Genomic DNA, 55,517 nt, shown 5'->3' with positions numbered 1-55,517 from the left:
ACCGCCGCCGATAACGAAAATATCGTGGATCACGTCGCCCTGCAAAACACCCTCCCATTTCGCATTGCACAAATTTGCGCATCTGCGAAAGCAAGAAGAGTAAAAACGAAAATATTTCGAATGTCAAACGAATGCAGGCTGAAATAGCTGGCCAGCTCACTCCACGGCGGAAGTCTCGATGAGGCGCACGTCGTTTTCCTGGCAGATCGCCCGGATATCGTCGACGGGACAGCTGTCGGTGATGAAGGTGTTGACCTGCGAGAGGTGGCCGATCCTGACGGGCGCGGTTCGCTCGAACTTCGTTGCATCCGAAACGAGGATGACATGGCGGGCGTTCGCGATGATCGCCTGTGCGACCTTCACTTCACGGTAGTCGAAGTCCAGCAAAGCTCCGTCCTGATCGATTGCAGAGGCGCCAATGACGGCATAATCCACCTTGAACTGCCGGATGAAGTCGACCGCCGCCTCTCCGACGATGCCGCCGTCCGCGCCGCGCACAACGCCGCCGGCAATCACCACCTCGATTGAGGGATAGACGCGCAAGCGGTTGGCAACGTTGATATTGTTGGTGATGACCATCAGTTCCTTGTGGTCGAGCAAGGCTTCGCCCACGGCTTCCGTCGTGGTGCCGATATTGATGAAGAGCGAGGAATTGTTCGGGATCATCGCCGCGGCCGCGCGACCGATCGCCTGCTTTTCCGGCGCGGCAATGGAACGGCGCGCCTCGTATTTCACGTTTTCATTGCCGCTGGGAAACAGTGCGCCGCCGTGAATGCGCGTCAGCACCTTGTCGTCGCACAGATCGTTGAGGTCCTTGCGGATGGTCTGCGGGGTCACGGAAAAGCGCGCGGCGAGGTCTTCCACGAGCACACGCCCCTCGGCCTTGGCGAGATCCAGAATCTCCGCCTGCCGCCCTGTCAGAAACATGATACGCCTCCCACTGCTTTCGTTTTCTTTCATCATATGCAAAAACGAACCCACATCAATTGACCCGCCAAACCTTCTTGGTCCGCGCGTCGCTTTTGTGATACTGCCGGCAAGCGTGATATCGGGAGGAAAGCGCATGTTTCATCCAGCCTTGTTCAAGGGTGCCAACGTCGTCGTTACTGGCGCAGGCCGTGGCATCGGGCTGGAGATCGCCCGACAGTTTCTCGACTGCGGCGCGCATGTGCTTCTGCATGGCGGACGCGCCGCCTCCGGCCCCTTGCCCGATTTCCTGGAGAACGCCGTCGCGGAAGCGCGCGCCCATGTCGTCTATGCGGACTTCCTTGAGGAGGGCGGCATCGGCGCACTCTTGCAGCGGGCCGACAGCCTGTTCCCCCACGTCGATGTACTGATCAACAATGCCGGCACGATGGTCGGCCGTTTCCCGGCCGCCGACCTCACCGACGAGCAATACGAAACCGTCGTGCGCCTCAACCAGACCTCTGTCGTGGAAGTGACGCGCGCATTGCTGCGCTCGCTGCGCCGCGCGCAGCATGCCGCCATCGTCAACACGGTCTCCATTTCCGCGTTGACCGGTGGCAGCCCGGGTTCGGCGATCTACTCGGCCACCAAGGCGTTCGTGTCGACCTATTCCAAGGCCCTGGCCCGTGAGCTTGCGCCCGACGGCATCCGCGTCAACTGCGTCTCGCCTGGCACGATCACCACCGACTTCCATTCCCGCTACTCGTCCACGGAGAAGCTGGAGGCGACGCGCAAGACAATTCCCCTACAGCGGCTCGGCACGCCGGAGGATTGCGCGCCCGCCTATCTCTTCCTGGCATCCAATGCCCTGTCCGGCTACGTTACCGGCCAGGTGCTGGAGGTGAATGGCGGCCAGCTCATCTGCTGACCGCTCCGGTCCTCATGCGTTGACGTCGACGACGACACGCCCCTTCACCTTGCCTTCAAGGATTTGGTCGGCCAGTTCCGGCAGGTCGGAAAGCCGGCGCTCGACCACCATGGCTTCCAATACATCCATCGGCAGGTCGGCCGCGATGCGGCTCCAGGCATCGACACGCTGGTCGTAGGGCCGCATGACGGAATCGATGCCAAGCAGGCTGACCCCGCGCAGCAAGAACGGGATGACGGTGAAGGAGGGCACCCCCGCACCGGCCGCCAGACCGACCGCGGCGACAGCGCCGTCATATTTCATCTGCTTGAGGACGCGCGCCAGCATGTCCCCGCCTACGGCGTCGATCGCGCCGGCCCAGCGCTCCGATTCGAGCGGCCTACTGTTTGCCTCGGCAAGCTCCGCCCGCTCCACGATGGTTTCCGCGCCGAGCGATTTCAGATAGCCGGCCGTTTCCGGCCGGCCGGTGACGGCGGCGACCGAGTAACCAAGCTTCGCCAGCAGCGCGACGCCGACCGAGCCGACCCCGCCGGCGGCTCCCGTCACCAGCACCTCGCCCTTCAGCGGCGAGACGCCTGCCTTTTCCAGCGCGATGACGGACAGCATGGAGGTCAGCCCGGCCGTACCGATCGCCATGGCCTGCCGTGTCGAAAGCGTTTCCGGCAACGGCACCAGCCAATCCGCCTTCACCCGGGCCCGCGTCGCATAGCCGCCCCACCACACCTCACCAACCCGCCAGCCGGTCAGCACCACCCGGTCGCCCGGCCGGTAGCGCGGATCGTCGGAAGTCTCGACCGTTCCGGCGAAGTCCACACCCGGCACATGCGGAAAGGTGCGTACCAATCCGCCCTTGCCGTTGATGCACAGGCCGTCCTTGTAATTGAGCGTCGAATATTCAACCGCGACGGTAACATCCCCGTCGGGAAGCCGCGAATCGTCGAGCTCCTGGATCGAGGCGGTGACTGCGCCGTCGCCGGCCTTCTCTACCAACAGTGCCTGAAACGTCATCGCGTGCTCCTCCTGTTCTGTACGTCATCGACATATAGGGCGCAGGGCATTGGTGCCGCCACTGTTCTTTTGTATCAAGGGGGCGGGAGGGCCGTTCGGACATGATAGACAAGCTAGAATATTTCATCGCGCTGGCACGCGAACGACACTTCGCCCGGGCTGCGGAAGAAATCGGCATCTCCCAGCCGACCCTTTCGGCCGCGATCCGCCAACTGGAGGATCAGCTTGGTGTGATGCTCGTCGTGCGTGGCTCGCGTTTCCAGGGCCTGACGCCCGAGGGACAGCGCGTGCTGGAATGGGCGCGCCGCATCGTCGGCGATACCCGCACAATGCGCGAGGAAATGCGCGCGGCGCGAAAGGGCCTTTCCGGCCACATCCGACTTGCCGCCATTCCCACGACGCTGTCCATGGTGCCGCGCATCACCGCGCCTTTTCAGGAAAAACACCCCGACGTCACTTTCTCCATCGTCTCGACCACCTCGATCAAGATTCTCGGGCTCTTGGAAAATCTCGAGATCGATGCCGGCCTGACCTATCTTGAGAACGAGCCGCTCGGCCGCGTGACCAGCGTGCCGTTGCTGCATGAGCACTATTGCCTCATCACGGCCAAGGGTAATCCGTTCTCGGATCGCGAAACTGTGACCTGGCGGGAGGCCGGGACTGTTAGGCTTTGCCTATTGACCGCGGACATGCAGAACCGCCGTATTATCAACCGTCACTTCGCCGAAGCGGGCGTTACGGTCGAACCGTCGCTTGAGGCGAATTCGATGATCGTGCTGTTCTCCCATGTGCGCACAGGCCGCTGGTCCAGCATCATGCCGCGAAATGTCGCAAAATCGTTTGGATTTCCTGACGAAATCAGTATAGTTTCTCTCACCGATCCCGATCCGCACCACACGATCGGCCTCGTTGCCACGCACCGCGAGCCCTTTACACCGCTCGTTTCCGCTTTGCTCCATGAAGCGCGCACGCTGGCCGAGAAGGGCATGAGTTAATAGTAATTTTCTATCGATCAACGGGTTTGCTTTATTGACCGTTCGCGTCGTGGCTGAGAAGCTGTCCAGATAGTCCGCGGGGATCGACAGGGTTCCGGTTCTCGTCGAGCAGTTTCAAAAGCATCGGCGCGCAGGAACCCCATGTCTCCCGTGGTTCATTCGTGTCGGTTGGGAGGCCTGACCATGAATGTGCATGTCCTCGGCAGCGATGTCGAAACAAGAACGCTGGCTATTGTCGGCGACCTGAAGGGGCTTGAGGGGCCGCTTCTCCCCATCCTGCATGAGATCCAGGCGGAGTTCGGCTACGTCCCGCAGGAAAGCCTGCCGGTCATCGCGCGGGAGCTGAACCTTTCGCGCGCCGAGGTGCATGGCGTCGTCACCTTCTATCACGATTATCGCGACCACCCCACGGGCAGGCATGTGCTGAAGCTCTGTCGCGCCGAGGCCTGTCAGGCGATGGGCGGCGACGATCTTGCCGAGCGCGTGAAGTCGCTGCTCGGTATCGATTTCCATCAGACGACTCTGGACGGCGCGGTGACGCTCGAACCGGTCTACTGTCTCGGGCTCTGTTCCTGCGCACCCGCCGCCATGCTCGACGGCGAGGTGCACGGAAGGGTCGACGCCGATCTTGCCAAGGAACTTGTCACGGAGGCACGCCGATGACCATTACCATCTTCGTACCGCGTGATGCCGCCGCCTTGGCGCTGGGCGCAGACCGTGTCGCCACCGCGATTGCCCGCGAAATCGAAACCCGCGGCATCGATGCCCGCATCGTGCGCAACGGCTCGCGCGGCATGCACTGGCTGGAACCGCTGGTCGAGGTACGCACGGAGAGGGGCCGGATCGCCTACGGACCGGTCAAGCCTTCCGACGTGCCATCGCTTTTCGAGGCGGGCTTCCTGCAAGGAGCGGATCATCCGCTCTGTCGCGGGCGGACGAAGGAGATACCGTTCCTCGCCCGCCAGACAAGGTTGACCTTCGCTCGCTGCGGCGTCACCGATCCGCTTTCGCTTGAGGACTATCGGCATTATCAGGGCATGAAAGGCCTGGAGAAGGCCGTGACCATGCAGCCGGCCGACATCATCCAGCAGGTGACGGATTCGGGCCTGCGCGGACGCGGCGGCGCGGGCTTCCCGACCGGCATCAAATGGAAGACGGTTCTGGAGGCGCCGGGCGCGCAGAAATATATCGTCTGCAATGCCGACGAGGGCGATAGCGGCACATTCGCCGACCGCATGATCATGGAAGGCGATCCCTTCGTGCTGATCGAGGGCATGGCGATCGCCGGCCTTGCGACCGGCGCGACGAAAGGCTTCATCTATACCCGTTCGGAATATCCGCACGCCATAGAGACCATGATCGCCGCCGTGGAGATCGCCCGCAAGGCCGGCATCCTCGGCCCTTCCGTACTGGGTTCCGGCAAGGCCTTCGACATGGAAGTGCGCGTCGGTGCGGGCGCTTATGTCTGCGGCGAGGAAACCGCACTGCTCAACAGCCTCGAAGGCAAACGCGGCATCGTGCGCGCCAAGCCGCCGCTACCCGCCTTGCAGGGCTTCCTCGGTCGTCCCACCGTCGTCAACAACGTGATCTCTCTGGCGTCCGTGCCCGTCATCATGGATCGCGGCGCAGAATTCTATCGTGATTTCGGCATGGGGCGTTCGCGCGGCACGATCCCGATCCAGATCGCCGGCAATACCAGGCATGGCGGCCTCTTTGAAACCGCCTTCGGCCTTACTCTCGGCGAGATCGTCGACGATATCGGCGGCGGCACGGCCTCGGGCCGTCCGGTCCGCGCCGTGCAGGTCGGCGGCCCGCTCGGTGCCTATTTCCCACGCGCGCTGTTCGACACGCCCTTCGACTACGAATCCTTCGCGGCCAAGGACGGTCTCATTGGTCATGCCGGCATCACCGTCTTCGACGATACCGTCGACATGCTGAAGCAGGCACGCTTCGCCATGGAGTTCTGCGCGGTGGAAAGCTGCGGCAAGTGCACGCCCTGTCGCATCGGCTCGACGCGCGGCGTCGAGACGGCCGACAAGATCGCGCAGGGCATCGAGCCCCAGAAGAACCGCGAATTGCTGGCCGATCTCTGCAACACGATGAAATTCGGTTCGCTCTGTGCGCTCGGCGGGTTCACGCCCTACCCGGTGCTCAGCGCCATGACTCATTTCCCGGAAGACTTTTCGCCGGCGCCGATCGCCGAAGCAGCGGAGTAAGCCCATGCCTCTCGTTCCCGAAATCGATTACGGCACCCCCGCCTCCCGCTCGGAAAAGATGGTGACGCTCACCATCGACGGCAACGAAATCACCGTCCCCGAGGGCACGTCCATCATGCGTGCCTCGATGGAGGCGGGCATCCAGGTGCCCAAGCTCTGCGCCACCGACATGGTGGATGCCTTCGGCTCCTGCCGGCTCTGTCTTGTCGAGATCGAGGGCCGCAACGGCACGCCGGCCTCGTGCACGACGCCGGTCGCACCCGGCCTCGTCGTTCATACCCAGACCGGCCGCCTGAAGGACATCCGCAAGGGCGTGATGGAGCTTTACATCTCCGATCACCCGCTCGACTGTCTTACCTGCGCGGCAAACGGCGACTGCGAATTGCAGGACATGGCCGGCGCCGTGGGCCTGCGCGACGTTCGCTACGGCTATGAAGGCGACAACCACGTCAAGGCGCGCAGCAACGGCGAAGCCAATGCACGCTGGATGCCGAAGGACGAATCCAACCCCTATTTCACCTACGACCCATCCAAGTGCATCGTCTGTTCGCGCTGCGTGCGCGCCTGCGAAGAGGTCCAGGGTACGTTTGCGCTGACCATCGAGGGCCGCGGTTTCGACAGCCGCGTTTCGCCCGGTATGCACGAGCATTTCCTGGAATCCGAATGCGTTTCCTGCGGAGCCTGCGTGCAGGCCTGCCCGACGGCGACGCTGACCGAAAAGTCGGTGATCGAGATCGGCCAGCCGGAGCATTCCGTTGTCACGACCTGCGCCTATTGCGGCGTCGGCTGCTCGTTCAAGGCGGAAATGCGCGGCGAAGAGCTGGTGCGTATGGTGCCGTGGAAGGATGGACAGGCCAATCGTGGCCATTCCTGCGTCAAGGGCCGCTTCGCCTATGGCTACTCGTCCCACCGCGAGCGCATCCTCAACCCGATGATCCGCGAGAAGATCTCCGATCCGTGGCGGGAAGTGACCTGGGAAGAGGCCTACGCCCATGTCGCCTCCGAGTTCCGCCGCATCCAATACCAGTACGGCCGTGATTCCATCGGCGGCATCACCTCGTCGCGCTGCACGAACGAGGAGACCTTCCTCGTCCAGAAACTCATCCGCGCCGGCTTCGGCAACAACAACGTCGACACCTGCGCCCGCGTCTGCCATTCGCCCACCGGCTATGGTCTTGGCCAGGCCTTCGGCACGTCCGCCGGCACGCAGAACTTCGACAGCGTCGAGTTCACCGATGTCGTCATCGTCATCGGCGCCAATCCCACCGATGCCCACCCTGTTTTCGGCTCGCGCCTGAAAAAGCGCTTGCGCCAGGGTGCCAAGCTCATCGTCATCGATCCGCGCCGCACGGAACTCGTGTCGTCGCCGCATATCAAGGCATCCTACCACCTGCCGCTGAAGCCGGGCACGAACGTTGCCGTCGTCACCGCGCTTGCCCATGTCATCGTGACGGAAGGTCTCTTCGACGAGGCGTTCATCCGCGAGCGGTGCGACTGGTCGGAATTCGAGGACTGGGCGTCCTTCGTCGCCGAACCGCGCCACAGCCCCGAGGAAACGGAAGCCTTCACCGGCGTTCCGGCCGAAGCGCTGCGCGGCGCCGCCCGCCTCTTCGCGACCGGCGGCAACGGCTCGATCTATTACGGTCTCGGCGTCACCGAGCACAGCCAGGGCTCGACCACCGTCATGGCCATCGCCAACCTCGCCATGGCGACCGGCAATATCGGCCGTCCGGGCGTCGGCGTGAACCCGCTGCGCGGTCAGAACAACGTGCAGGGCTCGTGCGACATGGGCTCGTTCCCGCACGAACTGCCGGGTTACCGCCACATCTCCGACGACGCGACGCGCGATATCTTCGAGAAGCTGTGGGGCGTGAAGCTCAACAACGAGCCGGGCCTGCGCATTCCCAACATGCTGGATGCCGCCGTCGAAGGCACCTTCAAGGGCATCTACATCCAGGGCGAGGACATCCTCCAGTCCGACCCGGACACCAAACACGTCTCTGCGGGGCTGGCTGCGATGGAATGCGTCGTCGTGCAGGACCTGTTCCTCAACGAGACCGCGAACTACGCCCATGTCTTCCTGCCGGGCTCCACCTTCCTGGAAAAGGACGGCACATTCACCAATGCCGAACGCCGCATCAACCGCGTGCGCCGAGTCATGACGCCGAAGAACGGCTATGCCGACTGGGAGGTCACGCAGAACCTCGCCAAGGCCATGGGTCTCGACTGGAACTACACCCATCCTTCCGAGATCATGGACGAGATCGCCGCAACGACACCGAGCTTCGCGATGGTGTCCTACGACTATCTCGACAAGGTCGGCTCGGTTCAGTGGCCCTGCAACGAGAAGAACCCGCTCGGCTCGCCGATCATGCACATCAACGGCTTCGTGCGCGGCAAGGGTAAGTTCATTCGCACGGAATATGTCGCAACCGACGAAAAGACCGGGGCGCGCTTCCCGCTGCTACTCACCACCGGCCGCATTCTCAGCCAGTACAATGTCGGCGCCCAGACAAGGCGCACCGACAACGTCATCTGGCATGAAGAGGACCGGCTGGAGATACACCCGCACGATGCCGAGAACCGCGGCATCCGCGAGGGCGACTGGGTGCGGCTTTCCAGCCGCGCCGGCGAGACGACGTTGCGCGCGCTCATCACCGATCGCGTCGCACCGGGTGTCGTCTACACGACCTTCCACCATCCGACGACGCAGGCAAACGTCATCACCACCGATTTCTCGGACTGGGCGACGAACTGCCCTGAATACAAGGTGACCGCCGTGCAGATCTCGCCGTCGAACGGACCGTCCGACTGGCAGGTCGAATATGACGAGCTCGCCCGCCGGTCACGCCGCATCAAGGGCAAGCTGGAGGCGGCGGAATAGGATCGAGCGTGCCCGAATTTTCCACCAACACGAAGGTCCGCGAGACCGCCCGGCGCAACGGGCGGCTCTCTGACGGCGAGCGTTTCGTTCCCGAGGAAACTCCGATCGCCTTCTCCTACGCCGGCTCCACCCATGCCGTCATGATGGCGACTCCGGCGGACCTGGAAGATTTTGCCATTGGCTTCAGCCTGACCGAGGGGATCATCATGGACCCCGCGGAGATCGAAACGATCGACGTGGAGGCGGAAGACAAGGGCATCGACCTGCAGATCCGTCTTTCGGACGAACAGAACGACGCGCTGGTCGCCCGGCGCCGCCATATGGCCGGGCCTGTCGGTTGCGGCCTTTGCGGCATCGAATCGATCGAACAGGCCGTTCGCGTCACCCCGTCCGTGCGTACGTCGACACTTACGCTATCGGAAGACGAGGTGGTGCAGGCCGTGCGGTTGCTCAACGGCCAGCAGCCGCTGCACATGGTGACGCGCGCCGTTCACGGCGCGGGCTTCTATGTTCCGGGCCAAGGCCTCATTGCCGTTCGGGAAGATGTCGGCAGGCACAATGCGCTCGACAAGCTCGTCGGCGCGGCGCGACGGGCGGGCCATGCCGGCCATGCGGGCGCTGTCGTCGTGACGAGCCGCGTGTCCGTCGAAATGGTGCAGAAGACGGCGATCATCGGCAGCCCCTTGATCATAGCCATCTCCGCCCCCACCGCGCTCGCCATCCGTACGGCGGAGGACGCGGGCATGACGCTGATCGCATTGGTGCGCGGCGACGAATTCGAGATTTTCACCGGTGCGGACCGCATCGGAGCCGGCGCCGAGCGGCGTCTGGGCAACGGCTAGGAGACAGATATGTCGGAAGGCAACAAGATCGTACGCATGGCGAACCAGATCGCCACCTTCTTTCACTCCCAGCCGGCGAGCGAGGGCCCGAACGGCGTGGCGACCCACATCAACAAGTTCTGGGAGCCACGCATGCGCCGGCAGCTCTTCGACCTCGTCGACAATCATGGTGGTGAAGGCCTCGACAGCCTTGTCCTGGAAGCCGTGCCACTCATCCGCCGCCCCCCGCCCGCCGAAGTGCCGCCCGCACAGGCCGCGGCACCGGCAGCACCCTGATATCGAGGGATTGAGCGGGATCGCCCGGCATTTCAGCCGGACGATCCCACTGCAAACCAATCAGAATTCTTCCCAATCGGCGGCCGCTTGTGCCGTTGCGCTGTGCGATGCCCGCATCGTGCGCGCCACCGCATGAAGCTGGGCGATAGGCGCCGCGCGTTGCGTCTGGTTTTCGGTTTCCGCCAGGCGGAAGCGGCGAATGAGGCCATGAAGCGCATCCGCCTCACGCGCCATAGAATGGCTGGCGGCCGTGCTTTCCTCCACCATCGCCGCGTTCTGCTGTGTCGCCTGGTCCATCGCGTTGACGGCCTGGTTGATCTCGCGAAGCCCTGTCGACTGCTCGCGCGATGCTTCGACGATGGCGGCGACATTCGTATGGACCTCGAGCACCTGCGTCAGGATCTCGCGCAGTGTTCGCCCCGTCTCATCGACAAGCGACACACCATTCTTTACCTGCTCGCCCGATGTCGTGATGAGGGCCTTGATATCCTTCGCCGCGCTGGCGGACCGTTGCGCAAGCTCACGGACTTCCTGTGCGACGACGGCAAAGCCCTTGCCGGCCTCGCCCGCCCGCGCCGCCTCAACCCCGGCATTGAGCGCCAGCAGGTTCGTCTGAAAGGCGATATCGTCGATGACGCCGATGATGCTGGAGATCTCGCGCGAGGATTGCTCGATCTGCCCCATGGCGTCGATCGCCCGCTTGACGACTTCGCCGGATTTCTCGGCACCCGCGCGGGTCTGTCCCACCAGGCTGCCCGCCTCGTCGGCGCGCCGGCTCGAATCGCTCACCGTCGTCGTGATCTGGTCGAGCGCGGCCGCGGTCTCCTCGACGGAGGCCGCCTGCCTTTCGGTGCGCCTGGCCAGGTCGTCCGTCGCCGAACGGATTTGCTGCGCGCCCGAGGCAATCGCGTTCGCATTGGTTTCGACCGTCCGCATTGCCGCATGGAGACCCGAAACGGCCGCATTGAAATCGCTGCGTACCTTTTCCATCGAGGGGACGAAGGGCATGGCGAGATGTTGCGTAAGGTCTCCCTCCGCAAGCGCCTTGAGCGCACCGCCCAACGCATTGATCGCCGACATGCGCTCCGTGACATCGGTGGCGAATTTGACGACCTTGTAGACCCGGCCGTTCAGGTCGCGGATCGGATTGTACGCCGCCTGGATCCAGATCTCCTTGCCGCCCTTGCCGTAACGCACAAACTCGCTGGAGATAAAATTTCCCGCCGCAAGGCTCGTCCAGAAGTCGGCATAGGCAGGCGTCTGCGCATAGGCAGGATCGCAGAACATGCGGTGGTGCTTCCCGACGATTTCCGTCAGGTCATAGCCGAGCCCGGCACAGAAATTCTCGTTGGCGTGCAGAATTTCGCCGGTGGGCGTGAATTCGATGACCGCCTGTGAGCGCGAGATCGCATCGAGCTTGCTCGCGTCCTCGGCAGCACGGATTTTCGCAAGCGTGATATCCGTCGCGAACTTGACCACCTTGTAGGGTTTGCCACCCCGTAAGACCGGGTTGTACGACGCCTGGATCCAGATTTCGCTGCCGTCCTTGCGCAGACGCTTGTAGCTGCCTGAATCATATTCCCCGCGCCCGAGCCGTGCCCAGAACTGCCGGTAGTTATCGCTGGCCGTATGCGCGGCGTCACAGAACATCCGATGATGCTGACCGACGATCTCTGTCAGGTCATAGCCAAGCGCCGTGCAGAAGTTTTCGTTGGCAGTGAGAACGTTACCGGCGAGGTCGAACTGTATAACGGCCTGCGAACGCGACAGGGCGTCGATGATGTTGCCCGAATCCGTAAAGCCTGCGAAAGAAATCATGACCTGTCCCCATATGTGACGGCCACGGCCTGGTGGTGATTGCCGCGTGGCGATCGTCGGTTGCGGGAGTGGTCGGCATGACCCGAACCATGCGCCAGCCTCCCTTAACGCAATCCTCGAAGAGAACCCCTATCTCAAGCAAAGGCTGCACAATCAAAGATAGAGTTGCTTCATTAAAAATTTATAAAAACAGAAATAGCTGATTTTGGGGCCCTTGCATTACAATAGCTTACTTCCGACGCCGTAAATGCAGACTGACGTAACGTAAGCACGCGGCGCAAAACGTCGCGCAAAAATATACTATAGGTTGCATTCCTTGGAAATAAAAAGACCGTCACACCAGCGCATGACGGTCGTTGACATTGCGCGTGGTACGGTCGCTCAGGCGGCCATGTCCTCCATATCGCGTTCCTTGAACATGCGTGCAAGGTTGAGGAAGCAGATCATACCGTTCTCATGGGCGATGATGCCTTCCGCATACACCTTGTCGAAGGAGGTCGTCACTTCCGGCACGGGCTGGATCTGCTCACCGCGAATGGTGAGAATGTCGGAAACCCGATCGACGACGAGGCCGACCACCATGTTGTGCACTTCGGCGACGACGATCGCGCTGCGCTCATTGGCTTCGGTGCTCTTCATGCCGAGCTTGTGCGCGAGATCGATGATCGGGATGACCGTGCCGCGCAGGTTCATCACGCCGATGACATCCGGCGGCGAATGCGGGATCGGCGTGGACGGCGCCCAGCCGCGGATTTCGCGGATCGTGGTCGTCTTCACGCAGAATTCCTGATCGTGCAGACGGAATGCGATGATTTCGAGCGTATCACCGGTAAAGCCGGTCGTCTTTATGGAGGTCATCGGGGTCTTCCCAGTTGGAGCGACGAATTGACCGATCCTATGCACGCCCTGGTTAAAATCTTTCCAACATCCGTCCCGACCAACAAAAAGGGCCCCGCGTCGCAGGGCCTTTCTTCGTCTATGGATCAAGATGCTCAGGTGCGCAGCACGGCCTCGAACTGCTCCAATGCCCAATCGACCTGATCGCCGGTGATGACGAGCGGCGGGGCAATACGGATCGTGTCCCCATGTGTATCCTTGGCGAGAATGCCGCGCTCCTTCAGCGCCTCGCAATATTTGCGCGCGCCGCCGGCCGCAGGGTCGAGCTCAACCGCCAGCATCAGGCCACGGCCGCGCACTTCCTTGATGATATTGGAGCGGATGCCCTTCAATCCCGCCCCGAAGCGTTCGCCCATCCGCTCGGAATTGCCGATCATGTCTTCTTCCACCAGTACCTTCAAAGCCGCGCGCGCAATGGCGCAGGCGAGCGGGTTGCCGCCGAAGGTCGAGCCGTGCTGCCCGGGTTTCAGCACGCCCAGCACCTCGCTGTTCGAAAGCACCGCCGAGACCGGGTAAAAGCCACCGGACAGCGCCTTACCGACCAGCGTCACATCCGCCTCGATGCCCTCGTGCTCTTCCGCGAGCAGCTTTCCGGTGCGGCCGAGCCCCGTCTGGATCTCGTCGAGGATGAGCGTGATGCCGTGCTGCGTGCAAAGTTCGCGGACGGCGGTGAAATAGCCGGCCGGCGGGATCAGCACGCCCGCCTCGCCCTGGATGGGCTCGATGAGGAAGGCTACCGTATTTTCGTTAATCGCAGTGCGGAAGGCGTCGATATCGCCGAAGGGCACATGGCGGAAGCCCGGTGCGAACGGGCCGAAGCCGATGCGCGCATCCGGATCCGTGGAAAAGCCGACAATGCCCATGGTGCGGCCATGGAAGTTGTTGGCGCAGACGATGATCTCGGCCTGGCCCTCCGGCACGCCCTTCACCTCATAGCCCCATTTGCGCACCGCCTTGACGGCAGTTTCGACTGCTTCCGCACCGGAATTCATCGGTAGCACCTTGTGCGACCCGGTGAGCGCGGCGATCTCTTCGTAGAAATGCGCCAGCTGATCGTTACGGAAGGCCCGTGAGGTCAAGGTGAGCTTCTGGGCCTGCTCGACCATCGCCGCCAGGATTTTCGGGTGGCAATGCCCCTGGTTGACCGCCGAATAGGCCGAAAGGCAATCCAGATACCGGTTGCCGTCGACATCCCAGACATACACACCCTCGCCCCGCGAAAGCACCACGTCGAGAGGCTTGTAGTTATGGGCGCCCAGGCGATGCTCGATTTCGATCAGGCTTGCGGTCGACGGTGTCATGGTATCCTCCGGTTTCAGGCGCTGCGGGTCGGCCGGTCGAGAATGCGGCGGCCGAAAAGACTTGCGGTGAGCTCGACGAGAATGCGGGCGCTCTTGCCGCGGTCATCGAGAAAGGGGTTCAGCTCGACGAGATCGAGTGACGAGACGAGCCCGCTGTCGCAGAGCATCTCCATGATCAGATGGGCTTCGCGGAAGGTCGCGCCACCGGGCACCGTCGTGCCGACTCCCGGCGCGAGATCGGGATCGAGAAAATCGACGTCGAGGCTCACATGCAGCAGGCCATCCGCGGCCCGGATGCGGGCAATGACGTCGTGCATGATATGCGCCATGCCAATCTCATCGACAGCACGCATGTCGAAGACGTTGACGCCGTGCTCGGAGATCTCCTCCCGCTCGCGCGCATCGACGGAGCGAATGCCGACCTGGAACACGTTCTTCGGATCGACGAACGGGCGCCCAGCGTCGAGGATCGGCGCGAACTCCGCCTGGCCGCAAAAGAAGGCGACCGGCATGCCATGCATGTTGCCGGAGGGTGAACTCGACGGCGAATTGAAGTCGGCATGGGCATCCAGCCAGAGCACGAAAAGCGGGCGGCCGAGATCGGCGGCGTGGCGCGCCATGCCCGAGACGGACCCCATGGACAACGCGTGATCCCCGCCGAGGATAAGCGGAAACTTGCCGCTATGTGCGGCATCGTAAACAGCGGTATCGAGCGCACGCGCGAAGGCGGCGACGACCTGCAGGTTGTTGGCCTTGGGATGGTTTGCGAGGTCGCGCGCCGGCACCGGTTTCAGGTCGCCCTCATCCGTGACCGTATGGCCGAGGTCGCGCAGGGTCGAGTCGACGCCAGCGATGCGGAGGGCCATCGGCCCCATAGAAGCGCCGCGACGGCCCGAGCCCTCTTCGAGAGGCGCGCCGATCAGCGCGATATGCGTGTTGTTGTCAGCCATGATTTCCCCGCGAATGCGTGAAGCCGGTTTGCCCCGGTTTTGGGTAATTATCGCCGGTCAGGCTGTTGGCAAAAAGGGGAAAAACTGACAAATAGATTGCCTGTATCAGCATTTTGCCAAGTACGGATCGACACAATGATAAGCCTTGACGATCTCGATCATTCCCTGATCAGCGCCTTGCGCCACAATGCGCGGACTCCCGTATCATCGCTCGCCGCGATGACCGGCGCCTCGCGTGCAACGGTTGCCGCGCGGATCGAACGGCTCGTTTCCTCCGGCACCATCGCCGCCTTCACCATCAAGACCGGTGCGGAACTGACGGGCAGCGGCGTGCGCGCGATCGTAATGATCGAGGTTCACGGCAAGATGGCCGACCGCGTGGCAACGCAGCTGCGCGGCCTGCCGCAGGTCCGCGCGCTTCATTCGACCAATGGCCGCTGGGATTTCATCGCCGAACTCGAGGATCGAGACCTCGGCACCTTCGACGAAACGCTGCACCGTATCCGCCTGATCGACGGCATCAACGGCACCGAGACCAACATTCTTCTCAAGACGACGAAAAATGCCTTCGCCTGAGCGAATGGGCCTCAGTATTCCTTTTCATAGAAGATGCCAGCACCCGCGCTGCCCGCGCTGCCGGCTTCGCCGCGCAGCTTGAGGCCGCGTCCGACATCCAGATTGATTACGGCCTTGGCGCCGTTCGTCTCCGGATCCTGCTTCAGTTCGATATAGGTGCGATCGTTGAGATACTTGCCGGCGGAAACGGCCGCGCGGCCCTCCGCATCCGTCGTGATGTCGAGATCGTCGACGCCGAGCTTGCTGCGCAGGCTGTCGAGCAGGCCCGTGGAACTACCGCCGGCCAATTGGCTTGCAGCGGCGGCAAGCTGCGCGATCTGCACCGCAGACAGGTTTGACATGGAGCGGTTGAAGATGAGCTGTGCCAGAATCTCGTCCTGCGGCAGGGCAGGCGAGGAGGCGAAGGTCACGGTCGGATTGCTGGCAACGCCTGCCACGGTCACGGTGATTTCCGTCGTGCCGGCCGTGCTTCCTGCAACGAGGTTGACGGTCGGCACGAGGCCGCCGGCAAAACCGATATGCGCGCTGGAGAATTCCAGCCGACGCGCGAGGATTTCCATACGGCCGCGCTCAAGCTCGAAACCACCCGACACCACAGGCGACGAGGATGTCCCCGTCACTGTGAGACTGCCGCCCAACTCCGCATTGATGCCGCGGCCGCGCACGAAGAGCTGCCCCGGTGCCTCGATTGTGAGGTTCAGGCCAATACCGCGCGAAGCCCCACTCGACCCCTGGTCACGCTGTACGTCGGCAGTCATGCGCTTAACATCCGCCGGGGCATTGCGATGCTTGATGTCGATCTCCGACAGCGAAGCCGGGAGTTTTTGCGGAATGGTGATGTTGGCCTTGTTGATGCGCACCCGACCGGCCAGCACGATATCGGCCACCGGGCCCTTGAGGGTGAGATCGCCGGTCACATTCGCGGTGACCAGCGTGCCGTCGACATAGGTGACATCGCCCAGCTTGATCGCCACGTCGACCGGGAAGCCGCTCGCCGGATCGATGCCGACGCGCCCGCTGGCAGAAAGCTGCCCGCCGCTCGCCAGCTTGCCGGACAGCGTTTCGATAACCGCCTGCCGGCCGTCCATGGTGACGCGGATCGTCAGGTCGTCCACGGCGAGATTGCGCCTGACATCGACCAGCCGCGCGCCGCCGGCCGTAATGCTGCCGGTCACCGAAGGCGCGGCCGCCGTGCCGCCGATCGAAAGATCGACATTGGCATTGCCGGTCAGCACGAAGCCCTGCGCAGAAAGCTGGCCCTGCAACAGTCCGAACGGCACCGTGCCATTGAACTTCAGGCCAAGCGGCGTTGCGCCGCCGATGCCGACCGTTCCGCCACCACGGAAGGATAGCCCGCCCGCGCCCGAAAGCACCGTGTCGAGCCGGACCTGGTTGTTGGCGAATTCGCCCTTGGCGTTGATATCGACCGCCCCGATGCCCGCGCCCCGGGTCTGGCTGATGACGGCGCCCTTCCAGTCGAGTGCATAATTGACGACAGGCGAAGCCGCCCTGCCCTTGACCGTCACGGTGCCGCCAATCGCGCCCTCCGCACCAAGGCCCGGAGCGAAATTGTTGACGAGCGCCGCCGGCAAGGCATTGAGACCAAGCGACAAGTCGAGCGTCTCACCCGCCCGGCCCGATACCGCGACCGACCCGGTACCTGCCTGGATGGTAAGCTTGTCCAGAACCGCGACGCCGTTGTCGACGCCGATCGTCGTCGGCCTCGCCAGCTTCAAGGCGATGCCGCGCGGCGCCGCCTCGAACGTCTGCAGGGCGGCATCAAGGCCGCCATTGCGTTGCAGGACCTGGCCCTTCGCGACCAGCGGCGCATTATCCAGGCGACCGCCGAGATCGAAGCGGGTAGCCTGCCCCTCACGCGAGAAATCAAGATTGAGCGCGTCGACACGGTTCTCGCCCGAAACGATGCGGTCGGCCCGAACCGTGCCGGTAATAGCAAGCGTTGCGAGATCGGTGATCGTGAGGTCCACCGCCGGCTTTGAGATGCTGATCGCATCACGCCTTATTCCCGAACCGCTCGCCTGGACGACTGCCGAGGTCCTGCCGTTCGTCGTCGCGATTTCCACCTGACCGGAGAGATCACCGGCAGCCTGCTGGCCGGCCATGGCAGCAAGCAGCCCAAGATCGGGAAAATTGAAGCGGATCGTGCCGTCAGGCATAAAATCCGGCGTCAGCGCCAGTGAGCCCTTCAGCGTGTTCGCCCCGATCTCTGCCTCCAGCACCGGCACGGAAATGCGCCCGCCTTCCGACGTGATGCTGGAGCGTACATTGATCGCCTGCCCATCGAGTGCACCGGTCGCCGTCAACTCCCCGGATGGCCTGTCCGCAACGGCCTTCCCGTTGAGCGTGACGACGAGATCGCTCAGCGTGCGTCCCGAAAGCGTGGCGCCGCTCGACGTGATCTTCGCCGCAACGTCGAGTCCGTCTACCGGTCCCTTGGCGGAGACATCGAAGGCTGCCTCGCCCGAGGCATCGCCCAGCAGCTTGCCAAGGCTCAAGACCTTGCCGGCAAGCGTCGCATCGAGATTACCCTCCGCGAGTGCAACATCGCCGGCTGCCTCGACCGTCCCGGACTTGACCTGGAGACCGGATAGCTGAAGCGCGCCGTTGCCGGCCAGCTGAAGGCGGCCTTCCATCGCAATCGTCGTGTCGAACTTGCCGGACAGGGCCGGCGGCAGGACCGCGGGCAGCGCGAAAAGACGGAAATTGACGTCGGCCTCGCGGCTTTCAAGCCCATAGCGGCCCGAAAGCGTTCCACCGATGCTGGCACTCTCCAAGGTCGCGGGGTCGAAGGCAATCTCGGCGGGAGACACGTTCAGCGTTGCGACGAGCTTGGCCGGCCCCTTCACCATGCGGTCGATATCGGCATTGGCGAAAGCCATGTCGCCCGTCTCGACCGTCACGTCGACACGACCGGACTGGCTTGAGACGTTGAACGCATCGCTGCGGGCGGAAAGGCGGATATTCTCGATACGGCCCGCCGGCAGTGCCGCCGACACCACGGCTGCATCAGCGCGCAAGGCCGCGGCGCTCGCCTCGCCGGTCAGCGAAATGTCGGCGCCGTCGATCAGGATGCGGGCATCGCCATCGGCGAGGGGCCAGCGGAAGTCGATCGGGCCATCGCGGCCGTCAAGCTTCACATTGAGGTCATTCGCACCCGTCGCACTCACGGCACCGGACGCAGCAAGTGTCATCGCACCCGTCGTGATGGCGCCCTTCTCGATGCGCACCATGTCCGAACCGTCGAAAGCCGCGACGAGGTCGATACTCGTCTCACCGGCAAAAAGCGGCCTGAACTGTGGCGGCATCAGCGCATCGAACGTGCCGCCCCCCTTGAGTGACAGGGTATGCAGCCCATTGGCGGAAAGGTCGTGACGGCCATCCACACGCAGCATCTCCGTGCCGTCGAGCGCGGCGGAAAGACGACCTTTCCACTGCGACAATGGCCCATCCCCCGTCAGGCGGATGGAAACGGCAGGCTCGTTCGGCAATTTGAGCAGGTTGGCGAGCAGGCCGCCCTTCGGTTCAGCGACATCCGCCTCGAGACGCAGCACGTTCTCGGCCGGATTGAAGACGATATCCGCAGCCAGTCGCGCCTCCGGGCGCTCCAGTTCGTTGGCCGAAAGGTTGATGGCCACGCTCTCGGCCGTCGCATCGCCACGGCCGGAGACGACGATCCGCTGATCGCGACCGGCGACGGCGCCCGACACGAAGAGCTCGGGGATTGCCAGCGAATCGATATGAACCTCGACAGGCAGTTTGAACGGCGTGTCGGAGGGCTGCGCATCCGCCTTCGATTCCGGCAGGCGCAGCAGCGAGATCGAGGACGCCGAAACGCGCGACGCATCAAAGCTGAAAAAGAGAAGCTCCAGCGGCGACCAATCGACGGCGAGGTCGCGGATTTCCGCGTAGGTGCCCTTCTCGTCTCCGAGGGTGACGGCACCGGCGCGCAGCCGCCCCGTCAGAAGGCCGGACGGCTCGCTGATGGAAATGACCTGCCCGCTAGCGGCGGCAAGCTTTTCCACATAGGAACCGGCCATGCGGGCACCTGCATCCGTGAAGCCGACAAAGCCCAGAACCGCGACCAGAAAGACAAGCAGCACCGCAAGGCCGTAGCCGGCATAGCGGAGAATGGCGCGGAGAATTCGAGACAGCCTCGTCATGCTTCATCCATTTCACGTGCGCGGGCGCGCAGAATCGCTCCCCACCGTCTAGAATCCCAATCGAACTGAGGATCAAGAGCCTAGCGGAAAATTGCGGCGCCAGTCAGAACGACTGACCGATGCCGGCGTAGACCCCGAAGGACGTTCCGCCCTCATATTTCTTCAGCGGCACCGCCACATCGAGCCGAAGCGGTCCGAACGGCGTCGCATAGCGAAGACCGACACCGGCGCCGGCGCGGATATCCTTGAAGTCGGGCACCTCGTCCGTCGAGACGGTGCCGACATCGATGAACGGCACGATACCGATGGTTTCGGTGACACCGATGCGGACCTCCGCGGAGCCAGCCACATAGGATCGCCCGCCGAGCAGCTTGTTGTCCGCATTGCGCGGCGAAATCTCCTGATAGCCATAGCCGCGCACCGTGCCGCCTCCGCCAAGGAAGAAGCGACGCGTCGCCGGAATATCGGCAAGCTCGCTGCCGCCGATGATCGTTCCGGCGGAAAGCTTGCCGGCCAGCACGAAACGCTCCTCCGCGCCCAGCGCCTGATAGCCGGTGATGGCCCCTTCAAAACTGGAGAAGAAGGTGCCGCGATAGGTCTCGTAGCTCGGCTTGGCGTTGATGAGGAAGCGATAGCCTTCCGTCGGGTTGAGCTTGTCGGTGCGGGTATCGCGCACATACTCGATCGGCAGGCTCACCGTCAGATACTTGTTCTTGCCGAAGACGTCCTCGATGTTGCTCCACGCCACCTCGCCGCCGGCGCTGACGGTATCCCGGTCGGACAGCTCGACGCTCACCCCTGCCGCCGCCGTGGTGGTGAAGGCCTTGTAGGCGTCGGGATCGACGATCGAGGCCTTGAGGCTGGCATTGAACGTCGTTGCCGGGCCGAAGGCGCCGGGTTTGGAAAACAGGATAGCCGTCGAATAATCCAGGTCGCCGATGTCGGACTCACCGATGCGGTTGACCGAACCCTCGATACGCAGCGATTCCGCCTGCCCAAACAGGTTGCGATGCCCCCAGTACCCCTGCAGGCCGAAACCGTCGGTGTTGGAATATTGCGCGCCGACACCGAAATAGCGGTGCTTGCCTTCGGAAACCTCGATGGTCATCGGCAGCGATCCATCCGGCGCAAGCTGGCTCGCCTCGCGGATGGTCACGCTGGAGAAAACACCGAGCGTGCGCAGTCGTTCCGCAGCCTTGTTGAGGGCCTCGGGCGAATAAGGCTGACCGGCATTGATGCGTGAATAGCGCTGCACGAAGCCCGCATCGACCGTCTTCGTGCCCGTGACGCCCACCTCGCCGACCGGTGCGACCGGACCGCCCTCTGCAGCGATGACAACATCCACCGTGCGCGTCTTGTGGTCGGCCGTCGCGTTCCGCTCGATAAGCTTGGCCAGCGGTCGGCCCTCGGCCTTGAGATCGACGACGACCTTCTCGCCGGCCTTAAGGATGACGGTGGAATCCGCACGCGCGCCGGCCACCAGGCCGTAATCCGCCGGATTGAACCTGTCGGCGTCGCCGGAGAAGGCGACATCGCCGAATGTGAAGACGGGACCCGGATCGACCCGGATCGTCACCGGAATGGCGGCGCGGTCGTTAAATTCAGGGTTGGGCGGCAGCGAATCGAGATCCTGCCCGTTGACGGTGACATTCACCACACCGCCATAGCGGGCGTTCTCGTAGAGGGCGGCGAGGATGCGATCGCGGTCGTCGCGCGCCTTGATAACGAGGCCAAGATCGCCGGACACCGGCTGACCCTCGTCCTGCTTGAGCCGCGTCGTGTTCTCGATGGCGTCCTTGAGAGCGCTGTCATCCGTGCCAGGATCGAGCGTCAGCGTATAATTGACCGGATCGATGACGGTCACGGCCTCTTCATCGCTTTCGAAGAACTTCATCCCGAAAAGCTTGAAAGCCATGGCCGGGCGGACGGACAGGGGCGCGCACGCCAAGGCGGTAGCAACCGCGAGTGCGGTGCCAGCCTTCAGAAACGCAAAACTCTTTTCCGGCCGGTTCACTTTATCCCGCATCCGCAGCTATCCGTCGCCTTTTCCTCGAAGTGCGGTATGCGCATCAGCTTCCGACACAAACCAGGTTCGCTCCGATTCATTCGAAGCATTTGGCAAGAAAAGACCCTAACGCGTTAGGTTTTCCGTAATGTTAACGCCGGTTCTACACGCACACGCCCCGGATTTGAAGCGCCGGACGCTATTTTGTGCCATCGCCGGACAAGCAAAAGCCCCGGGGGATGCCCGGGGCTTCGCATAAGTTGCATCAGTCGGCTATCAGTAACCGGACGGGCAACGGTCGATGTAACGGCGTCCGTAACGGTCACGGTAGTAGCACTGACCGGGCTGTTCGGACACGCTGCCGATGACAGCGCCGGAAACGCCACCGATGGCCGCGCCAACGGCAGCACCGCGAACGTTACCCGTGACGGCGCCACCGATGATCGCGCCGGAGACGGCGCCGATACCCGCACCCTTTTCCGTCTGCGTGCAGCTGGCGACAGCAAGGCCGACCAGAACGAGCGCAATGACTTTCTTCATGAAGATGTTCTCCAAAGTTGAGTTGCGTCCCGGTCTTCCAGGTCCGCACTATCCCCTTCTGTTGAGCTAACATACGCGCCCGCCTCACGACGGTCATGTCTGTTCAGAGATGAAAATATACCGCGAAACGGGGAAGTCTATGGCGGCGAACTATTTTTTTACACTCCGAATAAATATGGCTGCCATTCCGTTTATTCTCCCCCGTTCGAGCGCCTCCGCATTGCGACGGACAAGCTGAAACTGGTTCGATGAAACGAGCGGTTCAGCCCGTCCCTTTTTTCGTGCAGACTTGACATGCATCAATAGGAAATGGCCTTTGGGGACCTAACATACATTGGAATGGTTCAAAGGTGGCGCCGATTTGCCGCAGCGCGACGCGTTGCGAAGGATGGGCGCCTGATATAGCCGGATGAACGACCGTCAATGACGATAATGCCCGGGACGATGCCGGGCTGGAGACTCTGGATGGACTTCGAGACTTTCTTCAAGAACGAGCTGGACAGCCTGCATCAGGAAGGCCGCTATCGCGTTTTCGCCGACCTTGAGCGCCAGAAGGGCAGCTTCCCCAAGGCGACGCGCTATACGGCCGAAGGCCCGACGGATGTCACGGTCTGGTGTTCCAACGATTATCTCGGCATGGGCCAGCACCCGAAAGTGACCGAGGCGATGAAACTCGCCATCGACCAGTGTGGCGCCGGTGCCGGCGGCACCCGCAACATCTCCGGCACCAACCACTACCACGTCCTGCTCGAACAGGAGCTTGCCGACCTCCATGGCAAGGAAGCGGCGCTGCTCTTCACCTCGGGCTATGTTTCGAACTGGGCGGCTCTTGGCACGCTCTGTTCCAAGATACCCGGCCTCATCTGTTTCTCCGATGCCGGCAACCACGCATCGATGATCGAGGGCATTCGCCACTCCAAGTGCGAGCGCGTGATCTGGAAGCACAATGACGTGAAGGACCTCGAAGCCAAGCTTGCGGCAGCCGACCCGAAGGCGCCGAAGCTTATTGCCTTTGAATCGGTCTATTCGATGGATGGTGACATCGCGCCCATCAAGGAAATCTGCGATCTCGCCGACAAATACGGCGCGATGACCTATCTCGACGAAGTGCATGCCGTCGGCATGTACGGCCCGCGCGGCGGCGGCATTGCCGAGCGCGACGGCCTGATGGATCGCCTCACCGTTATCGAGGGTACGCTCGCCAAGGCCTTCGGCGTGATGGGCGGCTATATCGCCGCCTCCACCGCGCTGTGCGATTTCGTGCGCTCCTTCGCATCGGGCTTCATCTTCACGACGTCGCTGCCGCCGTCGCTTGCCGCCGGTGCGCTCGCCTCGATCCGCCACCTCAAGGAAAGCCAGATCGAGCGCTTCGGCCATCAGGACCGCGTGCGCAAGCTGCGCGCGGCACTCGACCGCGCCGGCATCCCGCACATGCCCAACCCGAGCCATATCGTGCCGGTCATGGTGGGCGATGCATCAAAGTGCAAATGGATCTCGGACCTGCTGCTCGATAATTTCGGCATCTATGTCCAGCCGATCAATTACCCGACCGTGCCGCGCAAGACCGAGCGTCTGCGCATCACGCCGACGCCGCTGCACACCGATGCCGATATCGAGCATCTCGTGGGCGCACTGCATTCGCTGTGGTCGCGTTGCGCACTGGCCCGCGCCGTCGCCTGATATAGAAGACGCAGCCTTACCTGATAAGCCCGGCAGCCACCTGTCGGGCTTCTTCGTCTGCGGCGAAGACATCGTCCATGGATGCTGCCGGCGACAGATGCGCCAGCTTGTCCATCACCTGCTCGGCAATATCCGCCATCGACAGGAACCCGATCCGTCCACCGACGAAGGCGTGGAAAGCAACCTCCTCCGCCGCGTTCATGATCGCACCCTGAAGCCCGCCGCGCGTGAGCGCCGTGCGCGCCAGGCGGAGCGCCGGGAACCGCGTCTCATCAGGCGCTTCGAAATCGAGGCGGGACAGTTTGGCAAAATCCAGCCGCTCGACATCGAGCGGCGAGCGCTGCGGATAGGTCAGCGCATAGCCGATCGCCGTGCGCATGTCGGGCGCACCGAGCTGCGCCAGCACCGAGCCGTCGACATAACCCACCATCGAATGAATGATCGACTGCGGATGCACCACCACCTCGATCTGGTCTGGCCGCACATCGAAGAGATGTTTCGCCTCGATCATCTCCAAGGCCTTGTTGAACATGGAGGCGCTGCCGATGGAAATCTTCAGGCCCATGGACCAATTGGGGTGGGCGCGCGCGATTTCAGCCGTGACACCCGCCATCTGCTCGCGGCTCCAGGTGCGGAACGGACCGCCGGAGGCCGTCAGCACGATACGCTCCACGGCATGACGCTGATCGTCCTCCAGCGCCTGGAAGATCGCGCTGTGTTCGCTGTCGACGGGGATGAGCCGCCCCCCGCCTTCCGCCACGGCCTGAACGAAGAGGTCGCCCGCCGACACGAGGCACTCCTTGTTGGCAAGCGCGATATCGGCACCGCGCTTTGCCGCGGCAAGCGTCGGCGCAAGGCCCGCCGTGCCGACAATCGCCGCCATAACCCAATCCGCCTCGCCGGATGCCGCTTCCAGCAGCGCCGCGCGCCCGGCCGCTACCGCAATCCCGGTGCCGGCCAGCGCATCCTTGAGCGCGCCGTAGCGGTTTTCGTCAGCCGTCACGGCCAATCGTGCGCCGCAATCCCTGGCCTGTGCGGCAAGCAGGTCCACATTGCCGTTGCCGGTGACGGCGAGAACGTCGAAACGGTCACGGCCGCCGAGCTGCCGCAGCACGTCCAGCGTGCTGGTGCCAATCGAGCCGGTAGAACCGAGGATGGTGATGCGTCGCTTTTGCTGCGCGTCGAGAGCCATGATGGGGTCCGCAGTTTTCTTCTTGTCAGAAGAGGCTCTACAGGCGAAAGACGCCTGCAACAAGTCATGGAAATGCTGTAAAGCAAAGGCTTGGGTGGAGTTCTGGAACCGGCCGCTTGACCTTTTCACCCGGACGGCCATAACGTCCCCGCAAACGGTCTGCAGACCTGGACGTGATTGGAGAAACCTGTGCACCGACGCCTGAGAGTATGGACCCTCGCTTGCCTTGCCATTCTGGCGGCAGCTCCGGCCTGTGCCGACGAGCCGGTCCCCGGTGGTCTCGGCGGAACGTGGCTCGCCGAGGACATCGCCGGTAACGGCGTCATCGACAATCTCCAGACGACGCTGGAGATCAAGCCGGACGGCTCCTATGGCGGCAATGGCGGCTGTAATACCTATCGCGGCAAGCTCAAGGTGCAGAACGGCAACATCGCGTTCGCGCCGGCGGCCGCAACCCGCAAGATGTGCGCGCCCGCCATCATGGATCAGGAGCAGAAGTTCTTCGACGCGCTCGGCACCGTCACATCGTGGAAGCTGGAAAACGGCATCCTCCACCTCACCGCCAAGGAAGGTGCCCCAGCGATTCGCCTTGCGGCGATGAAGAACAACACCGATGTCGTCATCCGTCTGCCTGGCCCGGAACAGAGCGTCGCGCGCGAGACTATCAACTACCAGTGCGACGACGAACTGCGCATCGTCGTTGAATATATCAATGTCGGCGACAATTCGCTGGCCGTGATCCGGCGCGGCGAGGAAACGTTCATAGCCTCCAACGTCATCGCGGCATCAGGCGCGAAATATGCCGGCGGCCATTTCGAGTGGTGGACGAAGGGCGACGAAGCCACCCTCTACGACCTGACGAAGGGCGAAAATGCCCCCGGCGTCATCTGCCGCAAGACCGGTTGACGGCACGGAAAGGAAGAGCGCCATGCCCACGTTCCAGGTCGGACAGAAGGTCGTCTGCATCAATGACCGTTTCAAGAACGTCTCGATCGATCAGGGCATCCGCAAGGGGCAGGTCTATACGGTACGCTGGGCCGGCCACTACCGGCATTATGTGGATGGCGACTTCTACGGCATCAAGCTGATGGAACTCTATCGCGGCAAGGATGACGGCCCGGAGGGCTACGGCGCCGTCGACATGCCCTTCCGAGCCAGCCGTTTCCGCCCGCTGGTCTCCGACCGCATCCGCAATATGCTTGGCATCAAGGCTCCGCAGCCGAAGACGGTCGTCTCCAAACCTTCCATCGTGCCCGCCATACGCCCCAAGCCACGCGTCGTCACGCCGGAGCGTGAAAAGGAAGACGTCTGATCTTTCGGGGAAATGGTGATCCCGCCGCGATTCGAACGCGGGACCCCCAGATTAGGAATCTGGTGCTCTATCCTGCTGAGCTACGGGACCACTGACTGCACCCATACAAAAGCCTTAGCGTGAAGCCAAGCGATTTCCGTGGTGCGACCACGCGTTCCCTCCGCAACATCGCAGCATGGCACAGTCAGCCATCGGGTAGAATCACTCCATCCCCTACATATTCACTTTCCGAACGGCCGCGGCTGGGCTTTTCGGCGGCCGGGCACTTTCGTCAGGCGGCGAGACGGCTTTCGGCGAGCTTGACCCAGTAGGTCACGCCATGCGGGATGGCGTCGTCGTTGAAATCGTAGGCGGGATGATGCAGCCCGGCCGTATCGCCGTTGCCGACGAAGATGAAGGCACCGGGGCGGGAAAGCAACATGTAGGAGAAATCCTCGCCGCCCATCATCGGGGCGATGGCGGGTTCGACCGATGCATCGCCGGCAATCTCGCGCGCCACGGCGACGGCATGGCCGGTCTCCTGCGCGTGGTTGACGGTAACCGGATAGTTGCGGTGGTACGTCACGACGATCTCGGCGCCATGGGCAGCGGCAAGGCCGGCGCAGATCTGCCGGATACGGGCTTCGGCCCCTTCGCGCATATCAGGGCTCAGCGTGCGCACGGTGCCGGCGAGCTGCGCCGTTTCAGGGATCACATTGTGGGCGAAGCCCGCATTGAACTTGGTGACGGACACGACGAGCGAATCAATGGGGTCGGCGACGCGCGACACGATGGTCTGCAGCGCTGTCACGACCTGCGCACCGATGACGATGGGATCGACAGTCTTGTGCGGCAAGGCCGCATGGCCACCGCGTCCCTTCACCATGATGGTGAACTCATCGGTAGCCGCCATGATGGGACCCGGGCGCGTTCCGAAGGCGCCGACTGGCATGCCGGGCAGGTTGTGCATGCCGTAGACCTCGGCGATGCCGAAGCGCTCCATCATGCCATCCTTGACCATTTCGTTGCCGCCGCCGCCGCCCTCTTCCGCCGGCTGGAAGATCACCGCGACGCTGCCGGTGAAGTTTCGCGTTTCAGCGAGATACTTGGCAGCCCCCAGCAGCATGGCGGTGTGGCCGTCATGACCGCAGGCATGCATCTTGCCCCTAACGGTCGAGGCCCAGGGCTTGCCGGTCGCCTCCTCGATGGGCAGCGCGTCCATATCGGCGCGAAGACCGATGGTGTTCCCCGCGCCTTTACCACGGATGATGCCGACGACGCCCGTGCGTCCGAGGCCGGTGACGATCTCGTCGACCCCAAACTCACGCAGTTTTTCGGCCACGAAGGCGGCCGTCTTCTCCACCGCGAAGAGAAGCTCCGGCTCCCGGTGCAGGTGCCTGCGCCATCCGGCGATTTCATCCTGCATTTCTGCGGCGCGGTTCAGAATCGGCATGCAACACGTCCTGTCATTTCAGCCTGAAATTCGGCCATCGGCTCTCGATGGCTTTGCCATCACGATGCCATATAGGTTAAATAGGGCGACGGTTCGAGACAACTCCCGATTTCGAGGACAGATCTTTGCAGATGAACGGACGTACGACGCGCTTGGGCGCGCGCCTTCTGGGCTCCGCCCTGTTGCTTGCAGCCACCCTCTCCGCAACCGCGACCATGGCGGGCCCGCGCATGCTGGTGGATGTCAACACGCTCCAGGTCATCGAGCACGAGGATGCCTTCCAGCGCTGGTATCCGGCCTCGCTGACCAAGCTCATGACCGCCTACACGGTCTTCCGCGCCATCAAGGCCGGCGAGATCACGCTGGACAGCCCTGTCACGATGAGCAAGCACGCTGCCGCCGAACCGCCAAGCAAGATGTATTTCAAGCCCGGTCAGAAGATGACGCTGGACAGCGCGCTGAAGATCATCCTCGTCAAGTCCGCCAATGATGTCTCCGTCGCCATCGCCGAATCGATTTCCGGCTCCGAACCGGCCTTCGTCGACCGCATGAACGCCGAAGCCAAGCGCATCGGCATGAGTTCCTCACGCTTCATCAACCCGAACGGCTTGCCCGGCAAGGGCCAGTATACGACGGCCCGCGACCTCGCGGTCCTCGCCGTGACGCTGAAGCGGGAATTCCCGCAATATGCCTCCTATTTCTCGCTGGAAGGCTTCACGACGGGCAAGAAGCAGTATCCGAACTTCAATATGCTGATCGGCCGCTTCGACGGCGCTGATGGCATGAAGACCGGCTTCATCTGCGCATCGGGCTTCAATCAGGTTTCGTCCGCCACCCGCAATGGCCGCAGCGTCGTTTCCGTCGTTCTTGGCTCCGACAGCCTCGGCGCGCGCGCCGATATTTCCGCCGGCATGCTGCAGAAGGGCCTGACGGGTCGCCCCGGCAATGTTCCCACGCTCGGCCAGCTCAGGCCCTATGGCGAGACGCGCGATGTGGTCGCCGACATCTCGCAGGAAATCTGCTCCAAGCATGCCGCCAAGGTTCGCAGCGAAGGTCGCGATGAGGCTGGCCGCCAGAAGCTGGTATCGCCCTACATCCATGAACTCGACCGGCCGCTGCGGTTCGTTTTCGCCGGCCTTCTGAGTGGCGGCGATACGGCAAAGCCTGATGGCGTCGAGACGGTCGCGTCGAACGCCGTGGGCGACATCGCCAACGTGCCCGTCCCGATCCCGCGCCCCACCTTCTGATTGACCTCTGATTCCTGACTGGAGCGACCATGACAATCGCTGAGCGGCGTGTGCCGGTTTCCGTGCTGACCGGCTTCCTGGGTGCCGGCAAGACAACCCTGCTCAACCGCCTGCTGAAAGACCCCGCACTCACCGATACGGCCGTCATCATCAACGAGTTCGGCGAGGTGGGCATCGATCATCTGCTGGTCGAGCAATCGGGAGACGGGATCATCGAGCTTTCGGACGGATGTCTGTGCTGCACCATCCGTGGCGAACTGGTCGATACATTGGCCGATCTGATGGATCGCATGCAGACGGGCAAGATCCAGCCACTGAAACGCATCGTCATCGAGACGACCGGCCTTGCCGATCCCGCCCCGGTGCTGCAGGCGGTGATGGGCAATCCTGTCCTGTCGCAGTCCTTCAGCCTCGACGGGGTGATTACCGTCGTGGATGCGGTCAACGGCCTTTCGACGCTTGCCAACCATCCGGAAGCCGTCAAGCAGGTCGCCGTGGCCGACCGCGTGCTGATCAGCAAGGCCTCGCTTGCCGACACGGCGACGCTCGATGCCGTGCGCCGGGAAATCGCCGCGCTCAATCCGCGTGCCGTCGTCTCCGATGTCGATGCTCCCGGCCTTGCCAGCCCCGACCTGCTGGCGAACGGCCTCTACGATCCCGGCAGCAAGATTCCGGATGTCCGCCGCTGGCTGCATGAAGAGACGCACGACCACCACCATCATGGGCACGACCATCACCACCATGATCATTGCGACCACGGTTGCGATCACGCGCACCACCACGACCACGGCCACCAGCACGCCCATGACGTGACGCGCCATGACGCGACGATCCGTTCTTTCAGCATCCTGCACGATCGGCCGATCGATCCGATGGCACTGGAAATGTTCATCGATCTCCTGCGCTCGGCTCACGGCGAAAAGCTGCTGCGCATGAAGGGTATCGTGCTGATGGAAAACAGTCCCGAACGGCCGTTGGTGCTGCATGGGGTGCAGAGCGTGTTCCACCCGCCGGAGCGGCTGGCCGCCTGGCCGGAAGGCGCCGAGCGCCGCACACGCCTGGTGCTGATCACGAAGGATCTGCCGGAGGCTTTCGTACGCGACCTCTTCGACGCCTTTACCGGCACGCCGAAGATAGACCGCCCGGACCGCGCCGCTCTCGCGGAGAATCCACTCGCCATTCCGGGCCTCAAGCTCTAGCAGCCGGTCGTAAGGGCCCAAGCAGGGCGGCATGGCCGCCCTGCCGAAGTTTCTAGGCCTTCAATCGCATCATGGCATTCTCGAAGGGCAACCCTTCACTGTCGGTTGCCCGGCGTGACAGCTCTTCAAAGCCGAGGCTCTTGTAGAAGCCATAGGCCTGCACGTTCGCGGTGTAGACCTCCAGGCTCAGCTCGCCCTTCAGATCAAGCGCATGGGCGATGAGTGCACGGCCGGTTCCCAATCCCTGCCGGTCCGGCGCCACGAACAGCCCTCCGATGAAGGTGTCCAGTAGACTGATGAAGCCGACAGGCGCGCCGGCGTGGCAGGCAACCCAGGTTTCCGCCTGCGGCAGGTAGATCGTTTCGATCGCGACACGCTGCTCACGCAGACGCGCCTCACCGATGAATGCGTGCGCAGCCATTGAGGCTTCGAACCAGATGGCAGACAGTTTCAAAAGATCCGACGCCTCGTCATAGGCGCGGATGCGAATTTCCACGTTTTTCATGATTTGTCCGTAGATTAGAATGCACAAAACAGCGCCCGCTGGACGCTCGGAGCACCGCGACAAAGCGGTTCAATTGGGGCTTCTGTGCATCCATCTCCTTCTAACGCGACGGCCACGATATACCCCGGAAGGATGGATAAGCCAAGGGCCTGAGGTTCAGGCCTTCTTGCGGATGAGGAAACGGTGGCCGCCCTCGATGCGCTCGCTTGCCTCGAGCGCATGGCCGTCCTCGTGGCAGAAATGCGGAATGTCGATGACAGCGAGCGGATCCGTCGTCTCCACCCAGAGGGCCGCCCCGCCGCGCATCTTGGACAGCCGCTTGCGGGCCTTCATCACCGGAAGCGGGCATTTCAGGCCGCGCAGGTCATAGACCTCGGCCTCCGCCCGCGCCGCATTGCCGGTCATTTCTGCCAGAACTTCCAGAACGGCTTCTTCTGCGTCCGCTCGACGACCTGCTGGCCTGCTTCACCGCCGGCAACGGGCAGTGTGGCGACCGCCTCCGTCTGCTGCTCGACGGGCGCGTTCCTTGCGCTTTTTCCGGCTGACGTCGCGGTTTCGCCGGCGCGCACCGGCTGATCGCCCTGGAGAGCGACGTTTTCATTGACGACCGGCTGGACCTGCTCTGCCTCCCGCGGCTCGCTGTCCTGGCTGAAGAGCTTCCAGAAGGGTTTCTTCTCCTTCTTCTCGACGGCAGCGGCAATCCCCGGATTGTGTTCCGGCACCGGCAGAGCGCCGACGCCCCGCGCCTGCTTTTCCGCCTTGGCGGCGGCGACATCTGCCGCGAAATCGGCCGCGGCCTTGTTCTTGGCCTCCTCGGCTTCACGCACTGCGCGCTCGGCAGCCTCGACCTTGCGCCGTTCGGCCTCTTCAGCCTTCCGCTTCTGTTCGGCGATCTCGCGCTCGGTCATCAGCTTGCCGGCATCGAGAGAGTTGCCGGTCGGCGCATAGGCCAGTTCGCGGCCCTTGCGCTGATCGGCCACGATGGCCTTGCGCTGGGCCTCGGACGGCTCGATCCAGACGGTGCCGGCATATTTGCTCATCGCCTTGGCATAGGCCGTCGAATAGGTCTTGTTGTAGCTTGCGAGCGCCGTTTCCAGCGCACCGGGTGTGCTCATCGCAGGGCAAGCGCCAGCCGGCGAGAACGGCTTTTCCGCCTGCTGGTTGAAGATGTATTTGCCTTCGCAGACATTCACCTCGGGCGGACGCTTCGTCACCTCGAAATGGTCGTAGCCGACCTTCAGCATCTTCCAGAATTCGATATTGGGATTGTCGCGATGACGCGCCATGTTTTCCGCCGTCATACGGAACGGAAACGCCTGGAGCTGAACCGATTTCTGCCCGCCATCGAAGGCATCGCGCGCGAAGGCGAAGATTTCCAGCATCTGCTCGTCGGTCATCGAATAGCAGCCCGACGACGAGCATGCTCCATGGATCATGAGATTCGTGCCGCTCGCCTTGTTGGCGCGGTCATAGGTATTCGGAAACCCGGTGTTGATCGCCAGGAAATAGCTCGAATTCGGATTCATGTTCGCTCGCGAGAGCGGGTAGAAGCCTTCCGGCGCCTGGCGGTCGCCTTCCTTCATCTTCGGGCCGAGCTTGCCGGACCAGGCGCAGATCTTGTAGTTGCGCACCAGCTGGAAACGGTTGGTACGGTCGGCCTTCCACAGTTCAAGTCGGCCTTCCTCCTTGAAGATGCGCAGCATGATGGGCGAGGAACGGTCGATCTTCATCGACGCGAGCTTGCTCACGATGGACGGTGACAGCTGATAGCTGGTCTTCGAGGAGACCTTGGAGATATCCACATCGACCTTGTCGAAGGAATCGAGGGTCTCGTTGGTGCATCCCGCGGCAGCCACGGCGAGAAGCGAAACAGCGGCAAGAACAGACAGGCGCATGCAAGGGTCCGTGAGCTATCGTCAGATCGCGAGCCGTCGTACCGGCAAGGCGGAACAGGCTGTCGTAACCGGCTTATACTTCATAAATGCTTAACCGGGAATTCCTTCGCGCAGCCGAACACCGGCTGCACCCGTTTCAGACACAAGGAATATGGCCGAGATGCGGCAAAGGCGGCGCGGGCGCCGCCCCGATCAGAGTTGACGGCCGATATTGAGGTAGCGCTGGCGGCGGTCCTTGCGCAGCTGGTCGCCCGGCTTGGCCGAAAGCTCCTTCAGCGACGAAGCTATGACATCGCCCGTACGCGCGATGACAGCCTGCGGGTCGCGGTGGGCGCCGCCCATCGGCTCGGGGATGATACCATCGATGATTCCGAAGCCTTTCAGGTCTTCGGCCGTAATTTTCATGTTGCTTGCCGCTTCCTTAGCGCGGGTCGAATCGCGCCAGAGGATCGATGCCGCACCTTCCGGCGAAATGACGCTGTAGATCGCGTGCTCCAGCATGTAGACGCGGTCGCCCGTGGCGATCGCGATGGCGCCGCCGGAACCGCCCTCGCCCAGCACGACCGAGACGATCGGCACACGGACATTCAGGCACATCTCCGTCGAGCGGGCGATGGCTTCCGCCTGGCCGCGCTCTTCCGCGCCGATGCCCGGATAGGCGCCGGCCGTGTCGATCAGCGTGATGACGGGCAGGCCGAAGCGATCCGCCATTTCCATGACACGGATAGCCTTGCGGTAGCCTTCCGGGCGCGCGCTCCCGAAATTGTGCTTCAGGCGCGACTTGGTGTCGTTGCCCTTTTCCTGACCGATGACGGCAACGGCCTCACCGCGGAAGCGGCCGAGCCCTGCGAGGATCGCTTCGTCCTCGGCGAACTTGCGGTCGCCGGCAAGCGGAGTGAACTCTTCGAAGAGCTGGGAGGCATAATCGACGAAATGCGGACGCTGCGGGTGGCGCGCGACCTGCGTCTTCTGCCAGGGCGTCAGCTTGGCGTAGATATCGGCCATGGCCTCGCGGGCGCGGATTTCCAGCCGGCCGATTTCGTCGCTCGTGTCGATGCTCTCATCTTCTTCTGCGAGCTTGCGAAGCTCGTGGATCTTGCCTTCGAGATCCGAGATGGGCTTTTCGAAATCGAGGTAATTGTGCATGAGATGCGTTTCCGATCGTTTGCTCAAACCGCGCCAGGCTGCCGTCGGCCAGAGGGCCAGTCGCCAGCGATGGGGGTCCTAATCCGTTTTTTTCGCCTGTTTGGCAAGAGGGTGATGGTTTTGAACAAGCTCGTGCAGCCGTTCTTCCAGCACATGCGTATAGATTTGTGTCGTCGAAATGTCCTGATGGCCCAGCAGTTCCTGCACCGCGCGCAGGTCTGCGCCGTTCTGCAGCAGATGGCTGGCAAAAGCATGGCGAAGCACATGCGGCGATAGCGTCGCGGCCCGTATTCCCGCCCGTCCGGCCAGCGCCTTCAGATCGCGCGCAAAGACCTGCCGCGGCAGATGCCGCTCCTTGCTCTGCGCCGGAAACAGGAAGTCTCCCGCCGCCGGATCGTCGCCGATCTCGGCCGCCAGAGCTTCGCCATAGGCCTCCATCGCAGTGACGGCGGCGCGCGACAGCGGCACCAGCCGCTCCTTGTTGCCCTTGCCCTTCACCACGAGGAACCGTCCGGTCTGCGCGAGGACGCTCCCCGGCAGGGAAACGAGCTCGCTGACACGCATGCCCGTGGCATAGAGCAGTTCGACGAGCAGATGCATGCGCCGCTTCAGGAGAAGATTGCCGCCAGGCTCGCCCGCTTCCGTCTCGGCCCGCGTGATGAGACGCGTGACATCATCCACGGACAGCGTCTTGGGTAGCGAACGCGCCTTCTTCGGCGCATCAAGGATGGCGGTGGGATCGTCGCCGCGCAGTCCCTCGCTGTAGAGAAACTTGAAGAACTGCCGCAGCGCCGAAAGCCGCCGCGCCTGCGACGACGCCGCAAAGCCCTGTTTGGCGAGATGGCCGAGATAGGCGCGCAGATCGTCCGGCGCCGCCTCCGTCAGGCGCACACCACCCGCGTTGAGGAACGATTTTGCGTCTTCCAGATCGCGCTCATAGGATTGCAGGGTGTTGGTCGCGGCCCCGCGCTCGGCACTCATCATTTCGAGAAAGGATTCGACCTGAAGCGCTGACAGATCCCTCATTGCAGCGGGTTTACCCGTTCGGAGGGTATCCGGATCGTGACCTCGCGTTCGCTGGGCTCGACGAAGGTCACCAGCGCCACCATCACCCCGTAGATCGACCCGGCGATCACGGCGCAGATGAACAGGAATCGGAACAGGGTGGGCATGGCAGTCTCCGGGGCAACGTCCTCTATATCGCCCTGCCCTGCCGCCAGTGCAAGGGATGGATGGTCACGCAGGCTTGACGCTTCCGGCGCTTTGTCGATACGGAAAGGGACGAAAACCCGGAAAACGCAATGACCGAGCTGATCGAACAGCCCCCCCTTACGCTTGCCGCAGAGGCCCGCGCCGCCCTCGGCAAACGCAACCTCGTGCTGATCGGCCTTATGGGCGCCGGCAAGTCGGCGATCGGGCGCATGAGCGCCCAGGCGCTTGGCATTCCCTTCGTCGATTCCGACCACGAGATCGAGCGCGTCTCGCGCATGTCGATCCCCGACCTGTTCGCCACCTACGGCGAGGCGGAGTTCCGCGCGCTCGAGACCCGCGTCATCAAGCGGCTGCTGCGGTCGGGACCGCGCGTCGTCTCCACCGGCGGCGGGGCCTATATCAACGAGAACACGCGCCGGCACATCAAGCGCGGCGGGCTGACCGTCTGGCTGAAGGCCGATCTCGACGTGCTGTGGGAGCGGGTCAGCAAACGCGACACCCGCCCGCTGCTGAAGACGGAAAACCCGCGCCAGACACTCGAAAACCTCATGAACACCCGCTATCCGATCTATGCGGAAGCCGAGGTCACGGTCATTTCGCGGGATGTGAGAAAAGAAACCATGGTGGACGAGGTGCTTGCCGCGATCGCCGCCACCCGCAAAACCTGACGAGATAGCCATGACTGCTTCAGCCACCGCGCGCCGCACCGTGCGGGTCGACCTCGGCGACCGCTCCTACGATATTCTTATCGGCCCCGGGCTCATCGCCGCCGCGGGACGCGAGATCGCACTTCGGCTCAAGGGCCGCAAGATCGCCGTCATCACCGACGAACACGTCGCCCCGATCTATCTCGATGGCTTCATGGCTGCCCTCAAGACCGAAGGCATTGACGCCGTTTCACTCGTGCTGCCAGCCGGCGAGAAGACCAAGAGCTTCGAACATCTCGTCAGCGTCTGCGACAGCGTGCTCGCTGCCCGCATCGAGCGCAACGACGCGGTCGTGGCGCTCGGCGGCGGCGTGATCGGCGACCTCACCGGCTTTGCCGCCGGTATCGTGCGGCGCGGCTCGCGCTTCATCCAGGTGCCGACCTCGCTTCTCGCGCAAGTCGATTCCTCCGTCGGCGGCAAAACCGGCATCAATTCCCCGCACGGCAAGAACCTGATCGGCGTATTCCATCAGCCCGACCTCGTGCTCGCCGATACCGACGTGCTCGACACGCTCTCACCCCGCGAATTCCGCGCCGGCTATGCCGAAGTCGCCAAATATGGCCTGATCGACAAGCCGGAGTTCTTCGACTGGCTCGAACAGAACTGGCGGGCCGTCTTTGCTGGCGGCGAGGCGCGCATCGAAGCAATTGCCACGAGTTGCCAGGCGAAAGCCGACGTGGTCGCCGCCGACGAGCGGGAAAACGGCCAGCGCGCGCTGCTCAATCTCGGTCACACCTTCGGCCACGCGCTGGAGGCGGCGACGCATTATGACAGCGCCCGCCTCGTGCATGGCGAAGGCGTTTCCATCGGCATGGTGTTGGCGCACCAGTTTTCCGCCCGCATGAACCTGTGCAGCCCCGACGACGGCAAGCGCGTCGAAACCCATCTGCGCGAGGTCGGCCTCCCCACCACCATGGGCGAAATTCCAGGCGGCCTGCCGCCGGCGGAGGTTCTCATGGACGCCATCGCGCAGGACAAGAAGGTCAAGGCCGGCAAGCTCACCTTCATCCTCACGCGCGGCGTCGGCCAGTCCTTCGTCGCCGATGACGTGCCGCAATCCGAAGTCATCGCCTTCCTCAAGGAAAAGCTGCCGACATGAACAGCGAAACGCCCGCCGCGCTCGCTCCCTTCTCCTGGCCGGTGATCGTCCTTGTCCTCGGCCTGATCCTTCTCGTCATCCTGCTGTTCCGGTGGCGCAATCATCAGGGTGCGCGCGACGCCGAGGGCGAACGCCGCCAGAGCGACGGCTCGTCAGCACGACCCGACCGGGAAAAACTCCTGAGCGCGCTCGATCTTGATGCGCTCGAAGTGTCCGACATCATGATCCACCGCACGACCATGCGCGGGCTCGATGCCGGCGATCCGCCGGAAGAGGTCGTCAGGGCAGTGCTGGAAAGCCCATACACGCGCATGCCGCTCTGGTCAGGTTCGGTCGACAACATCGTGGGCGTCGTGCACGCCAAGGACCTCCTGCGCGCGCTCACCGAGCCCGGTATCGAGCCGAATAACCTAGACATCACCAAGGTCGCGCAGAAGCCGTGGTTCGTCCCCGACACGACGACGCTGAAGGAACAGCTCACCGCCTTCCTGCGTCGCAAGGAGCATTTCGCCACCGTTGTGGATGAATATGGCGAGGTGCAGGGCCTCGTCACGCTCCAGGACATCCTGAAGGTTATCGTCGGAGATTTGTCCGATGAAAAGGATGTCGATGTCCAGGGCGTGCGGCGCGAAGCCGATGGCTCGTTGGTCGTCGATGGCAGCGTCCCGATCCGCGACCTGAACCGTGCCTTCGACTGGAACCTGCCGGATGAGGAAGCAACGACGATTGCCGGTCTTGTCATCCACGAATCGAAATCGATTCCGAAGGAACGACAGGCCTTCACCTTCTACGGCAAGCGCTTCATCGTGATGAAACGGGTGAAGAACCGCGTCACGCGTCTGCGCATCCGCCCTATCGAGCCGGAGCAGCCCGCAGCCTGACCTACCAACGCGTTGGCTCTCCCGGAGCCGCAGCCTCGACGGCGAGCGCGTGCAATCCCGCATCGAATTCCGCCGTCACGAGATCGTTGATTGCCCTGTGGCGCGCCAAGCGGCCCATGCCGGCGAAGGCGGCCGAGACGATGCGCACGCGCATATGCGTCTCGCCCTCGCCGTCATGGCCATGATGGCCGGCGTGCAGATGGCTCTCGTTGATGACCTCGAGACGTTCGGGCGAAAAGGCCGCTTCAAGCTTCTCGGCGATGCTGGATTTTACGGACATTGAAAAACCTTTGCGTTGAAAAAACCGCTTGTCGCAACGCAACAAAATAGTTTCACAAAGCCAGCAACAATCCGCTTTGTCAATTCTTGTTGCGGGCTCGCCGCAACCCCATAATGAGCGCCATGAAACTCGATTCCAAATACTTCGACCGCATTCGCACGAAGCGGCGCGTGGAGCGTCCCGAACGTTCCGCGCCGATCTGTCAGTGGGACGGCTGCGAAGAGAATGCCGTGCATCGCGCGCCCGTAGGCCGCAATGCCGAAGGCCAGTATTTCATGTTCTGCTTCGAGCATGTGAAGGAATACAACAAGGGCTACAACTACTTCTCCGGCCTCTCCGACGGCGAGATCGCGCGTTACCAGAAGGAAGCCATCACCGGCCATCGCCCGACCTGGACCATAGGCGTCAACAAGGCGTCCAAGAACGGCCCCGCGCAGGGCAATGTGCGCTCGGGCTCGGCCGGGGCAAATCAGCGCATGCGCGACCCCTTCGGCTTCTTCAACGAGAGCAAGGGCCGCCGCCCGCAGATGGAGCCCCGCGCAAGAAAGCTGAAGACTCTGGAGGCGAAGGCTTTCGATACGCTAGGCCTCTCGGCGAATGCGACAAGCGACGACATCAAGTCGGCATACAAATCTCTTGTCAAAAAGCACCACCCGGATGCAAATGGCGGTGATAGGGGCTCGGAAGAGCGTTTTCGCGCGGTCATCCAAGCATATCAATTGTTAAAGCAGGCCGGCTTCTGCTAGAGCATTTTGCAGTCGGGCGGATTCCCGCCGGGCATCGCATGAATGCGGTCGAAACAGACGAGCATCGCCGGCAACAGACATTTGGGTGGAGGAGAGCCCGCCGCCCGCGGAGACGTGATGAGCAAGATGGATATCGATATTTCCAACCTCCCGGACACCACGGTTTCCGTACGGGAGGTTTTCGGCATTGATACGGACCTGCGGGTCCCGGCCTACTCCAAGGCGGACGCCTATGTGCCGGATCTCGATCCGGACTACCTGTTCGACCGCGAAACCACGCTGGCGATCCTCGCAGGCTTTGCCCATAACCGCCGCGTCATGGTTTCCGGCTATCACGGCACCGGCAAGTCGACCCATATCGAGCAGGTCGCAGCCCGCCTCAACTGGCCATGCGTGCGCGTCAACCTCGACAGCCATGTCAGCCGTATCGACCTCGTCGGCAAGGACGCCATCGTCGTCAAGGACGGCCTTCAGGTCACCGAGTTCAAGGACGGCATCCTGCCCTGGGCCTACCAGCACAATGTCGCGCTCGTCTTCGACGAATACGACGCAGGCCGCCCGGACGTCATGTTCGTCATTCAGCGCGTTCTGGAATCGTCGGGCCGCCTGACGCTGCTCGACCAGAGCCGCGTCATCCGCCCGCATCCCGCTTTCCGCCTGTTCGCCACCGCCAACACGGTCGGCCTCGGCGATACTACGGGCCTCTATCACGGCACCCAGCAGATCAACCAGGCGCAGATGGACCGCTGGTCGATCGTCACCACGCTGAACTATCTGCCGCACGACAACGAAGTGAACATCGTCGCCGCCAAGGTGAAGCGTCTTGCCGCCGGTAAGGACGGCCGCGAGACGATCTCCCGCATGGTGCGCGTGGCCGATCTCACCCGCGCAGCGTTCATCAACGGCGACCTGTCGACGGTCATGAGCCCGCGTACCGTTATCACCTGGGCAGAAAATGCCGAAATCTTCGGTGATATCGCCTTCGCCTTCCGCGTCACCTTCCTCAACAAGTGTGATGAGCTTGAACGCACGCTGGTTGCCGAACTCTACCAGCGCGCCTTCGGCATCGAGTTGAAGGAAAGTGCGGCCAACATCGTGCTGGAGGCCACGGCCTAAGGCCCGGTAGAAGCGCATGGCATCTCGCGGAGACAATTCGAAGCCGAGGCCCGGCGGCGTGGTCGATATGGAACCGTTCCGTCGCGCGGTGACGGGCTGTGTCCGCGCCGTCTCCGGCGATGCGGAGGTGGAGGTCACCTTCGCCAACGAGCGTCCGGGCATGACGGGCGAGCGCATCCGCCTGCCGGAACTGAGCAAGCGGCCCTCGCCGGCCGAAGTCGCGCTCACCCGCGGCCTCGGCGATTCCATGGCGTTGCGCAAGGCCTGCCATGACGCCCGCGTGCACGCCACCATGTCGCCGCAGGGAGCGGATGCCCGCGCCATCTTCGATGCCGTCGAGCAGGCGCGTGTCGAGGCGATCGGTTCGAACCGCATGCAGGGTATGGCGCAGAACCTGAACGTCGTGCTGTCAGAAAAATACGCCAAGGCCAATTTCGGCGCGATCACCCGTCAGGCCGATGCGCCGCTCGAGGAGGCCGTGGCGCTTCTGGTGCGCGAGAAGCTGACGGGGCAGGCCCCGCCGGCATCAGCCGGCCAGGTGGTCGACCTCTGGCGCAATTTCATCACAGACAAGGCCGGCAAGGACATGGACGGCCTCACGGCCGCCATCAACGACCAGCAGGCCTTTTCCCGCGTCGTGCGCAACATGCTCGCGTCGATGAACGTTGCCGAACAGTACGGCGACGACGAGACCGAGACGGACGACAGCCAGACGCCCGAGGACGAGAACCAGCCGCGCAGCGACGAACAGGACGACAGCGACAGCCAGGAAGAGGCTGGCGACGACAGCGCCCCTGCCGACGAAAACGAAACGTCCGACGAGCAGATGGAAGAAGGCGAGATGGAAGGCGCGGAAATCTCCGACGACGACCTCGCCGACGACGACGGCGACGAGACGGACAAACCCGGCGAAGTCCGCCGCCCGAACCAGCCGTTCTCCGATTTCAACGAGAAGGTCGACTACACGGTCTTCACGCAGGAATTCGACGAGACGATCACCGCGGAAGAGCTGTGCGACGAAGCGGAGCTCGACCGCCTGCGCGCCTTCCTCGACAAGCAGCTCGCCCATCTCCAGGGCGCTGTTGGCCGCCTCGCCAACCGCCTGCAACGCCGCCTGATGGCGCAGCAGAACCGCGCCTGGGAATTCGACCTTGAAGAAGGCTATCTCGACAGCGCCCGACTGCAGCGCATCATCATCGATCCGATGCAGCCGCTGTCCTTCAAACGCGAGAAGGACACGACCTTCCGCGATACGGTCGTGACGCTGCTCATCGACAATTCCGGCTCCATGCGCGGCCGGCCGATCACCGTTGCCGCCACCTGCGCCGATATCCTCGCGCGCACGCTGGAGCGCTGCGGCGTGAAGGTCGAAATCCTCGGCTTCACCACCAAGGCGTGGAAGGGCGGCCAGTCGCGCGAGAAGTGGCTCGGCAGTGGCAAGCCGCAATCGCCCGGCCGCCTCAACGACCTGCGCCACATCGTCTACAAGGCTGCCGATGCGCCGTGGCGGCGCGCGCGCCGCAATCTCGGCCTGATGATGCGTGAGGGCCTGCTCAAGGAAAACATCGACGGCGAAGCTCTGATCTGGGCGCATGATCGTCTTCTGGCACGGCCTGAGCAGCGTCGCATCCTGATGATGATTTCCGACGGCGCGCCGGTCGATGATTCGACGCTTTCGGTGAACCCCGGCAATTATCTCGAGCGACACCTGCGCGCCGTCATCGAACAGATCGAGACCCGTTCGCCGGTCGAGCTTCTGGCCATCGGCATCGGCCATGACGTCACGCGCTACTACCGCCGCGCCGTCACGATTGTCGATGCAGACGAACTGGCCGGTGCCATGACGGAGCAGCTTGCTTCCCTCTTCGCCGACGAGACGACAAGCAGCCGCCCGGCCCGCCGCCGTGCGGGCTAAGCTGACGCCCGCCCGGCAATCCCTGCTGCAACGGCTTGCAGGTGCGGCTCTCTGCGCCGCCCTCTGCCTGCCAGCCGCGCGCCCGGCCGCAGCCGACATCATCGATGTTCCCGTCGTCAACCGCGCCTTCTCGCGGTTCATGCTCGGATCCGACCAACGCATCTTCGGCAAGCTCGAATTCCTCGGCGGCATCAGCTACACCTCAAGCACCAATCTGCTTGGCTCCATCTCGGCCATTCGTTTCCGCGAGGATCGCGAAAGCTTCGTCGCCGTGCTCGATACCGGGCATTGGCTGACCGGCCGTATCGAACGGGATGCTGACGGACGGCTGAGCGGCATCACCGACGTGAAAACGCGGTCCATGTTCGATCGCAACGGCCAAGACGAGCGCGTCAAGAACAGGATGGATGCCGAAGGCCTCGCACTCGTCGATGGCGAGGCGCTGGTTTCCTTCGAGGTCTATCACCGGATCGACGCCTACCCGGATCCCGGCTTCATGGAAGCGCGGCCGAAGCGCCGCATACCCTTCCTGATCGACCCCAAGGAGTTGCGCTTCAACCGCGGCATGGAGACGCTTGCCCTGTCGCCTGCGGCAGGGCCGCTCGGTGCGGCGCTCGTTACAGTCACCGAACGCAGCCTCGATCCCGACGGCAATGTCTTTGCCGCCGTGCTTTCCGGTCCGCGTGCCGGCATCTTCTTCGTCAAACGCAACGACCCATGGGACATCACCGACGGCGCTTTTCTGCCGAACGGTGACCTGATCGTCCTGGAGCGGCGGTTCCGCCTGGCAGACGGCATGGGTATGCGCATCCGCCGTATCGACGGCGATACGATCCGGCCTGGCGCGGTCGTCGATGGCGAAGTGCTGATCGATGCCGATCTCAGCCAGCAGATCGACAATATGGAGGGGCTGGACGTCGTGGTGATGGCGCCGGACGATATCCGGATCATCGTCGTTTCCGACGACAACCACTCCATCCTCCAGCGCAACCTGATGCTGGAATTCCGTCTTCCCAATTGAAAAAGCCGCCCGCGCGCGGCGGACGGCTGTCATCTGGTCAGGAACGGTTCTCAGACCGCTTTTTCGATACCCGGCATCGGCTTCAGCCTGGTCATCAGCGCGCCATAGGGCAGCAGCATGACCACGCCGACGAGCACCTTCACCGAGAAATCACCCATCGCCCAGGAAATCCATCGGGGAGCCTCGGCATGGAAGATGCCGAGAACCGGCGCCCAGGCGATCGCGAAATCATCATTCGGCCCGAAGATCGAGAAGACCGGCGCAAAGGCGAAGGAAAAGAAGATCACCGTGTCCAGAACCGAGCCGATCAGCGAGGCGATCAGCGGCGCGCGCCACCAGCTCTGCCTGCGCAGCCGGTTGAAGACAGCGATATCGAGCAACTGGCCGGCCAGGAACGCCGAGCCCGAGGCAATCGCGATGCGCGGCATGGATACGGCAAACGAGAAGGCCACCGCCACCACAAAACCCGCGGCGACGACACGGCGCGCAACGCGCGGGCCGAACTGCCGGTTCGTCAGGTCGGTGATGAGAAAGGCGACGGGATAGGTGAAGGCGCCATAGGTCAGGAGATCGCCAAGCGCGATGCCGAACAGCTCTCCCGACAGCGGGTATTGCACCAGCACGTTGGAGGCGACGACCACGGCGGTCATCAGGAGGACATAGATAAGGGTAATGCGGTTCGCTTGCATTTTTTTATCCTGGGTGATGCCACCAGTTGGATTGACAATGATTCTCTCAACGCATTGAGGCCTGCCCGATGAACGGCCAAGCCTCAATGAGAATACGTTTGCTCAGCGCCTGGAATCAGGCAGCAGCAGCGGTCTTCTTGGCGATCTGGCGGCGCAGCAGACGAGCGCGCATCGACAGTTCGTTCTCTTCAGCCTTCAGAAGGAAGGCGTCGAGGCCACCGCGGTGCTCGACGGAGCGCAGGGCAGCAGCCGAAACGCGAAGACGGAAACGCTGGCCGAGGGCGTCGGAAATCAGCGTGACATTGCACAGGTTCGGCAGGAACTTGCGCTTCGTCTTGTTGTTTGCGTGGCTCACATTGTTGCCCGACTGGACGCCCTTGCCGGTCAATTCGCAACTACGGGACATGGTACACCTATTTGTTCTTGTTCAGGACAACACGTTTCCGGCAGCGAAACCGGCCGCAGTCCGTCTGGCCTTTTTGGAAAGTTGCGGTTCTATAGTCACACTGACCGGCGACGTCAAGCCAAACCTGCGCACAGGCTGGAAATCAGTTGCCAAGCCACACGATTCGCGGGAATAGCAGAACACGCTGAAATTCTCCACGGCGTATAATCGCCGCAATGGCAGGCTAGGCGAAGCGTTTGAACGGGAGCGTCCAGATGAACAAGCAGGGTTGGGTTGCCGGTGCGGTCGCGTCGCTTGCCTTGACGGTGAGCGCGGCACCCGTTTCGGCGGAAGAAATCCTGCATCGCACGGACTACAGCATCCGCCTTTCCGGCCTTCCAGTGGCGACGGCGAGCTTCCAATCCGCCTTTGACGGACGGCGCTATTCCATTTCCGGCAGCATGAGCTCCGCCGGCCTTGCCGATATCTTTGCCAGGACGAAGGGCACGACCTCAGTCTCGGGCATCGTCAGCCGCGACAGGCTGCGCGCGACGTCTTACTCGGTCAACTACCAGAGCGGCAAGCGCGGCCGGGCCATCGACGTCACCTTCCGCAACGGCAATGTCGTCAATGCCAGCATGATGCCGCCGCGCAAGAAGCCGGAAAACTGGGTGCCGGTTTCCACCGCCGATATGCGCGCAGTGCTGGACCCGATTTCCGGCCTCATCATTCCCGCCGGCAACCGCATCTGCCCCAAGACCCTGCCGATCTTCGATGGCGAATCGCGTCTCGACCTGCGCCTGACGTCCAAGGGCACCCGGTCCTATACCACCAAGGGCTTTGCGGGCGAGGTCACGGTCTGCGGCATTCGCTTCATCCCGAAATCCGGCTACAGGAAGGGCCGCGAGGACGTGGAATATCTGCGCCGGCTGAGCACGATGGAAATCTGGTTTGCCAAGGCCGAGGCTGCGAATGTATATGCTCCTGTTTATGTGAAGATTCCGACCAAGCTCGGTCCCGTCACCGTATCGGCCACCCGCTTCGGCGACTGAGCCTTCGGTCGATCGAGCCCCGCTCGGCAGACCGGAGACATCGGCCTTGAAGACGCGTGCAACCCTGGTCGGCTTTACCGCGATCCTGATGTGGGCGCTGCTTGCGCTGTTGACCGCGGCATCCGGCAAAATGCCGCCTTTCCAGCTTTCGGCGATCTGCTTTCTCATCGGCAGTCTGCCCGGCATCGTGGTGCTGCTGGCCCGGCCTGAGCGCGTGCGTCTGCTCAGGCAGCCGGCCAAGGTGTGGATGACCGGCATCCTCGGCCTGTTCGGCTATCATTTCCTCTACTTCACCGCACTGCGCAACGCGCCGGCCGTCGAGGCCAGCCTGATCGCTTATCTCTGGCCGCTCCTCATCGTCACCGGCTCCGCGCTGCTTCCGGGCGAGCGCCTGAAATGGAACCATATTCTCGGCACGCTGCTGGGCCTGGGCGGCACTGCGCTCATCGTGGGGCGCAACGGCGTTTCCTTCGACAGCGCCTATCTTGTCGGCTACGGCGCCGCCTTTCTCTGCGCCTTCACCTGGGCAGGCTATTCGCTCATTACCCGGCGTTTCGAAGCGGTCTCGACGGATGTGGTGACCGGTTTCTGCATCGCGACGTCCATCCTGTCCCTGGTGTGCCATCTGGCGCTCGAGACGACGGTCTGGCCGCAGACCGGATCCGAATGGCTAGCCGTCGCCGGCCTGGGCCTGCTGCCCGTGGGGGCTGCCTTCTATGCCTGGGATTTCGGCGTGAAGAACGGCGATATCCAGATCCTTGGCGCAGCCAGCTACAGCGCGCCGCTTCTTTCGACGCTGGTGCTCATCGTGTCCGGTTTCGCCGAACCGTCGCTCAGCATCGGCATCGCCTGCCTGCTCGTGACAGGCGGCGCGATGCTGGCCGCCAAGGACATGATCCTCCGCAAAACGGCCGTTAAACCGGCCTGATTTCAGAACCGGTCCTTGCGGGCGCGGATCTCGGCAAAGACTTCCGCGTCGCTCGCCGTCTTCATGCCGAGGTGTTGCCGGATAGCAGGGTCGGCCGCGCGCAGGAAGGGGTTCGTCGCCTTCTCCAGACCGATCGTTGTCGGCGCCGTGAAGGCATCTTTGGCCCGCAAGGCCTCCACGTCCTCGACACGAGCCCGCAGAGCGGCATTGTCAGGATCGACTGTCAGTGCGAAACGTGCATTGGATAGCGTGTATTCGTGGCCGAAATAGACCACCGTGTCATCGGGCAGCGCCGCGAGCTTCGAAAGCGAATCCCACATCTGCGCCGGCGTTCCCTCGAAGAGCCGGCCGCAACCGAGCGCAAAGAGCGTATCGGCCGCAAACAGCAGCTTGTCCTGCGGCAGATGAAAGCAGATATGCCCGAGCGTGTGGCCGGGCGTCAGGATGACATCGACAGGCCGGCCGGCGAAGGTGAAGCTGTCGCCGCCCTCAACCTTGCGGTCGAGACCCGGTATGGCTTCATGCGCCGGGCCGATGATCGTCGCGCCGAAACGCGCCTTGAGCGCGCCGTTCGCCTCCACATGATCCTGATGATGATGGGTGGTGAAGATGTGGCTGAGCGTCCAGCCGCGCCGGGCAAGCGCATCGAGGATCGCCTGCTCCTCCGGCGCATCGATGCTCGCCGTTTCCCCCGTCGCCGGGTCGTGCACGAGCACGCCGAAATTGTCGCTGCGGCAGGAAAAGAGTTCGATTTCGAGCGGGGTCATGGCGCAGTCCTTGTATTCACGGGGTCATTCACGGGGCATCGGTCGGGGCGAATGTAAGGCAATCGCCCTTGAAGTCTACCGGCCCATCGCTAACATCCTTGCCATGCATGCAGATATCGTTGACCTCCGTGAGTTCTACCATTCGTCGCTTGGCCGCCTCGCCGACCATTCCATCTCCATGGCGCTCGCTTCGCTCTGGGCGCGCCTGCCGGACGAGCGGCTGGTCGGCCTTGGCTATGCCGTGCCCTATCTCGACCGGTTCCGTGCCGATACCGAACGTACCTTCGCCTTCATGCCGGCTGGTCAGGGCGCTGTGAACTGGCCCGCGGGAGAGATGTCGGCCACCGCGCTCGTCTTCGACGAGGAGTTGCCGCTGCCGGATTCCTCCGTCGACCGAATCTTGATGGTGCATTCGCTTGAATTCGCCGAAAACCCACGCGAGACCATGAAGGAGCTGTGGCGCGTCCTGTCACCCGGCGGCCGCCTCGTCATCGTTGTGCCCAACCGGCGTGGCGTATGGGCCCGCATGGAGCACACGCCGTTCGGCTCCGGCCGTCCCTATTCGCGCGGCCAGCTGACGGCGCTTCTGCGCGAGACCAATTTCACCCCCGGCGCCTCCGCGGAAGCCTTGTTCTTTCCGCCCTCGAAGCTGCGCAGCGTGCAGAAGCTGCGCGGCGCTTTCGAACGGCTGGGCCGCATGCTGTGGCCGATGTTCTCCGGCGTCATCGTGGTGGAGGCGCAGAAGCGGCTTTACCAGGGCCTCCCGGTTGCCGCGCGCGCATCACGTCGCGTCTTCGTTCCCGTGCTGGCGCCCCAAGGCGTGCCGACCACGCGCGACCGCCTGCCGCGCTGATCCTCTCGACAAAAGCGGGCCTGCCCGTTAGACGGGCGGGAAAGAGCTAAAGGCGAGACATCATGACGGACGGACATTTCGACAAGATCGCACTGATCGGCATCGGCCTCATCGGCTCGTCCATCGCCCGCGCGGTCAAGCTCAAGGGCCTTGCCACATCCGTCGTCATCTCCAGCCGCAGCCAGGAGACGCTGGACCGCGCCCGCGAGCTTGACCTCGGCACCGACTACGTGCTCGACGCCGGCGAGGCCGTCGAGGGCGCCGATCTCGTCATCGTCTCGGTTCCTGTCGGCGCGTCCGGCAAGGTCGCAGAGGCGATCGCACCGCACCTCAAGCAGGGCGCCATCGTCACCGATGTCGGCTCCACCAAAGCATCCGTCGTGACGCAGATGCTGCCGCATATCCCCAAGGGCGTGCATTTCATCCCCGGCCACCCGCTGGCGGGTACGGAGCATTCCGGCCCGGACGCCGGCTTTGCCGAGCTCTTCCAGGGCCGCTGGTGCATCCTGACCCCCGTGCACGGCACCGACAAGGACGCCAAGCGCAGGCTCGCCGCCTTCTGGGAGGCGCTCGGCTCGAAAGTGGACGAGATGGACATGGAACACCACGACAAGGTGCTCGCCATCGTTTCGCACCTGCCGCATATCATCGCCTACAACATCGTCGGCACCGCCGACGACCTGGAGACGGTCACCGAATCGGAGGTCATCAAATATTCCGCATCCGGCTTTCGCGATTTCACGCGCCTTGCCGCCTCAGATCCGACCATGTGGCGGGACGTGTGCCTGCACAACAAGGACGCGATCCTCGAAATGCTCGCCCGCTTCTCGGAGGACCTGGCCTATCTGCAGCGCGCCATCCGCTGGGGCGACGGGGAAAAGCTCTTCGATCTCTTCACCCGCACCCGCGCCATCCGCCGCTCGATCATCGACGCGGGTCAGGATACATCGGCGCCGAACTTCGGACGCCCCGTTCCCGACGAAAAGGCCTGATCAGAGCGGCGGGATTTCCGCGACCGCGAACGGCCCGAGATAGACGGTGCCCTGCTGCACATTGAGCTTGACCACGGCCCGGTCCTGCCCGCCCGACAGGGCGCGCAGCGCGCTCGCCACACGGTTCACAGTCTTGGCCGCCTCCGGAAACGTCTCTGAGATCCGGTCCCGCCACAGGTCGATGCCCTCGATGGTGAGATCGACCGTGCCGGAGACGTAGCCGTCGTCACCGATGGAAACCGGCCCCGAAAGCGTCATCGTCCGGCCCTCGCCGAGATCGAATGTCAGGGCACGCAGCTCCGCGGTCGTGCCGAGTGGCAAGCCGGCCGGCGGACCTTCCTTCGAAAGCCAGCTCGCCGCATTGGCGATCGTCATGTCGGCGGCCATGTTGAACGGCGGCAGCGTCTTGTTGCCGAGATCGAGCGAAAGCCCGTCCAGCGATGCCGCGACATCGAGCGCCTCGCCCGACTGCCGCACATGGTGTTCGCCATGCGTCACCGAAACGCCCACGGAAACGCCCTGCGAAGGCGCATTCAACCGGCCCTTCAGTCCGTCATAAGCGACGGAGGCACGATCGAGGCCGGTCGTCCAGGCGACCACGCTCGCGCGCATCAGATCCCAGTTGGCGTCGAAAGCGAGATCGGGCGTCACGCGAACCTGCGCGGGCCCGTCGAGTTCGACGATCCCATGCCCCGGCCGGTAGACCTGGGCCGCCGAACGCAGCGCACCGAAGCTGGCCGAAAGCCCAGCCGGACGATCATCGAGCCCGACGGAACCACAGAAGATGCCGATACGGAACGGAAAGCCACGCACCGACATGTCCGTGCACGACGCCGCATGCATGCCCTGCTGGGACGCGGCAAGCTCCTGCGTGATGCGTTCCTTCAATTGGCTTGCGGCATAAAACCATCCGCCCGTATAGAGCGCGACAGCGACAACGATGGCAACGGCAAGCAGGATGAGCTTGCGTGTAACGCCGGATGTGTCGGCGCGGCTTGACGATGCCATACTGTTCTCCAATGGTAGCGGGCGCGATTTGTCCGAATGCGCGTCAAAGCCGGCAATTGCGGCGGCTTTTAGAGAGATGGTCCCGGTGACAGTGGATATGAACGAATTCTGGGTGTTTGGCTACGGATCGCTGATGTGGAATCCGGGCTTCGAGTACGAGGAACGACAGCCGGCTCATCTTTTCGGCTTCCGCCGTTCGCTGTGCGTGCGCTCTTGGGTCCATCGCGGCACCGAGCAAAAACCCGGCCTGGTACTCGGCCTCGACCGGGGCGGCTCCTGCCGTGGCGTGGCCTTTCGCGTTGCACCGAAAGCCCGGGATGCCGTCGTTGACTATCTGCGTGAGCGCGAACTCGTGACCCACGTCTACAAAGAGCGAGCGCTGCCTGCCACGCTCGGCGACGGGCGGCGCGTTTCAACGCTCACCTATATCTGCGACCGCGCCCATAACCAGTTCGCCGGATCGCTGTCCGTCGACGAGGCGGCGCGGACCATCAGCACCGCCGTCGGCAAGTCGGGGCACAATATGGATTACGTGCGCAACACGCTGTCGCACCTGCGCGACATGGGTATCCGCGACCACTGGCTGGAGGATGTCGGCCGCACGGCGGAAGGCCTTTACGCCCGCATCTCCGCCTGACCGGGCGTTCCCGCCTTCAGTTCCGTCAGCCGCTTGATGGCGGTCGGCGGCAGCATGAGATGCGGATTGGCATCGACCGTCTCGACAAGCAGCTTGTCGCTGGCCGTCTCCATGACGTCGACGAGATAGGCAAGGAACGCATCGGGATCCATGCCCGGCGAGATGGCCGGCAGGATCTGTACCTTGAAATGGCCCGGCTGGCGGATGAACTTGCGGCGCGGCCAGAACAGGCCGGGATGCATCACCACGGGCACGACCGGCACCTGCAGATCGCGATAGAGCCGCGCGATGCCGTACTTGTATTCCGGCGGCGCACCCGGGGGACGGCGCGTGCCTTCCGGATAGATGATCAGCTGGCGCCCGGCATTCATCTCCGCCTTGGTGCGCTCCATCACTGCGGTCATCACCTTGCCGCGCGCACCGCGGTTCACGGGCACCATGCGTTGTTTCTTGATGTACCAGCCGAACAGCGGGATCCAGGTCAGCTCGCGCTTGAGAATGTAGAACGGGTCGCTGAGCCACGGCAGCAGAGCATAGGCGTCCCAGAAGGATTGGTGCTTCGGTGCGAAGATGTAGCCGCCCGCTGGAATGTTCTCCAGCCCCTCGATCTCGAAGGTCGTGCCGACGATGACCTTGAAAAGCCAATGGTTGCTGCGCGCCCAGAACTTGGGAACGAAATAGGCCTTCTTGCGCGGCAGCAGGAAGTAGATCGGCGTGAAGACGATCATCTGCGCGATGAGATTGAGATAGAAGACGGCGTTGAAAAGCACGGAGCGAAAAGCGATCATCGGGCGGCCTGTGAACGGAACATGCTCCCGCCCTACACGATATTGCCGGACGGGGAAACTCCCGCCTGATCGATGTCAGCCGCCTTCGATATCGCCCCGAAGGCCGGACCAGTTGCGCGCACCGGCAAACGCCCTTATCTGCGCGAGACTGTACTTCACATATTCGGAAAGCATCGCCTTCAGCACGCCCGGCTGGCGCAACCAGTTGCCGTTCTTGAGATCCGTATTGACGACGGGATAGGCAATGAATTCGGTCTGCGGATCGCTGGCCTTCAACTCGAGCAGGCTGCGCGGCATATGATAGTTGTTGGTAACAACGAGAACGCGCCGGAACCGGTGGTCATTGATCCAGCGCGCCGCCTCGTTGGCATTGCCGACCGTGTCGATGGCATCGTAACCCATGTCGACGCAGCACTCGAACAATGTGGAGGAGCTCTGCGTGAGCTTGCGCAGCTGGTTGCCGCTTGTCGACGGATTGGCCCCGGAAATCAGCAGGCGCCCGCCGGCCCCCTTTTTCAGAAGGTCGATGGCGTGGTCGATGCGCTGGTAGCCGCCGGTCAGCACGACGATGGCGTCGGCTTTGGGATCGCCAGGCGTTTCCAGCCCGGCCACCGTTTCAGCGAAATAAAGGAAGCCCGCGCTTCCGAGGATGGCAGCCAGCAGGATGGCCGCGAGAATGGCGCGCACCAGCAGTCGCACGGGGCCTTTCCGCCTCCGTCGTCCGTCCCGCAGCAGCCCGTTGGGCATGCCGGCCTTTGTCTGATCCAGCATGTTCATGATTCTGTCCATAGAACCGGATTAAGGCAACCCCTAGTCCGTTTCGCAGCGATGGTAGACCGGGCACGCATTAGGAATCGGGCAGTTGATCGGTACGGGATGGATCCGAGCGGATCTGGTCGATTTCATGGATCGTGCGCATCACGGTGAAGCGGGCCGTCAGCGTGGTGAGGAGCGCGATCACCGCGATGGTTCCTGCAATGCCGAGATAGCCCGTAAGCCCCATGGAAAAGCTGCCGAACAGGGCAGTCGCCTGATCGCTCTGGGGCGTGGCGATCGCCCGCCCCTGCCAGAAACCCGCAATGGCGAAGAACAAGGCGGCCAGCAAGCCGCCGGCAAGCGATCCCTTGAGGCTGATCTTCAGGAAGTGTTTCTGAAATTCGGACGCGACGAAACCCGCCTCCGCACCCACGAAATGCAGCACTTCCACGATATGCCGGTTTCCCGAAAGCGCGCCCCGGGTGGCAAAGACGACCGTCAGCACCATGGCCGAAAACACCAGAACGAGAACGCCGGTGCCGATGAAGGCGGTCGTTCGCGCCATGGCCACGAGGCGATCGACCCAGGTGCGGTGATCGTCGAGGAAAGCCTGAGGGATCTTCTGCGACAACGCCGCCCGCATCGCGGTGAAATCCGGCGGGCTCTGCTCGTCGATGGTGACGATGACGAGGCGCGGCACCGGCAGCTCGTCGATGTCAAGCCCGTCACCGAGCCAGGGCTCCAGGAGACGCGCGGTGGCCGCCTTGTCGACAATCGTTCCGTCCCGCGTGCCGGTGAAGGTCAGCGCAAGATCGCGCGCATCTTTCAGCGCCTGCTCCATGTCGAGATTGTCGTCCGGCTTGATCTGGATGGTGATCTCGCGGGAAATCTCGCTCTGCCAGCTCGCGGCCGTCGCGCGCACCATGCTGACGGCACCGAAGGTGAGGCAGGCAAGAAAGGCCATGATGGCGATGACCAGCATCAGCGCGTTGCCGGACACGTTGGACGGCGGCACGATGGGCGCCGTGGGCCGTACGCGCATTTCCGGCCGGCGGGCCGGCTGCTCGGTCTCGGCGGTGTCGCGCATGTCAGTCATAGATGTCGAGCCGTCCCTGCGAGAGGATCATGCGCCGCGCCTCGACCTGATCCATCAGCGAAAGGTCGTGCGTGGCGATCACCACGGCCGTCCCCAGCCGGTTGAGTTCTAGGAAGAGGCTGAGCAGCCGCCGTGCCATCGGCGGATCGACGTTACCGGTCGGCTCGTCCGCCAAAAGCAGTTCCGGCCGGTCGATGAGCGCGCGTGCGATGGCCGCGCGCTGCTTTTCCCCACCAGACAGGACAGGCGGCAGCACATTGATTCGCTCGCCGAGCCCCACCCACTTCAGAAGTTCCAGCACGTCGGCGCGGTAGCTGATCTCCTCCTTGCCGCGCACGCGCAGCGGCAGCGCGACGTTCTCGTAGGTCGTCAGGTGATCGAGCAGGCGGAAATCCTGGAAGACGATACCGATTCGCCGGCGCAGCATGGGCAGTTCATCACGCGGGATGGTCGAGATTTCGCGGTCGAAGCTGCGGATGATGCCGCGCGTCGGCTGAAGCGACAGGAAAAGCAGACGCAAAAGCGTCGTCTTGCCCGCACCCGACGGGCCGGTGAGGAACTGGAAGGAGCGGCGCGGAATATCGAAGGTCAGGTCACGGAGGATCTCCGGTCCCATTCCATAGCGCAGTCCGACATTCTCGAAGTGAATCAAAGGCCAATCCGGTTCTAGAGACGATCACCCAGCGGTACCGCGGCCGACGTCGCACAGGAAAGCGGCTCTTTCACGGTCAGGTTTCCGAAGCATTAACCAGTATGGTTTACGTTTCGTAAGGATTTCATTCAATGCCCGACTTTTCGCCTAGGATTTGCGGGAAGCCGGCGACGGGAGGTGGCGATGAACGCCTTCAAAATCAAGCGCGAAGCGAAAGGCCGGGTCGACGTCCTGCCGCCCGAACCCGGCACGAAGGCCGCAAATCGCGCCGCGCGGTTTTCCAGAAGAATAGAAGTGGTGGACGCCGACTTCGTGGTGATTCGCAGCAGCGCCGCCCGGACGTCGAACGACAATCATCGCAGGCACCCAGCCGCAAACGCCCGCCCCATGTCGGACCATCCTTTGTTCCGGCTGGGTGCGACCTGCGCGCGCCTTTGCGAAGCCGGGCTGCAGCGTCTTCCGGGCCGCGCCTTTGCCGGCCTCGTCGCGCTTGCCTTTCTATTCGTCTTCGCCTTTGCCGGCGGGCTGACGGCGCTCAAAGCAGCCATCCTGCCGACGGCGCAGGCCGATCTGCTGCGCCTTACCGATATTTCCGCGATGGTCGATGACCGCAACGGCATGAAAGTCCTGACCGTTTATGGGCGACTCGACAATACGGGTAACAGCGTGAAGATCGTGCCACCGCTCGACGTTATGCTGGAAGGCAGTGGGACGCGCCGCGTCGTGCTCGATGCCGAAACGATCGCGCCCGGTGGCGCCGAGCACTTCGCGCTGCGCATCCCGCACAGCGGCGGAAAAGTACCGAAAGTCTCGGTTTCCCTCGCCCGCGAGGGTGCACCGGCCACCTGACTGTGCTAATCGGCTCCTTCATATCCATTCAGGGAGCCGCCAAGCGATGCAGATTGTCCGCGGAAAGAAGATCGAAACGCTCTACGATGCCGGGCAGATTGCCAAGCGCAACGAGGAGCTTGCCGCACAGATCGCCTCCGGCCCGACGCAGGATCTCCTCGTCATCGCCGTTCTGAAGGGCTCCTTCATCTTCGCGGCCGATCTCACCCGTGCACTGCACGCCGCAGGTCTCGCTCCGGAAGTCGAGTTCATCACGCTTTCAAGCTACGGAGCGGGCACGGTCTCGCAGGGCGTGAAGGTCATCAAGGACATCGACAGTGACGTGCATGGCCGCGATATCCTGCTCATCGACGACATCCTGGAATCCGGCCGCACGCTGAGCTACGCCAAGGAGCTCATGTACGAGCGCGGCGCACGCAATGTCACCATTGCGGTGCTGCTTGACAAGCGCGAGAAGCGCAAGACGGACCTGGAAGCGGACTATGTCGGCTTCGAATGTCCGGATCATTTTGTTGTCGGATATGGCATGGACGTCGCCTATGCCTTCCGCGAACTGCCCTTCGTGGGCGTCGTTACGGGCGACGCGGAATAGAAGGGGAAAACGCACCGCACGCTAATTCCCCCCGTCGTTCGTTTACCGATCGACAAGGAAAGTCTGGTCTTGTCGTACCGGACTGACTGAAAGGGAACATGATGGCGAAGATCCTGATCACGGAAGACGAGGATTCGCTGCGTCTCTTCGTGGCGCGCGCATTGCGGCTGGATGGTCATGAGACCGTGGAAGCGCCCGATGGCGCCGCAGGGCTCGACGCCCTGACCGAAGGCGGTTTCGATCTCCTGCTTTCCGATATCCGCATGCCTGTCATGGACGGCATCGAACTCGCGCATAAGGCATCCGCCGCGCACCCTGCCCTCAAGATCCTGCTCATGACCGGCTATGCCGAACAGCGCGAACGCGCCGACGACCTCTCGTCGAAGATCGTCGATGTCGTGAGCAAACCCTTCAGTCTGCCGGATATCCGCCGCGCCGTTGCGCAGGCGCTCGCCGCCTGATCATCCGCTTTCAACGAATACCGAGCAACCGCTCCAGATAATCCCTCTCGAAGCCCGGCGCAGCACCCGTGCCGAGGCGGCGGCGGATTTCATCGAGAATTTCG

The 55,517-nt window shown here is 63.1% G+C and carries 56 protein-coding genes and 1 tRNA gene (2 of these 57 running past the window's edge); 28 read left to right on the top strand and 29 right to left on the bottom strand.

The features are described from left to right. Both glpD and MNR02_RS02165 read right to left on the bottom strand, forming a co-directional pair. On the bottom strand, window positions 1-45 hold the 5' end (the start) of the coding sequence (gene glpD / locus MNR02_RS02170) for a glycerol-3-phosphate dehydrogenase (RefSeq protein ID WP_241947918.1). 1,458 nt of this gene lie to the left of the window's left edge; the window shows 45 of its 1,503 coding nt (coding positions 1-45); it begins with the start codon at window positions 43-45; its stop codon lies beyond the left edge, outside the window. Between the two features lie 111 nt (window positions 46-156). Continuing rightward, entirely contained in the window at window positions 157-927 is a 771-nt protein-coding gene (locus MNR02_RS02165) for a DeoR/GlpR family DNA-binding transcription regulator (RefSeq protein ID WP_241601190.1), read from the bottom strand. A 136-nt stretch (window positions 928-1,063) separates the two neighbouring features. Here MNR02_RS02165 and MNR02_RS02160 point away from each other — a divergent pair, with 136 nt between their 5' ends. Continuing rightward, on the top strand, window positions 1,064-1,834 hold the full coding sequence (locus MNR02_RS02160; RefSeq protein WP_241601189.1) for an SDR family NAD(P)-dependent oxidoreductase: 771 nt from the start codon (window positions 1,064-1,066) through the stop codon (window positions 1,832-1,834). Window positions 1,835-1,846: 12 nt separating this feature from the next. Here the strand turns inward: MNR02_RS02160 and MNR02_RS02155 are convergent, their stop codons facing one another. Beyond that, the gene (locus MNR02_RS02155) at window positions 1,847-2,842 is read right to left on the bottom strand and encodes an MDR family oxidoreductase (protein ID WP_241947917.1); all 996 of its coding nucleotides are present in this window, start codon (window positions 2,840-2,842) and stop codon (window positions 1,847-1,849) included. A gap of 101 nt (window positions 2,843-2,943) precedes the next feature. On the opposite strand from MNR02_RS02155, the gene MNR02_RS02150 reads away from it, so the two are divergent. From MNR02_RS02150 to MNR02_RS02125, 6 genes are all read left to right on the top strand, one after another. After that, window positions 2,944-3,837: a LysR family transcriptional regulator gene (locus MNR02_RS02150; protein ID WP_241601187.1), complete on the top strand. Its 894-nt coding sequence runs from the start codon at window positions 2,944-2,946 to the stop codon at window positions 3,835-3,837. 183 nt (window positions 3,838-4,020) lie between these two features. Beyond that, window positions 4,021-4,500, top strand: a complete 480-nt coding sequence (locus tag MNR02_RS02145; RefSeq protein WP_241601186.1) for a formate dehydrogenase subunit gamma — start codon at window positions 4,021-4,023, stop codon at window positions 4,498-4,500. Next, on the top strand, window positions 4,497-6,053 hold the full coding sequence (locus tag MNR02_RS02140) for an NADH-quinone oxidoreductase subunit NuoF (RefSeq protein WP_241947916.1): 1,557 nt from the start codon (window positions 4,497-4,499) through the stop codon (window positions 6,051-6,053). Before MNR02_RS02145 ends, MNR02_RS02140 begins: the two co-directional genes overlap by 4 nt. A 4-nt stretch (window positions 6,054-6,057) precedes the next feature. Continuing rightward, the gene (gene fdhF, locus MNR02_RS02135) at window positions 6,058-8,937 is read left to right on the top strand and encodes a formate dehydrogenase subunit alpha (RefSeq protein ID WP_241947915.1); all 2,880 of its coding nucleotides are present in this window, start codon (window positions 6,058-6,060) and stop codon (window positions 8,935-8,937) included. An 8-nt stretch (window positions 8,938-8,945) separates the two neighbouring features. Next, the gene (gene fdhD, locus MNR02_RS02130) at window positions 8,946-9,779 is read left to right on the top strand and encodes a formate dehydrogenase accessory sulfurtransferase FdhD (RefSeq protein ID WP_241947914.1); all 834 of its coding nucleotides are present in this window, start codon (window positions 8,946-8,948) and stop codon (window positions 9,777-9,779) included. 9 nt (window positions 9,780-9,788) lie between these two features. Beyond that, window positions 9,789-10,055, top strand: a complete 267-nt coding sequence (locus MNR02_RS02125; RefSeq protein WP_241601182.1) for a formate dehydrogenase subunit delta — start codon at window positions 9,789-9,791, stop codon at window positions 10,053-10,055. Between the two features lie 60 nt (window positions 10,056-10,115). On the opposite strand, the gene MNR02_RS02120 is transcribed toward MNR02_RS02125, so the two are convergent. From MNR02_RS02120 to rocF, 4 genes are all read right to left on the bottom strand, one after another. After that, window positions 10,116-11,873 (bottom strand): PAS domain-containing methyl-accepting chemotaxis protein, encoded by a 1,758-nt coding sequence (locus MNR02_RS02120; RefSeq protein ID WP_241947913.1) that lies wholly within the window; start codon window positions 11,871-11,873, stop codon window positions 10,116-10,118. A gap of 381 nt (window positions 11,874-12,254) precedes the next feature. Beyond that, a complete protein-coding gene (locus tag MNR02_RS02115; RefSeq protein ID WP_241601180.1) occupies window positions 12,255-12,731 on the bottom strand; it encodes a chemotaxis protein CheW in 477 nt (158 codons plus the stop codon). 134 nt (window positions 12,732-12,865) lie between these two features. Beyond that, a complete protein-coding gene (gene rocD / locus MNR02_RS02110) occupies window positions 12,866-14,071 on the bottom strand; it encodes an ornithine--oxo-acid transaminase (protein ID WP_241947912.1) in 1,206 nt (401 codons plus the stop codon). Window positions 14,072-14,085: 14 nt separating this feature from the next. Next, the gene (gene rocF / locus MNR02_RS02105) at window positions 14,086-15,021 is read right to left on the bottom strand and encodes an arginase (protein ID WP_241601178.1); all 936 of its coding nucleotides are present in this window, start codon (window positions 15,019-15,021) and stop codon (window positions 14,086-14,088) included. A gap of 135 nt (window positions 15,022-15,156) precedes the next feature. Here rocF and MNR02_RS02100 point away from each other — a divergent pair, with 135 nt between their 5' ends. Next, on the top strand, window positions 15,157-15,597 hold the full coding sequence (locus MNR02_RS02100; RefSeq protein ID WP_241601177.1) for an Lrp/AsnC family transcriptional regulator: 441 nt from the start codon (window positions 15,157-15,159) through the stop codon (window positions 15,595-15,597). A gap of 11 nt (window positions 15,598-15,608) precedes the next feature. Here MNR02_RS02100 and MNR02_RS02095 read toward each other — a convergent pair whose 3' ends face one another. The 3 genes from MNR02_RS02095 to MNR02_RS02085 all read right to left on the bottom strand — a co-directional run bounded on the left by MNR02_RS02095 (window position 15,609) and on the right by MNR02_RS02085 (window position 22,323). Then, complete coding sequence (locus MNR02_RS02095) at window positions 15,609-19,778, bottom strand: translocation/assembly module TamB domain-containing protein (RefSeq protein ID WP_241947911.1); 4,170 nt, start codon at window positions 19,776-19,778, stop codon at window positions 15,609-15,611. A gap of 103 nt (window positions 19,779-19,881) precedes the next feature. Then, window positions 19,882-21,804, bottom strand: coding sequence for an autotransporter assembly complex family protein (locus MNR02_RS02090; RefSeq protein WP_241947910.1), 1,923 nt, complete (start codon window positions 21,802-21,804; stop codon window positions 19,882-19,884). A 255-nt stretch (window positions 21,805-22,059) separates the two neighbouring features. Beyond that, a complete protein-coding gene (locus MNR02_RS02085; RefSeq protein ID WP_064331830.1) occupies window positions 22,060-22,323 on the bottom strand; it encodes a YMGG-like glycine zipper-containing protein in 264 nt (87 codons plus the stop codon). A gap of 465 nt (window positions 22,324-22,788) precedes the next feature. Here MNR02_RS02085 and hemA point away from each other — a divergent pair, with 465 nt between their 5' ends. Then, on the top strand, window positions 22,789-24,003 hold the full coding sequence (gene hemA / locus MNR02_RS02080) for a 5-aminolevulinate synthase (RefSeq protein ID WP_241947909.1): 1,215 nt from the start codon (window positions 22,789-22,791) through the stop codon (window positions 24,001-24,003). 16 nt (window positions 24,004-24,019) lie between these two features. Here the strand turns inward: hemA and dxr are convergent, their stop codons facing one another. After that, window positions 24,020-25,195 carry a 1-deoxy-D-xylulose-5-phosphate reductoisomerase gene (gene dxr / locus MNR02_RS02075; protein WP_241947908.1) on the bottom strand — a complete coding sequence of 392 codons (1,176 nt, stop codon included), beginning with the start codon at window positions 25,193-25,195 and terminating at the stop codon, window positions 24,020-24,022. A 189-nt stretch (window positions 25,196-25,384) separates the two neighbouring features. Here dxr and MNR02_RS02070 point away from each other — a divergent pair, with 189 nt between their 5' ends. Both MNR02_RS02070 and MNR02_RS02065 read left to right on the top strand, forming a co-directional pair. Continuing rightward, a complete protein-coding gene (locus MNR02_RS02070; RefSeq protein WP_241601172.1) occupies window positions 25,385-26,101 on the top strand; it encodes an META domain-containing protein in 717 nt (238 codons plus the stop codon). Window positions 26,102-26,123: 22 nt separating this feature from the next. Further along, entirely contained in the window at window positions 26,124-26,507 is a 384-nt protein-coding gene (locus MNR02_RS02065) for a CAP-Gly domain protein (RefSeq protein ID WP_241601171.1), read from the top strand. 13 nt (window positions 26,508-26,520) lie between these two features. Here MNR02_RS02065 and MNR02_RS02060 read toward each other — a convergent pair. After that, a tRNA-Arg gene (locus tag MNR02_RS02060) sits at window positions 26,521-26,597 on the bottom strand. A 181-nt stretch (window positions 26,598-26,778) separates the two neighbouring features. After that, window positions 26,779-27,939, bottom strand: a complete 1,161-nt coding sequence (locus tag MNR02_RS02055) for a M20 aminoacylase family protein (RefSeq protein WP_241947907.1) — start codon at window positions 27,937-27,939, stop codon at window positions 26,779-26,781. A 131-nt stretch (window positions 27,940-28,070) separates the two neighbouring features. Here MNR02_RS02055 and MNR02_RS02050 point away from each other — a divergent pair, with 131 nt between their 5' ends. Together MNR02_RS02050 and MNR02_RS02045 are read left to right on the top strand one after the other, a co-directional pair. Beyond that, on the top strand, window positions 28,071-29,186 hold the full coding sequence (locus MNR02_RS02050; RefSeq protein WP_371746690.1) for a D-alanyl-D-alanine carboxypeptidase family protein: 1,116 nt from the start codon (window positions 28,071-28,073) through the stop codon (window positions 29,184-29,186). A gap of 29 nt (window positions 29,187-29,215) precedes the next feature. Continuing rightward, entirely contained in the window at window positions 29,216-30,385 is a 1,170-nt protein-coding gene (locus MNR02_RS02045) for a GTP-binding protein (RefSeq protein WP_241947906.1), read from the top strand. A gap of 52 nt (window positions 30,386-30,437) precedes the next feature. Here MNR02_RS02045 and MNR02_RS02040 read toward each other — a convergent pair whose 3' ends face one another. The 6 genes from MNR02_RS02040 to MNR02_RS02015 form a co-directional block, all read right to left on the bottom strand. After that, the gene (locus tag MNR02_RS02040) at window positions 30,438-30,890 is read right to left on the bottom strand and encodes a GNAT family N-acetyltransferase (RefSeq protein WP_241947905.1); all 453 of its coding nucleotides are present in this window, start codon (window positions 30,888-30,890) and stop codon (window positions 30,438-30,440) included. 156 nt (window positions 30,891-31,046) lie between these two features. Beyond that, entirely contained in the window at window positions 31,047-31,295 is a 249-nt protein-coding gene (locus tag MNR02_RS02035) for a sulfurtransferase TusA family protein (RefSeq protein ID WP_241601166.1), read from the bottom strand. Then, entirely contained in the window at window positions 31,292-32,785 is a 1,494-nt protein-coding gene (locus MNR02_RS02030; RefSeq protein ID WP_241947904.1) for a murein L,D-transpeptidase family protein, read from the bottom strand. Before MNR02_RS02030 ends, MNR02_RS02035 begins: the two co-directional genes overlap by 4 nt. A 192-nt stretch (window positions 32,786-32,977) precedes the next feature. Next, the gene (locus MNR02_RS02025; protein WP_241947903.1) at window positions 32,978-33,931 is read right to left on the bottom strand and encodes an acetyl-CoA carboxylase carboxyltransferase subunit alpha; all 954 of its coding nucleotides are present in this window, start codon (window positions 33,929-33,931) and stop codon (window positions 32,978-32,980) included. A gap of 78 nt (window positions 33,932-34,009) precedes the next feature. Continuing rightward, complete coding sequence (gene xerD / locus MNR02_RS02020; RefSeq protein ID WP_241947902.1) at window positions 34,010-34,957, bottom strand: site-specific tyrosine recombinase XerD; 948 nt, start codon at window positions 34,955-34,957, stop codon at window positions 34,010-34,012. Then, the gene (locus MNR02_RS02015) at window positions 34,954-35,103 is read right to left on the bottom strand and encodes a hypothetical protein (protein ID WP_241947901.1); all 150 of its coding nucleotides are present in this window, start codon (window positions 35,101-35,103) and stop codon (window positions 34,954-34,956) included. Before MNR02_RS02015 ends, xerD begins: the two co-directional genes overlap by 4 nt. A 129-nt stretch (window positions 35,104-35,232) precedes the next feature. Between MNR02_RS02015 and MNR02_RS02010 the strand changes: the two genes are divergently transcribed. From MNR02_RS02010 to MNR02_RS02000, 3 genes are read left to right on the top strand one after another with little or no spacing between them, the layout of a single operon-like run. Next, window positions 35,233-35,811 (top strand): shikimate kinase, encoded by a 579-nt coding sequence (locus tag MNR02_RS02010; RefSeq protein WP_241947900.1) that lies wholly within the window; start codon window positions 35,233-35,235, stop codon window positions 35,809-35,811. Window positions 35,812-35,821: 10 nt separating this feature from the next. After that, on the top strand, window positions 35,822-36,949 hold the full coding sequence (aroB, locus tag MNR02_RS02005; RefSeq protein WP_241947899.1) for a 3-dehydroquinate synthase: 1,128 nt from the start codon (window positions 35,822-35,824) through the stop codon (window positions 36,947-36,949). Continuing rightward, the gene (locus tag MNR02_RS02000; RefSeq protein WP_241947898.1) at window positions 36,946-37,830 is read left to right on the top strand and encodes a transporter associated domain-containing protein; all 885 of its coding nucleotides are present in this window, start codon (window positions 36,946-36,948) and stop codon (window positions 37,828-37,830) included. The genes aroB and MNR02_RS02000 overlap by 4 nt, the downstream gene beginning before the upstream one ends. A 1-nt stretch (window position 37,831) precedes the next feature. On the opposite strand, the gene MNR02_RS01995 is transcribed toward MNR02_RS02000, so the two are convergent. Beyond that, window positions 37,832-38,110, bottom strand: coding sequence for a BolA family transcriptional regulator (locus tag MNR02_RS01995; RefSeq protein WP_241947897.1), 279 nt, complete (start codon window positions 38,108-38,110; stop codon window positions 37,832-37,834). 113 nt (window positions 38,111-38,223) lie between these two features. Between MNR02_RS01995 and MNR02_RS01990 the strand changes: the two genes are divergently transcribed. The 4 genes from MNR02_RS01990 (at window position 38,224) to MNR02_RS01975 (ending at window position 42,908) form a co-directional block, all read left to right on the top strand. Beyond that, the gene (locus MNR02_RS01990; protein WP_241601157.1) at window positions 38,224-38,856 is read left to right on the top strand and encodes a J domain-containing protein; all 633 of its coding nucleotides are present in this window, start codon (window positions 38,224-38,226) and stop codon (window positions 38,854-38,856) included. 117 nt (window positions 38,857-38,973) lie between these two features. Continuing rightward, complete coding sequence (gene cobS / locus MNR02_RS01985; RefSeq protein ID WP_241601156.1) at window positions 38,974-39,972, top strand: cobaltochelatase subunit CobS; 999 nt, start codon at window positions 38,974-38,976, stop codon at window positions 39,970-39,972. 16 nt (window positions 39,973-39,988) lie between these two features. Beyond that, window positions 39,989-41,887 (top strand): cobaltochelatase subunit CobT, encoded by a 1,899-nt coding sequence (cobT, locus tag MNR02_RS01980; RefSeq protein WP_241947896.1) that lies wholly within the window; start codon window positions 39,989-39,991, stop codon window positions 41,885-41,887. Next, on the top strand, window positions 41,877-42,908 hold the full coding sequence (locus MNR02_RS01975; protein ID WP_371746689.1) for an esterase-like activity of phytase family protein: 1,032 nt from the start codon (window positions 41,877-41,879) through the stop codon (window positions 42,906-42,908). The genes cobT and MNR02_RS01975 overlap by 11 nt, the downstream gene beginning before the upstream one ends. A gap of 50 nt (window positions 42,909-42,958) precedes the next feature. On the opposite strand, the gene MNR02_RS01970 is transcribed toward MNR02_RS01975, so the two are convergent. Together MNR02_RS01970 and rpmB are read right to left on the bottom strand one after the other, a co-directional pair. Beyond that, the gene (locus tag MNR02_RS01970; protein WP_241947895.1) at window positions 42,959-43,597 is read right to left on the bottom strand and encodes a VUT family protein; all 639 of its coding nucleotides are present in this window, start codon (window positions 43,595-43,597) and stop codon (window positions 42,959-42,961) included. A 115-nt stretch (window positions 43,598-43,712) separates the two neighbouring features. Beyond that, on the bottom strand, window positions 43,713-44,003 hold the full coding sequence (gene rpmB / locus MNR02_RS01965; protein WP_064331573.1) for a 50S ribosomal protein L28: 291 nt from the start codon (window positions 44,001-44,003) through the stop codon (window positions 43,713-43,715). A gap of 254 nt (window positions 44,004-44,257) precedes the next feature. Here rpmB and MNR02_RS01960 point away from each other — a divergent pair, with 254 nt between their 5' ends. Both MNR02_RS01960 and MNR02_RS01955 read left to right on the top strand, forming a co-directional pair. Beyond that, entirely contained in the window at window positions 44,258-45,034 is a 777-nt protein-coding gene (locus MNR02_RS01960; RefSeq protein ID WP_241947894.1) for a DUF3108 domain-containing protein, read from the top strand. A gap of 46 nt (window positions 45,035-45,080) precedes the next feature. Further along, window positions 45,081-45,962 (top strand): DMT family transporter, encoded by an 882-nt coding sequence (locus MNR02_RS01955; protein ID WP_241947893.1) that lies wholly within the window; start codon window positions 45,081-45,083, stop codon window positions 45,960-45,962. A 2-nt stretch (window positions 45,963-45,964) separates the two neighbouring features. Here MNR02_RS01955 and gloB read toward each other — a convergent pair whose 3' ends face one another. Beyond that, complete coding sequence (gene gloB, locus MNR02_RS01950; RefSeq protein WP_241947892.1) at window positions 45,965-46,729, bottom strand: hydroxyacylglutathione hydrolase; 765 nt, start codon at window positions 46,727-46,729, stop codon at window positions 45,965-45,967. 103 nt (window positions 46,730-46,832) lie between these two features. On the opposite strand from gloB, the gene MNR02_RS01945 reads away from it, so the two are divergent. After that, the gene (locus tag MNR02_RS01945) at window positions 46,833-47,582 is read left to right on the top strand and encodes a class I SAM-dependent methyltransferase (RefSeq protein ID WP_241947891.1); all 750 of its coding nucleotides are present in this window, start codon (window positions 46,833-46,835) and stop codon (window positions 47,580-47,582) included. A 62-nt stretch (window positions 47,583-47,644) separates the two neighbouring features. Further along, window positions 47,645-48,574, top strand: coding sequence for a prephenate/arogenate dehydrogenase family protein (locus MNR02_RS01940; RefSeq protein WP_241947890.1), 930 nt, complete (start codon window positions 47,645-47,647; stop codon window positions 48,572-48,574). On the opposite strand, the gene MNR02_RS01935 is transcribed toward MNR02_RS01940, so the two are convergent. Then, window positions 48,575-49,582, bottom strand: a complete 1,008-nt coding sequence (locus tag MNR02_RS01935; protein WP_241947889.1) for a DUF2125 domain-containing protein — start codon at window positions 49,580-49,582, stop codon at window positions 48,575-48,577. It lies immediately after the preceding gene. Window positions 49,583-49,667: 85 nt separating this feature from the next. On the opposite strand from MNR02_RS01935, the gene MNR02_RS01930 reads away from it, so the two are divergent. Then, window positions 49,668-50,219 (top strand): gamma-glutamylcyclotransferase, encoded by a 552-nt coding sequence (locus MNR02_RS01930; RefSeq protein ID WP_241947888.1) that lies wholly within the window; start codon window positions 49,668-49,670, stop codon window positions 50,217-50,219. Here the strand turns inward: MNR02_RS01930 and MNR02_RS01925 are convergent. From MNR02_RS01925 to ftsE, 4 genes are all read right to left on the bottom strand, one after another. Beyond that, window positions 50,198-51,007, bottom strand: a complete 810-nt coding sequence (locus tag MNR02_RS01925; RefSeq protein ID WP_241947887.1) for a 1-acyl-sn-glycerol-3-phosphate acyltransferase — start codon at window positions 51,005-51,007, stop codon at window positions 50,198-50,200. The genes MNR02_RS01930 and MNR02_RS01925 overlap by 22 nt on opposite strands. 75 nt (window positions 51,008-51,082) lie before the next feature. Further along, window positions 51,083-51,784: a YdcF family protein gene (locus tag MNR02_RS01920; RefSeq protein WP_370879955.1), complete on the bottom strand. Its 702-nt coding sequence runs from the start codon at window positions 51,782-51,784 to the stop codon at window positions 51,083-51,085. Window positions 51,785-51,854: 70 nt separating this feature from the next. Next, window positions 51,855-52,859, bottom strand: a complete 1,005-nt coding sequence (locus MNR02_RS01915; RefSeq protein ID WP_241601144.1) for an ABC transporter permease — start codon at window positions 52,857-52,859, stop codon at window positions 51,855-51,857. Next, the gene (gene ftsE / locus MNR02_RS01910) at window positions 52,852-53,511 is read right to left on the bottom strand and encodes a cell division ATP-binding protein FtsE (RefSeq protein ID WP_241601142.1); all 660 of its coding nucleotides are present in this window, start codon (window positions 53,509-53,511) and stop codon (window positions 52,852-52,854) included. Before ftsE ends, MNR02_RS01915 begins: the two co-directional genes overlap by 8 nt. Before the next feature lie 183 nt (window positions 53,512-53,694). Between ftsE and MNR02_RS01905 the strand changes: the two genes are divergently transcribed. From MNR02_RS01905 to MNR02_RS01895, 3 genes are all read left to right on the top strand, one after another. Then, window positions 53,695-54,360, top strand: a complete 666-nt coding sequence (locus MNR02_RS01905; protein WP_241947886.1) for a hypothetical protein — start codon at window positions 53,695-53,697, stop codon at window positions 54,358-54,360. 46 nt (window positions 54,361-54,406) lie between these two features. After that, on the top strand, window positions 54,407-54,952 hold the full coding sequence (hpt, locus tag MNR02_RS01900; protein ID WP_241601140.1) for a hypoxanthine phosphoribosyltransferase: 546 nt from the start codon (window positions 54,407-54,409) through the stop codon (window positions 54,950-54,952). A gap of 101 nt (window positions 54,953-55,053) precedes the next feature. Next, complete coding sequence (locus MNR02_RS01895; protein WP_241601214.1) at window positions 55,054-55,413, top strand: response regulator; 360 nt, start codon at window positions 55,054-55,056, stop codon at window positions 55,411-55,413. Window positions 55,414-55,423: 10 nt separating this feature from the next. On the opposite strand, the gene MNR02_RS01890 is transcribed toward MNR02_RS01895, so the two are convergent. Continuing rightward, window positions 55,424-55,517, bottom strand: the final stretch of a protein-coding gene (locus MNR02_RS01890; protein WP_241947885.1) for a TIGR02302 family protein. 2,519 nt of this gene lie beyond the right edge of the window; 94 of the gene's 2,613 nt are visible here — the last part of the coding sequence; its start codon lies off the right edge, out of view; the stop codon is at window positions 55,424-55,426.

Source organism: Shinella sp. H4-D48 (genome assembly GCF_022637395.1).
In the GTDB taxonomy this organism is placed as follows: Bacteria; Pseudomonadota; Alphaproteobacteria; order Rhizobiales; family Rhizobiaceae; genus Shinella; species Shinella sedimenti.
The sequence above is the reverse complement of the archived record's forward strand: the minus strand, read 5'-3'. Positions and strand labels throughout refer to the sequence as shown.

Coding starts and splice junctions, on each gene's coding strand:
- MNR02_RS02065 (WP_241601171.1), top strand. CDS start 26,124: ATGCCCACGTTCCAGGTCGGACAGAAGGTCGTCTGCATCAATGACCGT.
- MNR02_RS01970 (WP_241947895.1), bottom strand. CDS start 43,597: ATGCAAGCGAACCGCATTACCCTTATCTATGTCCTCCTGATGACCGCC.
- MNR02_RS02140 (WP_241947916.1), top strand. CDS start 4,497: ATGACCATTACCATCTTCGTACCGCGTGATGCCGCCGCCTTGGCGCTG.
- MNR02_RS02115 (WP_241601180.1), bottom strand. CDS start 12,731: ATGACCTCCATAAAGACGACCGGCTTTACCGGTGATACGCTCGAAATC.
- hemA (WP_241947909.1), top strand. CDS start 22,789: ATGGACTTCGAGACTTTCTTCAAGAACGAGCTGGACAGCCTGCATCAG.
- MNR02_RS01990 (WP_241601157.1), top strand. CDS start 38,224: ATGAGCGCCATGAAACTCGATTCCAAATACTTCGACCGCATTCGCACG.
- MNR02_RS01920 (WP_370879955.1), bottom strand. CDS start 51,784: ATGAACATGCTGGATCAGACAAAGGCCGGCATGCCCAACGGGCTGCTG.
- aroB (WP_241947899.1), top strand. CDS start 35,822: ATGACTGCTTCAGCCACCGCGCGCCGCACCGTGCGGGTCGACCTCGGC.
- MNR02_RS01945 (WP_241947891.1), top strand. CDS start 46,833: ATGCATGCAGATATCGTTGACCTCCGTGAGTTCTACCATTCGTCGCTT.
- MNR02_RS02050 (WP_371746690.1), top strand. CDS start 28,071: ATGAACGGACGTACGACGCGCTTGGGCGCGCGCCTTCTGGGCTCCGCC.
- gloB (WP_241947892.1), bottom strand. CDS start 46,729: ATGACCCCGCTCGAAATCGAACTCTTTTCCTGCCGCAGCGACAATTTC.
- MNR02_RS02145 (WP_241601186.1), top strand. CDS start 4,021: ATGAATGTGCATGTCCTCGGCAGCGATGTCGAAACAAGAACGCTGGCT.
- MNR02_RS02010 (WP_241947900.1), top strand. CDS start 35,233: ATGACCGAGCTGATCGAACAGCCCCCCCTTACGCTTGCCGCAGAGGCC.
- MNR02_RS01935 (WP_241947889.1), bottom strand. CDS start 49,582: ATGGCATCGTCAAGCCGCGCCGACACATCCGGCGTTACACGCAAGCTC.
- MNR02_RS02035 (WP_241601166.1), bottom strand. CDS start 31,295: ATGACCGGCAATGCGGCGCGGGCGGAGGCCGAGGTCTATGACCTGCGC.
- dxr (WP_241947908.1), bottom strand. CDS start 25,195: ATGGCTCTCGACGCGCAGCAAAAGCGACGCATCACCATCCTCGGTTCT.
- rocF (WP_241601178.1), bottom strand. CDS start 15,021: ATGGCTGACAACAACACGCATATCGCGCTGATCGGCGCGCCTCTCGAA.
- rocD (WP_241947912.1), bottom strand. CDS start 14,071: ATGACACCGTCGACCGCAAGCCTGATCGAAATCGAGCATCGCCTGGGC.
- MNR02_RS02120 (WP_241947913.1), bottom strand. CDS start 11,873: ATGATTTCTTTCGCAGGCTTTACGGATTCGGGCAACATCATCGACGCC.
- MNR02_RS01940 (WP_241947890.1), top strand. CDS start 47,645: ATGACGGACGGACATTTCGACAAGATCGCACTGATCGGCATCGGCCTC.
- fdhF (WP_241947915.1), top strand. CDS start 6,058: ATGCCTCTCGTTCCCGAAATCGATTACGGCACCCCCGCCTCCCGCTCG.
- MNR02_RS02125 (WP_241601182.1), top strand. CDS start 9,789: ATGTCGGAAGGCAACAAGATCGTACGCATGGCGAACCAGATCGCCACC.
- cobS (WP_241601156.1), top strand. CDS start 38,974: ATGAGCAAGATGGATATCGATATTTCCAACCTCCCGGACACCACGGTT.
- rpmB (WP_064331573.1), bottom strand. CDS start 44,003: ATGTCCCGTAGTTGCGAATTGACCGGCAAGGGCGTCCAGTCGGGCAAC.
- MNR02_RS02095 (WP_241947911.1), bottom strand. CDS start 19,778: ATGACGAGGCTGTCTCGAATTCTCCGCGCCATTCTCCGCTATGCCGGC.
- MNR02_RS02085 (WP_064331830.1), bottom strand. CDS start 22,323: ATGAAGAAAGTCATTGCGCTCGTTCTGGTCGGCCTTGCTGTCGCCAGC.
- MNR02_RS01895 (WP_241601214.1), top strand. CDS start 55,054: ATGGCGAAGATCCTGATCACGGAAGACGAGGATTCGCTGCGTCTCTTC.
- xerD (WP_241947902.1), bottom strand. CDS start 34,957: ATGAGGGATCTGTCAGCGCTTCAGGTCGAATCCTTTCTCGAAATGATG.
- MNR02_RS02160 (WP_241601189.1), top strand. CDS start 1,064: ATGTTTCATCCAGCCTTGTTCAAGGGTGCCAACGTCGTCGTTACTGGC.
- MNR02_RS02165 (WP_241601190.1), bottom strand. CDS start 927: ATGTTTCTGACAGGGCGGCAGGCGGAGATTCTGGATCTCGCCAAGGCC.
- MNR02_RS02040 (WP_241947905.1), bottom strand. CDS start 30,890: ATGAAAAACGTGGAAATTCGCATCCGCGCCTATGACGAGGCGTCGGAT.
- MNR02_RS01925 (WP_241947887.1), bottom strand. CDS start 51,007: ATGATCGCTTTTCGCTCCGTGCTTTTCAACGCCGTCTTCTATCTCAAT.
- MNR02_RS02045 (WP_241947906.1), top strand. CDS start 29,216: ATGACAATCGCTGAGCGGCGTGTGCCGGTTTCCGTGCTGACCGGCTTC.
- MNR02_RS01995 (WP_241947897.1), bottom strand. CDS start 38,110: ATGTCCGTAAAATCCAGCATCGCCGAGAAGCTTGAAGCGGCCTTTTCG.
- MNR02_RS02155 (WP_241947917.1), bottom strand. CDS start 2,842: ATGACGTTTCAGGCACTGTTGGTAGAGAAGGCCGGCGACGGCGCAGTC.
- cobT (WP_241947896.1), top strand. CDS start 39,989: ATGGCATCTCGCGGAGACAATTCGAAGCCGAGGCCCGGCGGCGTGGTC.
- MNR02_RS02150 (WP_241601187.1), top strand. CDS start 2,944: ATGATAGACAAGCTAGAATATTTCATCGCGCTGGCACGCGAACGACAC.
- MNR02_RS02055 (WP_241947907.1), bottom strand. CDS start 27,939: ATGCCGATTCTGAACCGCGCCGCAGAAATGCAGGATGAAATCGCCGGA.
- MNR02_RS01960 (WP_241947894.1), top strand. CDS start 44,258: ATGAACAAGCAGGGTTGGGTTGCCGGTGCGGTCGCGTCGCTTGCCTTG.
- MNR02_RS02000 (WP_241947898.1), top strand. CDS start 36,946: ATGAACAGCGAAACGCCCGCCGCGCTCGCTCCCTTCTCCTGGCCGGTG.
- MNR02_RS02090 (WP_241947910.1), bottom strand. CDS start 21,804: ATGCGGGATAAAGTGAACCGGCCGGAAAAGAGTTTTGCGTTTCTGAAG.
- MNR02_RS02015 (WP_241947901.1), bottom strand. CDS start 35,103: ATGCCCACCCTGTTCCGATTCCTGTTCATCTGCGCCGTGATCGCCGGG.
- MNR02_RS01905 (WP_241947886.1), top strand. CDS start 53,695: ATGAACGCCTTCAAAATCAAGCGCGAAGCGAAAGGCCGGGTCGACGTC.
- MNR02_RS02030 (WP_241947904.1), bottom strand. CDS start 32,785: ATGCGCCTGTCTGTTCTTGCCGCTGTTTCGCTTCTCGCCGTGGCTGCC.
- MNR02_RS01915 (WP_241601144.1), bottom strand. CDS start 52,859: ATGACTGACATGCGCGACACCGCCGAGACCGAGCAGCCGGCCCGCCGG.
- MNR02_RS02100 (WP_241601177.1), top strand. CDS start 15,157: ATGATAAGCCTTGACGATCTCGATCATTCCCTGATCAGCGCCTTGCGC.
- hpt (WP_241601140.1), top strand. CDS start 54,407: ATGCAGATTGTCCGCGGAAAGAAGATCGAAACGCTCTACGATGCCGGG.
- MNR02_RS02025 (WP_241947903.1), bottom strand. CDS start 33,931: ATGCACAATTACCTCGATTTCGAAAAGCCCATCTCGGATCTCGAAGGC.